Raw genomic sequence first — 57,671 nt, 5'->3', positions numbered from 1 at the left:
CCAGCCAGCTCATGTAGCCACGGAACGAACGCAAGCGCGGGCGCGCCACCGGCTCCTGGCGCACGACGGCCTGATAGATCGCCAGCAGGTCTTCCATCAGCAGGCCGAAGCACCAGGCATCGGTGAGGATATGGTGGAAGCTGCGCACCACCGCAAACCGCTGCTCATCGAGCTGGAACACCCGCAGGTGAGTTAAGGGCGCGCTGCTCATGTCAAAGCCCTGCACGCGCTGGGCTTCCAGGGCCTGGTCCATGGCTTGGCGCTGCTGCGCGTCATCCAGGTGACGCACGTCTTGCCAGTCGAACGCCGGGGCGGTCTTGCGATACACGCATTGCAGCGGTTCGTGGTCGTCCTGCCACCAGAACGCGGTGCGCATCATCGGGTGACGGTCGAGAAACAGTCGCCAGGCGGTTTCCATGGCCGTGCGTTGCAATACGCCGTCCCAGCTGTAGCGCTGTTGCATCAGGTAGATGCCGCTGTGGGGTTGCAGCAACGTGTGCAGCAGCATGCCTTGTTGCATCGACGACAGCGGGTAGACGTCTTCGAGATTCGGCCAATCCAGCGGTTCGCCCGCGAGGGTTGTGGCCTGCTTGTGGCAAAGCGGGAAGGCTTCGCTGGCGGGGCGCAGGTCAGGCTCGGCGAGCAGGGCCGCCAGGGCGCTGAGGCGTTCGGCCAGTTGCGGTGCCCAGTCGGCGGCCAGCGCGCCTTCGACACGCAGGTGCAGTTGGTCGTCCTGCCAATGCGCATCGATGCGCAAGGCATGGGACGAAGCCCCTGGCGTATTGGCGGCGGTGATCTGTGCCAGCAGGCCTCGCTGTTCACGGTGGCTGTCGAAATCGCCGCGCCAGTGCACGGCAATCGGTGCCGCCGGCAAATCGCGCAGGGGGTCTTGCAGGTAGGTGTTGTCCGACAGATAGCGCAGCGCACCATAGTCAACGCCGTGTTGCGGGTAGGCGCGCAGTTGTGCGGCCACCGATTGCAGGCGTTGCAGCGCAGTCGCGCCGGCGGCTTGCAGGAACACCGGTACTGCCAGGTCCAACGCACCGACGATCAGTGCTGGCTCAAGGTCGGCAAGTACCAGGGGCGCCGCCACCGGCAGACGTTCGGTGGCAGGGCGTGCGGCGTACAGGTCCAACGCCAACAGACCGTCGCCGCACTGTTCGGCCACGACAGTGGCCAACAGGCTGTTCCAGTCCAGGTGCAGAACATCGGTAAGGCGTTTCAGTTCGCTGGAGGTCGCGGCGCTCACGCTCTGCTCGACCACGCTGCTCGGCTGGTGGCTGTCAGGCAGTTGCAGCGTGCCCAGCCCGGCGTATTGCAGCCAGTGTTCCCAAGCCTCGTCGAGTGCATCGCTCTCGGCATGCGCTTGCTGATGGCGTGTCCATTGGGTGAAGTTGCCACCGGTGTAGGACAGCCGCACCGGCCGTTGCAAGCGTAGTTGTGCCAGCGCCAGATTGAGGTCCGTCAGCAGCAACGACCAGGAGCTCTCATCCACGCACAGCGGGTGCGCGGCCAATAACAGGTGCTCGCCGAGCAGGCTGGCATGCAGACTTTGGCCTGCCCGCAGGTCAAGCGTGTCGACCCCCGCCTGGGCCAGTGCGTGCAGCTGCGCCGGGTGGTAGTCGCCGGACGTGATCGCGGCCGCCTTGGGGGCGACCAGCATACGCTGTTGCCCGTCCGCGTCGAACGCGAGGCGCAGCGCCTGGTGATGCTGTTGCAAGGCGCCAAGGGCCTGGCTGAGCAGGTCGCGATCAAGCGGTTGCGCCAGTGCCACGCAACGCCAGGTGGCGGTCAATGGGCCTTGTTCCAGGCGCGCGCGTTGGCCGGCACTCAGGGGCAACGCATAGCCATCGGCGAGCTGTTCGGCAACGGCATGGCTGGCGTCGGCGCCCAGCACACGGGCGATATCGGCGATGGTGCGGTTCTCGAACAGCTGCCGTGGCGTGAGCTTGAGCCCTTGCTGGTTGGCCCGCGCGATGATTTGCAGGTTGAGGATCGAATCTCCGCCGATGGCGAAGAAGTTATCGTGCACGCCGACCTGTTCGCGTTTGAGCACGTCCTGCCAGATCGCCGCCAGCAACGTTTCTACTTCATTGCGCGGGGCGACGTGGGTGGCGCTGTCATCGCCGGTGGTGGGTGGCAGCGGCAGGCGCTGTGCATCGACCTTGCCGTTACGGGTCAGGGGCAGTTCATCCAGGGTGATGAAGTGCGCGGGCACCATGTAATCCGGCACGCGGTTGCCGAGGTCATTGCGCAGCTTGAGGGCCGACAGCGACTGGCTGGCCACCAGGTAGGCGACCAGGCGCAGGCTGCCGTCCAGTTCCAGCGCGCGCACCACGACCTGTTCGATCAGCGGCGACAGGCGCTTGATCTGCGCCTCGACTTCGCCCAACTCCAGACGGTTGCCACGAATCTTCACCTGGCTGTCGACCCGGCCGAGGAACGCCAGCTGGCCGTCCACCAACCAGCGCACGCGGTCACCGGTGCGGTACCAGCGGTTTTGCTGCTCATCGCGCAGGAAGCGCTCGGCGCTCAGGTCGTCACGGTGCAAGTAGCCACGGGCGAGGGCGCCGCTGATCAGCAGCTCACCGCTCACCCCTGTCGCCACCTCGCGACCCTGTGCATCCACCACCCGCAATTGACGATTGGGCAGGGGTCGGCCCAAGGCAATGCTGCGCTGACCCGGCGTGAGTTCGGTGGCAATTGCGCCGACTGTCGCTTCACTCGGACCATAATGGTTGAACACCCGCAGGCCCGGTGCCAGGCCGTTGACCTGCGCCAGCAGCGCCGGGCTCAGCGCGTCGCCGCCAAATACCAGCAGCGACCGGGGCAACAAACGTGCATCCGGCAACGCCTGCAACAGGCCGCTCAGATGACTCGGGGTGATTTTCAGCACGTCCACCGGGTGCTGGCTGAACAGCTCCGCCAGGGCCAATGGGCTGAAACCGCTCTCGTCATCCACCAGCAACAGGCTGCCACCGCTGCACAGCGCGCCGAACAGTTGAGTGTGGCCAAGGTCGGCGGCAATGCTCGACAGCAGGCCGTAGCGGGCGGCGGCGGGCGGCTTGAGCACGCTGTGCACCGCCGTCAGGTAGTCGACGATTGCCCGGTGCTCGACCACCACCCCTTTTGGCGTGCCGGTGGAGCCCGAGGTGTAGATGACGTAGGCGGCGTCATCCAGGCTGTGGGCGACGGCGGGCGAGGTACCCGGCTGCGCGGCGATGGCCTCGGCCTGTTCGGCCAGGCTCAGCAACGGCGTGTGCTCGGCCAAGCGTGCCAACAAGGGCGAAGCTGTCGCGCCGATCAGTAGGGCGGCGCGGCTGTCTTGCAGCACATCGGCCAGGCGTCCGGCGGGTTGTTTCAGGTCCAGCGGCAGGTAGGCGGCACCCGCCTTGAGCGTGGCGAGCAAGGCGATGACAAAGTCGGCGCTGCGCTCAAGCGCGAGGGCGACCAGGCTGTGGTGGCCGATGCCTTCGGCGCGCAGGTGATGGCTGAGGCGGTTGGCGCGCTGGTCCAGCTCGGCGTAACTGAGTACGCCTTCACGGTCGCGAATCGCCGGTTGGTCCGGGGCGGCGGCGACCTGTTGTTCAAAGCGCTGGTGCAGGCACGCCTCAGGCACAGCCAGCGGCGTACCACACCCCAGGGCTTGCAACTGCTGGCGTTCGTCAGCCCCCATCCAATCAAGTTCGCCCACACGGCATTGAGGTTGCGCGGCCATGGCCAATAGCACGTTGCGCAACTGCGCCGACAGCAGGGTGATTTCGGCGTCACTGAAACGGCTGCGGTTGTAGCTGAACAGGTAGTGCAACTGTTCGCCCGGCACCACGATCAGCGACAGCGGGAAATGGTTGCGCCCTTGGGTCAGGACCAGCCCATCGGTGGCCTGCTCACGGTTCGGGTCGGCGAAGCTCAAGCCGCCGGCGTCCTGGTTGAGCGCATCGGTGACCGGAAAATTTTCGAACACCAGGATCGAATCGAACAACGCCTGCTCCGCCGCGATCTTGCTCATCGACTTGAGCTTGCCCAGGGGCAGGTAGGCGTGGTGGCGCAAGTCGCTGTTGGCGTGCTGCAACTGTTGCAGCCAGTCCACCAGCGCTGGGCCGTCGGCCCATTGCACACGCAGGGGCAGGGTATTGATGAACAGCCCGACCGTGCTGTCGACGGCCGCGAGGTTTTCCGGGCGACCGGCCACAGTCACGCCGTAGATCACGTCGTCGCGCCCGGCGTGTTGGCCGAGCAAGAGGGCCCAGGCACCTTGGATCAGGGTATTGAGCGTCAAGTGATGGCGACGGGCGAACTGTGCCAATTGCTCGGTTTCGTCGGCACTCAGGCGGTTTTCCCGTTCGGCGCACGGTGCGTCGGTCGGGGGAACCAGGCGCAGGCCGAAATCGGGCAGCGGCGTCGGTTCGCTGACGTCTTGCAACTGGTTACGCCAAAAACTTTCGGTGGCGGCCATGTCCTGTTCCGCCAGCCAGGCGATGTAGTCGCGATAGGCGCGAGTCGGCGCCAGATTGGCCGGGCGGCCATGGGCGTGTTCGTAGTAGAGCGCCAGCCATTCCTGGATCGCAATGCCGACGCTCCAGCCGTCCATGATGATGTGGTGGAAGGTCCAGATCAGGTGCCAGCGCTGCGGCTCCAGGCGCACCAGGGTCAGGCGCATCAGGGGCGAGTCATTCAGCTCCAGCGGTTGTGCGCGTTGTTCCAGGGCCAATTGCTGCAGCGCGGTTTTCGGGTCGGCGTGGCCTTGCCAGTCCAGCTCGCTCAGGGGCAACCCGACGTCGGTTTGCACCACCTGATAAGCGTCGTCGAGGTCTTCCCACAAAAACGCGCTGCGCAACACGGCGTGGCGTTGCATCAGCGCCTGCCAGGCCGCGCGAAACGCCGGCAATTGCAGCGGGCCGTTCATCTCCAGGCTCAGTTGCTGGTAATACACCCGGGAGTCCGGCTCGACCACGCTGTGAAACAGCAAACCATGCTGGGTCGGCGATAAGGAGTAGATGTCTTCGATGTTGTTCATTGTTGTGCGATCCATTTCAAATGCTTGGGGAAGACGGCCAGCCTCGGGCCGTCTTCAGGAATTCGGTTTGTTCTTGAGCTTGCCCAGCAATGTCTCGAGGGACTTCTGATTGAGCGCCTTGGCCAACGGGAAGTCGGACGGCATCAGCGCACCGGCCTGGGGATCGAGGCAGTGTTCGAGCAGCGCTTGCAGGTGCTTGAGCAGTTGCGCAGGCAGGTCGCGGTCAGCGACCGGGTTGGCGCTGTGCCAATGCAGGTTCAGCACGCCATCCTCCAGCCATGCCACCACTTCACGGGCATGGCTGACGCGGTTAACCAGAGCCACCTCCGACGGCGCCGCCAGCGAGCTGGCACGCAACCAACCTGGCGAGGTCTGCTCGTGGCCCAGGTAGTTGAACAGCACATCACCGCTTCCTGCCGGCAAGTCGCCCCGCAGGCGCAGCAAGCCGTGCCCAAGGCCCTGGCCGGGGACGCCGCGCAGGGCTTCCTTGGCTTGACGCACCCAGTCGCCGACGGCGCCACGGGCGTTGACACGCAGCGGGAACAGGGTGGTGAACCAGCCCACGGTGCGGCTGACATCCAAGCCCTCAAAGCCGGCATCGCGGCCATGACGCTCAAGGTCGACGACGATGTCCTGGCGCTGTTCGGCTTGCGCCAGGGTGGCAACCAGAGCAGCGATCAGCAGCTCTTCCGGCTGGGTGCGGTAGGCGGCGTGGGACTCGGTCAGCCATTGGTGCGTACGCGTGGCATCCCAACGGGCCGACAGGGTCTGACGCTCGGCGATCGTGGCCTGGGGGCGCGGATTTGTTGCGACCTGACTGGCCCAATAACGCTGCTCCGCGGCGACTTTGCCGGCGTGCGCATGCATGTGCTCGGCCCATTGGCGATAGGACGTGGTTTTTGCCGGCAGGCTAGCCGGTGTGCCGTTTTCCAGCGCCGCATACAGCTGCTGGAAATCTTCCAGCAGCGGCGCCCAGGACACGGCGTCGATCACCAGGTGATGGGCAACCAGGTACAGGCGTTGCGGCGCGCCGTCGAGCAAGGCGGCGGCGAACAACGGGCCATGTTGCAAGTCCAGGCTCTGCGCGACGTGCTGCAGCTGTCCCACGTCCGTGGCTAGCGTCAGCCGGGCCGGTTCGACGGCTGCGATATGGGCTTGCCATTGACCGTCCACTTCGATGAAACGCAGGCGCAATGCATCGTGATGGGCGATCAGTCGATCCAGGGTGGCCTGGACCAGCGCCGGTTGCAGCACGCGGTCGCTGTCCGCCAGCACCGATTGGTTCCAGTAGGCGGGCTGCGGTTGCTGCTGATCGAAGAACCACTGGTGCAGCGGCATCAACGGCATCGCACCGCTGACGTCTCCTTGCTCGGCCACCGCCAGCAACGGTGTGATCACCAGCGCCAGGCCCGCAGGTGTCTGGGCGCGGAACAGGTCTTTGGGCGTCAGGGCATAACCCTGGTCGCGCAGTTGCGAAATCAGCTTCAAACCGAGAATTGAATCGCCGCCCAAGGCGAAGAAACTGTCGGCCGTACCGACCACACGCCCACCGGTGAGGCCGTCGCCAAGCACGTCGCTGAACAGCTGGCAGACCAGGCTTTCCAAGGCGTTACGAGGGGCGACTGGTGCATGTTGGGACGGCGGCAGTGGCAACGCGGCCAGGGCTTTGCGGTCGAGCTTGCCGTTGGTGGTCAGGGGCAGGCTCGGCACTTCGACCCACACCGCGGGCACCATATAGGCCGGTAATTCTGCACTGAGGGCCGCGCCCAACTCCGATTGCGGCGCATTGCTGCTGTAGAACGCCACCAGACGATTGTCGATCACCAGTGTGCACGCGCCAGTGATGCCCGGCTGACTCAGCAGGGCGGCATCGACCTCGCCGAGCTCGATACGTTGGCCGCGCAGCTTGACCTGATGGTCGAGGCGGCCGAGGTAATCGATATTACCGTCAGCCAGGAAGCGGCAACGGTCGCCGGTGCGATACAGGCGCTCACCGTTGACCATCAGGAAGCGCTCGGCAGTCAGGTCGGCGCGCTTCAAGTAACCCCGTGCCACGCCGACGCCGCCGATGTACAGCTCGCCGATGCTGCCAATCGGCAGCGGTTGCTGGGCATCATCGAGGATATGCAGGCGCAGGTTGGCGATAGGCTTGCCGATTGGTACGAGCGTGTCGTTGACCGAACAACGCCATACCGACACGTCGATGGCCGCTTCGGTTGGGCCGTACAGATTGACCAGCGCGGCCGGGTGCTGGGACATGAACCGCTGCACCAGATCCACCGGCAACGCCTCGCCGCTGGCAAACACCTGGCGCAGGCTGCGGCAGTTGACCAGGCTCGGCTCTTCGACGAAGACCCGCAGCATCGACGGCACGAAATGCAGGGTGGTGACCTGTTCCTGCTGGATCAACTGGCTCAGGTAGGCCGGGTCGCGATGGCCATCCGGACGCGCAACCACGAGGGTTGCGCCGGTGATCAGCGGCCAGAAGAATTCCCATACCGACACGTCGAAGCTGTACGGGGTCTTTTGCAGCACGCGGTCATCCGGGCCAATCGGGAACGCGTCCTGCATCCAATGCAGGCGGTTCATCAGGGCGCCGTGTTCGTTCATCACGCCTTTGGGCTGGCCGGTGGAGCCGGAGGTGTAGAGCACGTAGGCCAGGTCGCTGGCCTCCACGCTCAGCGGCTCGCCGTTTTCAGCCGCGGGCAGTGTTTCCAGGGTCCAGGCGGTATGCCCGACGGGCAAATGTGGCAGCCATTGCGGTTGCGTCAGCGTCACCTGGGCCTCGGCGTCGGCAATCAGGAACGCCAAACGTGCAGCCGGCAGCTCAGGATCCAGCGGCAACCACGCGGCACCGGCATGCACCACACCGAGCAAGGCCACGACCATGTCCACCGAGCGCTCCATGCACACCGGCACAATCGACTCGCGACCGATGCCCGCCGCACGCAAGGCACGGGCGACGCGTTGAGCGCGCTGGTCCAGCTCGGCGTAGCTCAGGCGCTGGCCTTCAAACACCAGCGCCGGCGCGTTCGGTGTCAGGGCGGCTTGCTGGCTCAGGGCTGTACGCAGGTCTTGCGGGCCAGGGTAATGACGCTCAGTGGTGTTCCACGCCAACTGTTGTTGACGCTCTGCGACGGCCAACGGCGACCAGTCAGTCAAACGCGTCTGTGGCGCTTCCAGCATGCTTTCCAGCAGGGCTTGCCATTGCGCCAGCCAACGCTCGGCGGTGGCCTGGGTAAACAGTGCGCTGCGGTATTCAAGCAATACCGACAACACCTCGCCGTCATGCACTTCCCAGTTCAGGTCGAACTTGGTGGCGTCGGCCGTCACCGCACGTTCGCTCACCTGCAACTGCGGCCACTGGCTGGCACCGGTGTTGGCGTTCTGCATCACGAACAGCACTTGGAACAACGGTGTCTGGCCAAGGCTGCGTTCCGGTGCCAGGTGTTCGACCACCTGATCGAACGGCACGTCCTGATGCTGTTGCGCATCCAGAACGGTGTTGCGCACCTGATCGAGCAGACCGATGAAGTCCAGGCCCGGCGCCAGGTCGGCGCGCATCACCAAGGTGTTGACGAAGCACCCGATCAGCGGTTGCAACTCGGCCAATGGCCGCTGGGCCACCGGGCTGCCGAAACGCACATCGCGCTGGTTGGCGTAGCGCCCCAGCAGCAGTTGCGCGGCGCTGAGCAGCAGCATGTACAGCGTGGCGCCACGTTGCTGGGCAAACTGGCGCAAACGACCGCTCAGTTCTGCGGGCAACTGCAGTTGGACGGAACCGGCACGCGGGTCAAGGACGTGCGGGCGTGGCTGGTCGGTGGGCAGTTCCAGTTGGTAACTGCCGTCTTCCAGCTGAGTGCGCCAGTAGGCCAATTGGCTGTCGAACAGCGCTTGCTGGGCAGACTCGCGCTGCCAGAGCGCGTAATCCGGGTATTGCAACGCCAGCGCCGGCAGGTGGGCGGCGTGGCCCTGGCAGTCGGCGCTGTAGCACTGGGCCAATTCGTCGAGCAGGTTTTGTGTGGAAGCATCGTCTGTCGCGCAGTGATGCAAGGTAAGGACCAGCAATGCCTGGCGGTTGCGCTGAAGCAACGCGGCGCGCATCGGCACCTCGTGCGCCAGGTCAAAGCGCTGCGCGGTAGCGGCCTGGATCGCGGCGTCGGTCAGTTGCTGCCAGCGTTCATCGCTGACAGCATCCCACTGCGCCACCGCCAATGTCAGTTCACCCTGCGGCTCAATCACCAACGCCAGCTCGCCGTCGGCTTCACGCAGGATGCGACTGCGCAGGATTTCGTGACGTTGGATCACGGTGTTCAACGCTGATTGCAACGCCTGGACATTCAACTCACCGTCGAACTGCACGGCGCTGACGACGTTGTATTCGCTGGCGCCACTCAGTTGTTCGAGGAACCACAGGCGCTGTTGTTCGAACGACAACGGCAAGCGCGCCGGGCGAGTCATGGGGACGAACGTCGCGGCAGGTGCTTGCAGCGGTTGCGCCAATAGCGCCGCCAAAGCCTGCAAGGTGGGGTGTTCAAACACCGCGCGCAGCGGCGGCACCGTGGAAAATTGCTGACGCAGGCGGGCAAACAGCACGGCCGCGAGCAACGAATGGCCACCCAGGTAAAAGAATTGGCTGTCTCGCCCAATGGCGCCCAACGGCACATTCAATAGCTCTGCCCACAAGGCCGCGAGCTGGCGTTCGGCGTCGGTGCGCGGCGGGTCTTCGGCGTTCGGTTCAGCCTGGATATCTGGTGCGGGCAGGGCCTTGCGATTGAGTTTGCCGTTGTCGGTCAGCGGCAGTTCGTCCAGCACCACAAACGCCGACGGCACCATGTAGTCGGGCAGGGCGGCGCCAAGACGGTTACGCCAGGCATTCATATCGGCCGGTTGATCACAGGTGACGTACGCCACCAGGCGCTTGTCGCCCTGTACGTCTTCACGGGCCAGTACCACCGCCTGGCGCACGCCGGGTTGTGCGCCGATCAAGGCTTCGATCTCGCCCAGCTCGACGCGGAAACCGCGGATTTTCACCTGGTGGTCCATGCGCCCGAGGTATTCCAGCTGGCCGTCCGGCAGCCAGCGCACCAGGTCACCGGACTTGTACATGCGCGCCTGCGGCAGTGGCGAGAACGGGTCGTTGATAAACACTTTGGCGGTTTGTTCGGCGCGGTTGAGGTAACCCAGGGTCACCCCGGCGCCGCCGATATGCAGCTCGCCAGGCACACCCACCGGCATCGGATTCAAGAACGCATCCAGCACATAGGTGCGTACGTTGGCGATTGGCCGACCAATGATCGGCCGTTGCGGGAAGTCGTCCACCGCGCATCCGGTGGCGTCCACGGTGCACTCGGTTGGGCCGTAGGTATTGAAGAAACGGCTGCCGCTGATCGACGGCAAACGCTGCCACAGTTGCGCGTCCACCGCATCACCGCCAAACAGCACGAAGCGCGGCAGGTAGGTTTCACCACGGCGCACGCCGTCGGTTTCGAGCAGGCTTTTAAGCTGCGCCGGGGTGCATTCGAACGCGTCCAGTCGGGTTTCCTGGAAGAACTGCGCCAGTGCTGCAGGGTCGTAGCGCACGTCTTCCGGCGTCAGGTACAGGCTGTGGCCGTCGAGCAGCAGAATCAATTCCGCCACCGAGCTATCAAAGGCGAACGAATAGTTGAAGCTGGTGCGCATCGGCTGGTCGGTGTAGCGGCGATACAGGCCATGGATCCGCGCCCAGGCCAGGTTGACCACCGACGTGTGGGTGACCAGGGTGCCCTTGGGCTTACCCGTGGAGCCCGAGGTGTACATGATGTAGGCCAGGTCATCCGGGCCGGCCAATGCTGCGGGGTTGCTCTCAGGCTGAGCGGCCAATAGCGCGGCATCGGCGTCCAGGCGCAGGCGCGGCAAGTCGCCGCCCAACTGTTCAAGCAGGCCCTGCTGGCCGAGGAACAGCGCGGGTTGCGCATCTTCGAGCATGTAGGCCAAGCGTTCGGCCGGGTAGCCAGGGTCCAGCGGCACATAGGCGCCACCGGCCTTCAGGATGCCCAACAGGCCGATCAACAACTCCAGGGAACGCTCCACACACAACGCCACCGGGCAATTGGCGACCACCCCTTGGGCGCGTAGGTAATGTGCGACCTGGTTGGCACGGCGATTCAGTTCGGCGTAGCTCAGGCGCTGGCCTTCAAAGCACAACGCATCGCGCTGCGGCGTGCGTTCGGCCTGCTGTTCAAACAACTGGGCGAACGTCAGGTGCTGCGGCACGTCCATTTCGGTGCGGTTCCACTCGACCACGGTGCGCTGCCATTCAGCCGGCATCAGCAGCGGCAAGGCGGCGACCGGGCGTTGCGGCTCGGCGAGCATCTGTTGCAGCAGGTGTTCCAGGCGCGCGAGCGTCTGGCGGGCGCTGTCCTGGGTGAACAGGTCAAGGGCGAACATCAGCTCCAGCTGAATCGGCGCATTGGCCGGGCACAGCACGTGCAGGTCCAGGTCGCACTCGGAGTGCTTGAGCGGCGTGTCCAGGGCTTCGAAGGCCAGCCCCGGGAATTGCAGGCGGGACTCCATGGCCAATTGCTGCGCGACCATCACTTGATACAGCGGCGCATGGCTGAGGCTGCGCGGCAGTTGCAGGCTGTCGACCAGTTGTTCGAAGGGCAGGTCCTGATGCTGCAGGCCTTCGCGCAGCCGCGTGGCGACCTGGCTGACCACGGCGCTGAAATCCGCCTGGGCGGTGAAGTCGGCACGGATCGCCAGGTTGTTGAGCAAGATCCCCAACAGAGCTTCGGTGCCCGGTTGCTCGCGGTGAGTGACCGGTGTACCGATCAACACCGTGGCATCGCCGCTCAAGCGGTGCATCAGCACGGCAAAGCCCGCGAACACCACGCTGAACGGCGTGGTGCCGAGGCGGCTGGCCAGCGCCTGCACGCGGCCACTCAAGTCGGCACTCAGCTCGCGTTTTACCAGGCCGGCGAGATAGCTCTGCACCGAGGGCCGAGGATGGTCGGTGGGCAACGCCAGCAGCGGGCTGGCGTCCTGGTCGCGACGGTCGAGGGTGCGGGTCCAGTAATCCAGTTGGCGCTTGAGTTCGGCGCCTTGCAGATGGTCACGCTGCCACAGGGCGAAATCGGCGTATTGCAGCGGCAACGCCGCTAATTGCGCCGCGCTGCCGTTGCAACGGGCCTCGTAACCCAAGGCCAGCTCACGCAGGGCGATGGTCGCCGACCAGGCGTCGGAGACCAGGTGATGCAGGGCGATGCCCAGCACGTGTTCGCCCGGTGCCACTTTGAGCAGGCGGGCGCGCAGCAGCGGTGGCTCGGTCAGGTCGAAGGGCTGTTCAAAGGTGGCTTGCAGCGCCGTGAATTGCGCGCCTTCACGGGCGGTTGCGCCCAGGCCGGACAGGTCTTCAAACGGCAGTGCAACTTCCAGTGCGTCGCTGATGTGCTGGCTCGGCACGCCATCCACGCTGCGGATACCGGTGCGCAGGATCTCGTGGCGCGCGAGCAAATCATTCAGGCTGGCGTTCAGCGCCGGGACGTTGAGTTCACCCTTGAGGTGCAGGGCAAACGGGATATTGAACAACGTGGTGCCTGGGGTCAGTTGTTCGATAAACCACAGGCGTTGTTGCGAGAACGACAACGGCAGCAGGGCAGGGCGCGCCTTGGCGTGCGGCGTGTCGAGGGCGACGGCTTGCGGTGCAGCCGCTTGCGCTTCGCGTTCGGCGATGGCCACGGCCAGCAGGGCGACGGTCGGCTGTTCGAACAGCACGCGCAACGGCAGGTCGAGTTTGAACTGGCTGCGCAGGCGCGCGACGATCTGGGTGGCCAGCAGCGAGTGGCCGCCGAGGGTGAAGAAATTGTCCTCCACGCCGACACTGTCGCGTCCGAGTACGTCGGCCCACACCTTGGCGATGGTGGCTTCGTGTTCGTTGCGCGGCGCAAGGCTTTCCCGGGTATCGGCCTGCCAGTTCAGTTGCAGCGCGGCCAAGGCTTTGCGGTCGACTTTGCCGTTGTTGTTCAGGGGCAAGCGTTCCAGGCATTCGAACGCGGCCGGGACCATGTACGGCGGCAGTTGTGTGCGCAGGTGTTCGCTCAGGCCGGTGCTGCCCAGCGTGTCGTCGTGGGCTGACCAGTAGGCCACGAGCCAGGCTTCGCCCGCGCTGTTCTCGCGCAGCAATACCGCGGCTTCACGCACGTTCGGGTGCTGGGCCAGTCGGTGTTCGATTTCGGTCAGTTCGATGCGGTGGCCACGCAATTTCACTTGCTGGTCGCGACGGCCGAGGTACTCGATCACGCCGTCGGCGCACCAGCGGCCGAGGTCGCCGGTGCGGTACAGACGACCGTCGATCTGTGGGTGCTGGATGAATGCCTCGGTGGTGCGCTGCGGGTCGTGCAGGTAACCACGGCCGACGCCGACGCCACCGACGCAGATTTCCCCAGCCACGCCGATTGGCACCGGGCGCAGGGCCTCATCGAGCACATACAGGCGGTTGTTGGCCGTGGGTTGGCCTATGGGCATATGGCTGACGTTGGCGTGCGGCGCCTGGGTAATCGGCTGGAACGCCACGTCGTCGGCGCACTCGGCTGGGCCGTAGGCGTTCATCAGCGCGATGTCCGGGAAGCGTGCGAACCAGTCGCGCGCCACGGTCGGCGGCAGCGCCTCGCCAGTCGGTAGTACCCAGCGCAGGTCAGGCAACTGAAGGTCGCACGGGCACAGCGCAAGCAGCGTGCGCATCAGGCTCGGGACGATTTCCAGTACGTTGAGGCGTTCGCTGGCCAGCACTTGCAGCAGGCGTTGCGGATCGTGGGCCACTTCGTCCGGCAGAATATGCACGGTGGCGCCCAACACCGGCGCCGCGAGAAATTGCCACACGGAAATATCGAAGGCCACCGAGGCGGTCTGTGGAATACGGTCATTGGCGCTCAGCCCCAGGGCCGGGACTTTACCGAAGATGTTATTGAGCATGCCGCGCTGTTCGATCATCACGCCCTTGGGCGTACCGGTCGAGCCCGAAGTGAACAGCACGTAGGCCAGGCTGTCCGGGCCGCCGGCCAGCGTGAATGGCGCGTCGTTGGGCGTGTTCCAGGCGGCTTCGGCGAACAGGGCCGTAGGCGCGTGCTCGAGGCCGCTGAGCAGTGGGTCGAGCAGGCCACGGCACTCTTCACTCGCCACCAGCAGCGGGGCGCGGGACAGGTTGAGGATCTCGCGCAGACGCTCAGGCGGGTGGTTGACCTCCAGCGGCAGCATCGCGGCGCCGGCCTTGAACACGGCAATCATGCTGGTCAATAACGCCAGGCCACGGGGGGCGACCAGCGCGACCAATTGATCGGCACCCGCACCGGCTGTGCGCAGGGCCTGGGCCAGGCGCGTGGCACGCAAGTCGAGCTCGGCATAGGTCAGGGATTCGCCGGCGCAGATCGCGGCAATTTGATCGCCACGCTCGGCGACCTGGGCGGCAAACAGCTCGGCGTAGCTTTTATGCAGCGGGAAATCGTGGGGGTTGAGTGCCCACTCGCCAAGCAATTGCTGGCGCTCGTCGGCGGCCAGCAGCTCGAAGCTGCCCAGCGGCGCTTCAGGCGCGGCGAGCATGCCGCGTACCAGGCTGGCCAAGTGGCCGAGCAGGCGCTGCACCGTATCCGCTTCAAAACGCTCGCGGTCGTAGGACACGCGAATGCCGAGTTGCTCGCCGGGCAGGATCACCACGGTCAAGCCATAGTGGGTGTGCACACTGTGGTCCATTCCGTCGAGGCTGAACTCAAAACCACCGTCCAGAATCTGTTCATCGATCGGCGCGTTTTCAAACACCAGAATGCTGTCGAACAGCGTTTCGCCACGGGGGAAATCGCTCCAGCCCTGGATATCGGTCAGCGGCGTGTGCTCGAAGTCGCGCATCTCGACGTTCAGCCCCTGCAACGCCGTGAGCCAGTCACCCAAGGTCGCCTGCGGGTCGACGCTGACCCGCAGTGGCAGGGTGTTGATGAACAGGCCAATCATCTCGGCGACGCCGGTCAACTCAGCGGGGCGCCCCGCCACGGTGACGCCGAAGACCACGTCACGCTGGCCGCTGTAGCGCGACAACAACAGGGACCAGACGCCCTGGAAGAAGGTATTGGGAGTGATCCGGCGGTGACGGCAAAAAGCGGCCAAGGCCTGGGTGTCGTCTTCGCTCAGATGGATCAACTGGTCGGCCACCCGCACCGCGTCGGTGTAGCGGTCGCGGCTTACGCCGTTGTCCACGGTCAGCGGCGTGGGTGCGTTGAGCCCCTGCAATTGGCCGCGCCAGAACTGCTCAGCCTTGCCCGCGTCCTGGCGTTGCAGCCATTGAATGTAGTCCCGAAATGGGCGTGGGCTTTTGATCTGTGGCGTACGGTCGTTGCACAGTGCTTCGTAGACCTTGAGAAAGTCCACGGTCACCAGGGAAATACACCAGGCGTCCATCAGAATGTGATGGAAACTGCGGATGAACTCATAGGACTCATCCGCCAGGCGCACCAGGCGGAAGCGAATCAAGGGTGGCTTGGACAGGTTGAAGCCGATTTTCTGCTCGTTTTCGAGCAGGCTGCGAATCCGCGCCTCCTGCTCATGGGGAGCCAGGCCGCGCAGATCGAGGGTGTCCAGCGGCACCTTGACCTCGCGGTGGATCACCTGCACCGGTTGCTTCTGGGTTTTCCACTGGAAGCTGGCGCGTAGCGACGGGTGCAGCGCCACCACCTGGCGCCAGGACTCAAGGAACGCGCCTTCATCAATGGCCCCACCGATGCGGTAGCGATCCTGCATCAAATACACGCCGGAGTCTTCATGCAGCAGGGAATGGAACAGCATCCCTTGTTGCAGCGGTGACAGCGGGTAAACATCTTCGATCGGATTGCTGGTGGTCTTTTCGGTGGTCATTCAAAACGTCCTGCAGAAAAAGGGGCAACGGCGATGGGCGTGGCGGTTACAGGTCGGCGTCGTTGAGCTCGGCCATCAGCGCGTTCAGTTCATCTTGCGACATGCCCGAGGCACTGAATTCGGTGCTCTCAGTGTCGACATGCCGGGTGTCCCGCGGCTGGGCGACATGGGCCATGGCGGCGATGGTCTGGTGTTCGAACACATGCTTGGCCGACAGCGCAATGCCTTGTTCGTGGGCCTGGGCCACCACTTGCAGGCTAAGGATCGAGTCGCCCCCTATGGCAAAGAAGCTCTCGGTGACGCTGACGCTGTCGAGCTTCAAGACCTTGGTGACTATGGCGTGCAAAGTGGTTTCCATCGGCGTGCGCGGGGCGACATGGGTGCTTTGGTCGAACTGGTCCGGGTCTGGCAGTTGGCGGGTATCGAGTTTGCCGTTGGGGGTGCGTGGGAAGGCTGACAATGTCAGCACCCGCGTTGGCACCATGTACGACGGCAGTCGCTCGCCGAGGTAGCGCTTGAGGGCTTCTGAATCCGGCGCGTAGCCATGGGCGGCGAGCACATAGGCCAGCAGACGCTTGCCGGCGGGTTGCTCCTGCACAATCACGGCTGCTTCGCGCACGTCACTGTGGCTGCACAGTTGTCGCTCGATCTCGCCGAGTTCGATGCGATAGCCGCGCAATTTGACCTGATGGTCCTTGCGCCCCAGGAACGCCAGGCGCCCATCGGCCAGCCAGCAGGCCAGATCACCGGTGCGGTAGGCGCGGGTGCCGTCGGCCAGGGTGACAAAGGCCTTAGCGGTTTCCTCGGGCTTATTGCGATAACCACGGGCCAGGGTTGGGCCGGCCAGCACGATTTCACCGGGTTCACCGATGCCGCTGGTGATGTCGTGTTCATTCAAGACGCGCAGGTCCATGCCGGCAATCGGGCGGCCGATGGTCAAGGCGCGGTCGGGGCTCAGTACATCGTAGGTCGCCCACACGGTGGCTTCAGTAGGACCGTATTCGTTGACCAGCAGCGTGTGGGGCAGGGTGTTGCTATGCTGGGCGATCAACGACGGCGGGCAGGCTTCCCCGGCAACGATCCAGCATTGCAGGCTGTTGGCGCTGCCGAGTTGATCCAGCAACGCTTGATACAGCGAGGGCAGCGACAGGCCGTGGCTGACCTGGTGTTGGCCGATCAAGTGCGACAGGCGCGCCATGTCCAGCTCTTCGCCGGGTGCCGGCAATACCAGGCGGCCGCCTTGGGCCAGGGTCCAGAAAATCCCGGCCACGGAGCTGTCGAAGGCAAACGAGGACAGCAGCAGGTAAGCGCTCACCGGCGCTTCATACGCCGCCATGCGCACCTGGGTGGAATAGCTCAAGGCAGCGTGGCTGATTTCGACGGCTTTCGGTGCACCGGTGGAACCGGAGGTGTAGATCAGGTACGCGAGGTCGTCGCCACGCGGCAGCGGCAATGGCGGCAGGTTCTTGGGGGCGTGCAAGTCGTCCAGCACAAAGCTCTGCAGGCCAGCCGGCACGCTATCGGCCAGCTCAGGGCTGACGACGATGTGCGCAATGGCGCTGTCGGCGAGCATGTAGGCGCGACGGTCCTGCGGATAAGTCGGGTCCACCGGCACATAGGCGCCACCGGCCTTCAACACGGCAAGCAGCGCGACGATCGCGGCGTTGCCACGGGGGAACAGGATACCGACCGGCACACCGGCACGGATGCCGGCGGCCACCAGTTGGTGCGCCAACTGCGTGGCGCTTGCGTCCAGTTGCGCGTAGCTCAGGTCGCCCTGCGGGTCGCTCAGGGCGATGGCGGTTGGCTGTAGTTGCACTTGGCGGCCGATCAGTTCAACAAGCGTCACGGCTTCTATCACCGGCGGTTGTGCCTGGGGGGCGATGATCTGCGCTTGCAGCGGCCCGCCCATGGGCAACTGCGCCCAGGCCTGGTGCGGTGCGGCCAACGCGGAGTGCAGCAACTGCGCCCACTGTTCGGCAAGGCAGGCGGCCGCCTTGTGGCTGAGCAGATGGCGATCGTAGATGATCTGCGCGTTGAGCCGCTCGGGACCTTGATGCACGTGCAGGCACGCCTTGGCCGGGCTCATTACCGCACTGGCGTCGCGTTCGCGCGCATCGCTGGCACGCCAGGCGAAGGCATAACCGCCCTTGAGGTCCTGGGTGTAATAGTCCTGCCAGCCTGTGGCCTGTTCGACCAGGGCGCTGACATGGCGGCTTTGTTCCAGCAAGGTCGCCTGGGCTTGCAGGTCGATCCGCACAGGCAAGGTTTGCTCGAACAGGCCCAAGGCGTTGTCGAGTTCCGGGCCGCGACTGGCATGGATCAGGGTGATCGGCACCTGCTGTTGACCGGACAACCGCCCGAGCAGCACCGCCCAGGCCGCCAGCATCAGCTCAGCGGTCAGTACCGGGTGGTGGGGCAGGTGCACGTCGATGCGCTGCGGGCTGAATCCACCGGGGCGGGGCGTTTCCAGCGACAGTTGCAAGCTGTGCTGTTCGCTGTCGGCTGAGGGTTTCCAGAACATTGCGCCGGGGTGTTCGGGCTCGTCTTCGGCAAGGCTCCAGCGCCACTCGGCGTAATCGGCGTATTGAAGGGTTTCGGACAGGTCCGGCGGGGTGTCTTGCAGCAGGGCAATGGCCAGCAGTTTCAGGCTGGCGAGGTCAAGATGGCTGCTGGCGGCGGCCAGGTGCAGCACGTGCCCCTCGGTCAGTTGCACCAGCGTCACGGCCAGCGGCGCGGTCCCGTCCAAGGTGGCCAAGGCAACCTGCTGATCGGCTGGGCTGAGGTGGCGCAGGTCCTTAACGCCCACGCTCAGCGCGGCCTGGTCGTGAATCACTTGCACCGGATGGCGCAGGCCTGGCACCGGAGTCAGCTGTGTGCGCAGTATTTCGCTGCCGCTGACCAATGCCTGCAGGCGCTGGGATAGGGTGTTGGCGTCTACTGCCTGGGCGATGGTCCATTGCAGTTGGCAACTGAACGTGTGTTCGGTTGCGCCATCGAGGTGCGGGTAAAGCGACGCTTGTTGCGGTGAGATACGAAAGCCTTGAAGTCCGTTCATGTTCAGCTCAACTGCAAAATGGGGTTGATAGCGGTCAGACAGCCACGTCGGCGGACAGCAAGGCCTCGGCCATGCCGGTCATGATTGCGCGTTTGCCGGTAAACGGTTCGCGACCGTGCACCGCAAGCATGTTGTCGATAAACAGCACGTCGCCCTGTTGCCAGGAGAAACGCACCAGCGAATCCAGGTAGGCGGCGCGCAGCGACGCCAGCACCTCCGGTTCGATCGGTGTGCCGTCGCCGTAGAAGGTGTTGGTCGGCAGGTCGAGGTCGTTGAAGTTGCCTTGCAGCGAATCGCGGATGGCCGGCGGCAGGGTGCTGATGTGAAAAAACGTCGCGTGGTTGAACCAGACTTCTTCGCCGGTACGCGGATGGCGTACCACTGCCGGGCCTCGTTGGCGGGTGCGCAGGCGGTTGTTTTCTTTCCATTCCACTTCGATGCCGACGCTGGCGCAGTAGGCTTCGACTTCGCTGCGGTCGGCGGACTGGAAGACGCTCTGCCACGGCAGGCCGAAACCGTCGCCGTAATTGCGCACGTAGAGCACGCCTTTTTCACGAAAACGCGCCTCGATGTCGGCGCTGATCCGGGCCTTGACTGCGCGGGTTGAACCGATCGGGGTTTCGCCGCCGGTCTCGGACGGCAGTTGGCAATAGAAGAACAGGCGCAGCGGGAAACGCGGCGAATAGGAGTGTTCGTTATGCGGGAAAATCATCTGGTCGGCCGGGTAGTCGGTCGAGGTGTAGATGTTGCCGCCGACCCGGGTGCGCGGGGAGGCGCGGAACATATATTCCAGGGCACCGGGGGACAGGGCAGCGATGACGTGGTCGAATTGTTCCACCGACGCGACGTCGAATCCGCGGAACAGCAGGGCGCCGTATTGCAGCAGCTTCCGTTCCAGGGCTTCGCGTTCACGGGTAGCCCAGGCCACCAGATCGACGCCGCTGACTGCGGGTTCGATCACCAACGGCAAGGCGTGATCGGGGCTGAGCAGGCGTTCGCTGACCAGTTGCTGGGGGGCAACGTTCATGGTTTTGCGGCGCACACTGCCCAGTGTGCGGGGTGCTGGGGGCACGATAGGCATACAAGCATCCACCTTGATCAAAGGGTCAGTGAGCGACGTTTGGTTTGCAGCAACTGACTGCGACCGGCGAGGGCGTGGGACTGCTGGCTTTCGCGCTGGAAAGCTTGATCCCAATCGTCAAGGCGCTGGGCCAGGGCGGGCAGGGACTCGCCGAGCAGATCACGAACTTCGCCGAGTAGGCGGCTCCACAAATGCTGCAGGCGCAAGGCTCGGGGCTGATCGAAGTACTCGCCACGGTATTTGAGCGTGGCATCAATGCCGTGGCTGGCATGCACCAGGTCGAGCACCAGATGGAAGTCTCCCGGCGCCTGCGCAACGTCCATGCTCGTCAGTTGTGCACCGGCAAGAGTGACCGGCGCAACCCGCGACGGTTGATAGTTGAGCTTGACCTGGAACAGCGGCGAATGGCCGGCGCGCCGGGTTGGGGCCAGCGCCGCGACAACCAGGTCAAACGGCAGGTCCTGGTGGGCATACGCCAGTCGCGCCTCATCACGCACGTGCGCGAAAAAATCCGCCAGCGTCCCTTCCCCGGCTATCTCACAGCGCAGGGTCAGCTGGTTGACAAAGAAGCCGATCACCTCGTTGTGCGCGGCCAGCGGACGGCCGCTCACATCAGTGCCGAGCAGAAAACGTTGCTGGCCGCCCAATTGCTTGAGCACCAGTTGATAGCTGGCCAACAGCAGCATGAACAGCGTCATGCCGTGTTCACGGGCGACGCAGGCGAGGGTGTCGCAGGTGGCTTGCGGCAGGCTGAAATTCAGGCTGTGTTCGCCGTGGGTAGTGCCGCTGCCGCCCAGGTCCAGGGTTTGCGGCACATCGGCCAGGTGTTCGCGCCAGAAATCCTGGTGCGTGGCGATGCGCTGGTCTGTCCAGTGCGCGGCTTCCCAACGGGCAAAGTCCAGATATTGCACCGGCGTTTCATTGGCGGCCTGGGCCGCCAGTTCAGCCAGCAGCAGTTGTGCGGAGCGGCCGTCGAAGGCGATGTGGTGCAGGGTCAGCAGCAGGTCGTGCTGGTGATCGTGGCTGATCAGGTGGGCGCGTAGCAGTGGGCCTTGCTTGAGGTCGACCGGGGTGGCGTGTTCCTGGGCCAGGCAGTCCGCCAATTGATCATGGAGGGTCAAACGCACGTTGCTGGCCGGCAGCACCTGTTGCTGCGGGCCATCAACGCTATCGTGATAGACCGTGCGCAGCACACTGTGACGCTCGACCAGGGCATTGAGCCGTTGCGACAAGACGCCCCTGTCAACTGGGCCTTGCAGCTTCAGGTGCAATACCAGGTTGTGGTGGGTGTCCTGCGGGTTCAACTGGTGCAGGAACCACAGGCGACGCTGGGCGAAGGATTGGCGGCGAGGGTGGGGGGTAGCGTCTGATTCGAGGCGGGCACCGGGCGCGGGAGTCCCGAGGTACACGAGCAGCGCCTGCGCCCATTCGGCCAGGCGTCGTTCGCCGAACAGACTCTGGGTGTCGAGGTCCCAGCCCAGGTCGCGGTGCAGGCGCGCGGCAAAATCGGCAATGCCGATGGAGTCCAGGCCCAAGCCGATCAGACTGAGCTCGACGTCGACGCTGAGGTACGGATTGACCTCTATCAGCGTCTGTTCCAGCCACTGCTGGCAGGCCGAAAGGCTCGGCTGCCGGCGCAGTTGCTCGATAGCGATGCGTTCAACGGGCGTGCTTGCCTGCCCGCCGCTCTGGGCGATGATGCTCAGGGTGCCGGCCGCCCATTGGTGGCGCGCACCCTGGCGGGCGATCTTGCCGCTGGTGGTCATCGGGATGGTGCCGGCTTCCACCAGCACAATCTGGTCGATGCCGCAGTCGGCCGCTTCACGCACGGCGGTTTGCATCGACGCGAACAGCGCCGGGTGATGTGCCGGGTCGACAAACTTGCGCTGCGGCTCGGCAACGATCACCAGTTTCTCGCGGCCGAGCAGCGGGTCCATCTCCGAGAAAGCCGCGATGCGTCCGGTGCGGATGCCCGGCTCACTGTCGGTGATCGCAAACTCGATATCGTGGGGGTAAAGGTTGCGGCCGTTGAGGATCAGCAGGTCTTTGAGGCGGCCGCAGATGACGATTTGACCTTCATGCATGAAACCCAGGTCACCTGAGCGCAGGTAATAGCCGGGCTCACCGACTATCTGCGCCTCGAACGCGTAGCGGCTGGCATCGGGGTTTTTCCAGTAGGCCTCGGCGTTGCTCGGGCCTTGCAGCCAGACTTCGCCGATGCGGTCGACGGCGCAGCGTTCGTGGGTGTTCGGGTCCGCAATGGCGATGGTGTGAAGCGCTTGCGGGTAGCCACAGGCGACAAATTCAACCGCAGTGGCGTCGCCGGACGCCAGGGCCACGTGGCCGGTCTCCAACACGCTTTTGTCCAGGCGCAACACCACCGGGAGGGCTTCGGCGGGCGTTGCGCTGACGCACAGGGTAGCTTCGGCCTGGCCGTAACCGGGGCTGATGGCCATGGGGTTGAGGCCGCACGCGGCAAAGCGTCGGGCGAAGGCGTCGAGGGTGGCCGGGTGGATCGGCTCGGCGCCGTTGATTGCGTGCTGCCAGGCGCTCAGATCGAGCTGGGCGATAAGGCTGTCGCTGACCACGCGGTTGCACAGGGCATAGGCAAAATTCGGCGCGAAGCTCGCGGTAGCGCGGTAGCGACTCAAGGCCTGCAGCCAGGTGGACGGTGCATTCACGAAGGTCTGCGAGGCCATCAGGTAGCACGGCATGCCGCTGTAGAGCGGGGCGAGTACGCCGCCGATCAGGCCCATGTCGTGGTACAGCGGCAGCCAGTTGACCATGGCGCCGTGCTCATCGAAACCGTAGGCCTTGCGCATCAATTCGACGTTGGCGATCAGGTTGCGCTGGCGCACTTCGACGCCTTTGGGCGTGCCGGTGGAGCCGGATGTGTATTGCAGGAACGCCACGCTGGCGCCGTCGATCGCCGGCCGTTGCCACGTGTCAGGCGCCGGGGTGCCGAGGTTGTTGACGGTCAACACATCGACGCGATGTTCAACCAATTCGCGTAGACCTTCGCAATGATCCAAGGGCGCGAGGATCAGCGCTGGCTGCGCATCGATCACGACATTGCGCACGCGATCCAGATGGCGCGGCTTGCGGGACGGCGGCGGGAACAGCGGCACGGCGATCAGCCCCGCATACAAGCAGGCGCAGAACGCGCGTGCATAGTCGAGGCTGCTCGGCAGCATCAACAACACGCGGTCGCCTGGACTGCAACGCGCCTGCAAGGCGGCCGCCAGGGATTGGGACTGCTCGTGCAATTGGGCAAACGTGAGGGTTTCGCCGATCTCGACGCCGTCCGGCAGGAAATGCAAGGCAGCACGCTGCGGGAAGTGCAGGGCGTTAGCCTCCAGCACTTCGATCCAGTGATTGAATGCAAACATGGTGGGATTTACGCCATGGCCACGATGACTTTACGGTCACCGGTATAAGGATTGCGCCCGTGGGCGACCAGTCGGTTGTCGAGCATCAGAATGTCGCCGGGTTCCCAAGGGAAGCTGACGGCGGTCTGGTCATAGACCGCACGCACCGTATCGAGCATCGCATCGGGAATCGCCGAGCCGTCGCCGAAATACACATGGCGCGGCAGGTTCTCTTCACCGACGGCCGCCAGCAGGCTGGCACGCACGGCGGGTTCAATGGCCGAGACGTGAAACAGGTGCGCCTGGTTGAACCAGACCCACTCGCCGGTCTCGGGGTGCTGCAACACGGCGGCGCAGCGTTGGCGGGTCCGTAGGTCGCCGTCGGCCTTCCATTCCCACTCGATGTCGTTGTCCTGGCAATAGCGTTCGACCTGGGCGCGGTCTTCGGTGTTGAACACTTTTTGCCAGGGCAGGTCGAGGGCGCCGCTGTAGTTGCGCACGTAGAGCAACTCGCGGCTGGCGAATAGCTCGCGAATCTCGGCGGGCATGCGCTGATAGATCAGGCGGCTGTCGCAGATTGGCGTTTCGCCACCGGTTTCACTGGCCTTGATGCAGTGGAACCAGATGCGCGAAGGCCAGGGGCGGGTATAGGCCTGCTCATTGTGCAAAGGGATGAATTGGTGGGCCGGGTATTCCGTCGAGCTGTAGACCCCGGCGAACACTTTGCTACGTGGCGTGGAGCCGAATTCGTAGCTGGCCAGCGGCGCGCCGAAACTGGCGGCAAAGCGTTTGAAGTCGATTGGGGTGGGGACGTTGAAGCCGCGAAACAGCACGCCGCCCACCGTACGCAGGCTGTCATCAAGGCTGTCGCGGATCGACGGCTCGAGCGCATGGATCGATTGGCCTGGGGCAGCCTGCACGCACCTTGGCAATACCGCTGCGCCGTGGGCTTGATCCTTGATTGAAACAGGCTCGGAACGTCCGTTCGGGTGTTCGATTGAGGTCATCCTTTGCACATCCTGTTTATTTTTCTTGGCTCTGTAGCAACGTGACAGCAGGCCGTTAAAACTGGGCAGTGGCCTCGGCGAGACTTTGAAACCTAATGTGTATATGTGAATACAGAAAGTATATTAGGTGTGAATGAGAGGGATTATCAATACTATTCCTTTAATATTTTTTTTCGACTAGACTCCGCCCCGCTGGGAAAAAACAGCGATTTGCCAACGGATAAAAATACAAATAACTGCGGTAGGGGAGCGGGGCGTGAATTACAAAATTAATACACTTGCGTTGGCGGTAGGCTCAGCCATGTACCTGTTGAACAGCGCATGGGCGGACGATCAACCCGCCGCACTGGAGATTGCGCCGGTCACCGTCACCGGCGAAAAGATCAACCGCTCGCTTGAGAAGACCCAGTCGAGCGTGGCCGTCGTGACCGAACAGCAACTGCGCGACAAGGCCGATCACAACCTGATCGACGTATTCGCCCGCACCCCTGGCGTGTACAACCAAGCCGGTAACGAAAACTGGGGTATCCGTGGTGTGCCGGTGTCGGGTTTCGATGACCAGGGCCCGGCGACCTTGAACGGCGCGGTGTCGGTGTACGTCGATGGCGCCCAACAACCGAACCGGGCGCTGACGTTGAGCCCGATCGGCCTGTGGGACACGGAGCAGGTTGAAGTCTTCCTCGGCCCGCAGTCCACCACCCAAGGCCGCAATTCCCTGGCCGGCGCGGTGGTGATCCAGACCAAGAACCCAACCTTCGACCCATCCTTCTCCGCCCAGACCAACATCGGCAACTACGGTGAGCGCGGTGTAGCCGTGGCCGGCGGTGGCTCGATCGTCGACGACAAGATCGCCGGCCGCATCGCCATCGATACCCAGGACGGCGACGGTTATATCCGCAACACCACCAATCACGACGATGCCAACCCGCACCGCACGAGCAACTATCGCGGCAAGTTGTTGATCACGCCGAACGACGACACCGATGTGCTGTTGACCTACGCACACAACGAACACCGTCAGGGCGACAACTCGATCACCCGCATCGGCGACAAGGTCCAGTATTTCAAGATCGCCTCGAACACCAAGGCCTACGACAACCTTAACCAGGACACCTTGAGCGCGAAGATCGACTGGCGTCTCAACGATGCCTGGACACTGACCAACCTGACCACCTACACCCACTCGGACTACACCGCGCGCAAGGACTTCGACCAGACCGCCACGGCGAACAACGAGATCCTGCGTAACCAGGCTGGCAACATGTTCAGCCAGGAACTGCGCCTGGGTTATGAGTCCGACACAATCCGCAGCTTCGGTGGCGTGTATTTTGGCCGCACCACCAACAGCTTCCACGATCGCTTGCTGTTCAACAATGTGCAACGCGGTGCAGCCAAAGGCGATGTCGCTATCAACAACGCCGCGCTGTTCGGCGAGGTGGACTGGGATTTCGCGCCGAACTGGACTTTGATCACCGGCCTGCGCTACGACTACGAAACCAACGACACCGATATCGAGCAGGATGACTTCTCCAGCCCTGGCAAGGTCAAGAAATCCTTCAGCGCACTCTTGCCGAAACTGGGCGTCGATTATCAGTTCATTCCTGATCAGTACGTCGGTTTCATGGTGCAGAAAGGCTACCGAGGCGGTGGCGTCAACGTGCGTGCCGGTGGCGGCCACGAGGCTTACGATCCGGAGTACACCACCAACTACGAGCTGTCGTACCGGGGTTCGTTCCTCGAGAAGAGCCTGCGTGCGCGCGCCAACCTGTACTACACCGATTGGAAAGACCAGCAGGTCAGCGTGCTCGACCCGTCGGGCAATTTCTTCCTTGTGTACAACGCCGGTCGCAGCGACATCAAGGGCCTGGAAGTCAGCGTCGAAAAAGACTTCGGTGAGCAGTTGACCCTCAACATCGGCGGCGCCATCACCGATGCCAAATACAAGGATTTCAACACCGGCGACGGCCTGGATCGTAGCGGCCAGCCATTCCTCTACTCGCCGAAATACAAAATGTCGGTGGGCGGTACCTACCGCTGGAACGACCGCTTGACCCTCAACACCGACCTCACCTACCAGAGCACCGCGCCGTCCGACTTCGAGTTCGACGCCAACGGCAACGTCAGCAAAGTACGCCGCAGTGACAACTACGTGCTGACCAACTTCAGCACCGAATACAAGGTGACCAAGAACGTTGCGGTGTCCGGTTACCTGAAAAACGCTTTCGGCAAGGAATACGTCACGAGCAACCGCATTGGCGACATCATCGATGTGGGCGCCCCGCGCACATTCGGCCTGGTACTGCGTTACGACATGTAAGTCGATGGGCGCAGGGATGCGCATTCCCAGCGTCTGGTTTCAAGCTGTTTGCTGCCTGGGGCGCTCGCGCCCAGGCAGTCCCACTTGCTTCCACACCCAGCCTCCATGGAGGATCTCATGAGCGCTTTTTCGAATGCCACGCACGGTGGTGCGCCACAGCTACGCCTGGCGCATACCGGGCTGTCCCAACCTTATTGCCTGGACCTGACGCCGATGCTCGAGCGCCAGCAACAGCAGGAATCAAACGCCCGCAGCTACCCCCGACGTATTCCCTTGGTGCTTGAACGTGCCTATGGGATCTACGTACAGGACAGTCGCGGGCAGGTGTTCGTCGATTGCCTGGCCGGCGCCGGAACCCTCGCGTTGGGCCATAACCACCCCGTGGTCATCGAGGCGATCACGCAAGTGATGGCGGCCGGTGTGCCGATGCATACCCTGGACCTGATGACGCCGGTCAAGGATGCCTTTGTCCAGGAAGTCTTCGGCTGCCTGCCGGCAGACTTCGCACGCAACGCGCGTATCCAGTTTTGCGGCCCCAGCGGTGCAGACGCCGTGGAAGCGGCACTCAAACTGACTCGCACCGCCACCGGTCGTCATTCGGTGCTGGCGTTCGAAGGCGCCTATCACGGCATGACCCTGGGCACCTTGGCCATCAGCGGCAACCTGTCACCGAAAAATGCCCTCGGCGCCCTGATGCCGGGCGTGCAACGCCTGCCGTACCCGCATGATTACCGCTGCCCATTTGGCGTCGCCGGCGATCAAGGCGTCACCCTCAACGTGCGCTACCTGGAACATCTGCTCAACGACCCGGAAAGCGGTGTGACGTTGCCGGCTGCGATGATCCTGGAGCCGATCCAGGGCGAGGGCGGTGTGATCGCCGCGCCGGACCGCTGGCTGCAGGAACTGCGACGCTTGACCCGTGCCCACGGTATCCCGCTGATCGTCGACGAAATCCAATGCGGCATTGCCCGCAGCGGCCGTATGTTCGGTTTCGAGCAATCGGGCATCACCCCGGACGTCATCACCTTGTCCAAGGCCATCGGTGGCGGCCTACCGTTGTCGGTCATGGTCTATAACGACGCGCTGGATGTCTGGCAGCCCGGTGCGCATGCCGGCACCTTCCGTGGCAATCAGTTGGCAATGGCGGCGGGTACGGCGACCTTGCGCTTCATCCGCGACAATGACTTGGTGGCCCACGCCGAGACGGTCGGCGCGCACCTGCGCAAGCAGTTGCAGGCGCTGCAAAGTGAATTCACCTGGGTCGGCGACGTGCGCGGCCGCGGCCTGATGCTCGGCATGGAAATCGTCGACCCGTGCGGGGTGCCTGATGTACAAGGGCATCCGCCGGTGGACACTGCGCGGGCCAAGGCTTTCCAGCAGGCGTGCCTCAAACATGGGTTGATCGTCGAGCTGGGTGGGCGTCACGGAGCAACGGTGCGCTTCCTGCCGCCGCTGATCATCACCGAGCAGGAAATTGATTTTGTTGCGCAGATCCTGTTCCAAGCCGCCCACTCGATCACCACGCAGCCCTGATCGAGCGATGCCCGGCGCCTGCCAAAGGCATGGCAGTGCGCATTTTTCAGCGTAAGGACGACACATGCACAAGGCTGTATCGACACTGCTGTTTGCGGCGCTGGCCCTTGGCGGCTGCGACCCTGCGCCGCCGCCCGTTGCGTCCAGGACGCTGCCGGCGCAGGTCAAGACCCTGACCGTACAATCCCGCGCCTTTGCCATGACGGCCGAACTGCCGGGCCGCATCGAACCAGTGCGCGTCGCAGAAGTGCGCGCGCGGGTCGCCGGGGTGGTGCTGGCGCGGCATTTTGTCGAAGGCAGTGACGTCAAGGCTGGCCAGCTGTTATTCAGCATCGACCCGGCACCGCTCAAGGCCAAGTTGATGCGCGTCGAAGGTGACCTGGCCAGGGCCGAGGCGGATGTCTATCGCGCCAATGCGCATGTGCAGCGCTACAAGCAATTGGTCGAGATCAATGCGGTCAGTCCGCAGTTGTTTGATGATGCAATTGCCGACCTCAAACGCGCCAAGGCCGACCGCCTGGCCGCAGAAGCTGACCGGGCGACCGCACAACTCAATCTGGATTACTGCCAGGTGCGTGCGTCGATCAGCGGCCGCATAGGCCGTGCGCTGGTCAGCGAGGGCGCGCTGGTCGGCCAGGACGAAGCCACGCAGATGGCACGGATTCAGCAACTGGACCCGATCTACGCTGACTTCACCCAGCCCGCCGAACAGGTCGTGGCGCTGCGCCAAGCCGTGGCCAACGGCCGCCTGGTGTTGACCGGGGAGGGCGCGGCCCAGGTCTCGCTGCAGGTCGGCACCCCGGCGCAGACTCGCGCGGGCAAGCTGCTGTTCTCCGATATTTCCGTAGACCGCAGCACCGGCCAGGTGACCTTGCGCGGTGAGTTTCCCAACCCCGATAACGTTCTGCTGCCCGGCATGTACGTAAGGGTGGTGGCACCGGCGGGGGTCGACCCACAGGCGCTGTTCGTGCCGCAGCAGGCGGTGCAGCGTGGCACCGACGGACAAGCCCGGCTGATGCTGGTCGACGCCCAAGGCGTGGTACAGGAGCGCATCGTCAGCACCGGCGCGATGCTCGGCCCCGACTGGCAGATCATCCAAGGATTGAAGGCGGGTGAGCGGGTGGTGGTGGAACGGGCCGACAAGCTCAGCGCCGGTAGCAAGGTCAATGTCGATACCCTGGCTGCACGACAGGCCGCAGACTGAAATGGTCGACTTTTTCATTGAACGTCCGAATTTCGCCTGGGTTATCGCGCTGTTTATCGTACTGGCTGGGGCGTTGACGCTCGGCCGTTTGCCGGTCAGCCAGTACCCCGACGTTGCGCCGCCGCAAATCAGCGTGAGTGCCAGCTACCCTGGCGCGTCGGCACAGATCATCAACCTCAACGTCACCAGCCTGCTGGAAGAGGAACTCAACGGCCTGCCGGACTTGCTCTACTACGAGTCCACCAGCGCCAATGGCAGCGCAGACACGACCGTCACCTTCAAACCGGGCACTGACCCGGATCGCGCGCAGATCGACGTGCAAAACCGCCTGCAACGGGTGGTGGGGCGTTTGCCCCAGGCGGTGATCGAGCAAGGATTGAAAGTCGAGCAGGTACGCGCGAACTTCCTGATGATCTACGCCCTGTCGTACACCGACGAGCAGCAGGACTCGGTCGGCCTGGCCGACTTTGCAGCCCGCGCGGTGAACAACGAAATTCGTCGTGTGGCCGGGGTCGGCCGCGTGGAGATGTATACCGCCGAACGCGCCATGCGCATTTGGGTCGACCCGGCGAAGCTGGTGGGTTACGGCCTGTCGATGGCGGACGTGAGCAAAGCCATCGCGGCGCAGAACGTGCAGGTACCGGCCGGTAGCATGGGGGAACGTCCGGGCCCGGTGGACCAGCAGATCACCGCGACCGTCATGGTTCAAGGCCAGTTGGAGTCGGTGGAAGCGTTCGGCAATATTGTCCTGCGCGCCAATGATGATGGCGCCAGTGTGCGGATTCACGATGTGGCGCGGGTGGAGCTGGGGCGCCAGGACTACCGCTTCGATGCCCGCCTCAACGGCAAGCCCGTGGCCGCCATGTCGGTGCAACTCGCGCCGGGTGGCAATGCGTTGCAGACCGCACAGGCGGTCAAGGCGCGTCTGGAGCATCTGTCGAGCACCTTGCCGGGCAATATGCGCTTGAGCGTGCCGTACGACACGGCGCCCTTTGTCCAGGCCGCGATCAAGCAGGTCGTCTACACCTTGATCGAAGCCATGGTCCTGGTATTCCTGGTGATGTGGCTGTTCTTGCAGAAGCTGCGCTACACCCTGATCCCGGCAGTGGTCGTGCCGGTGTGTCTGTCGGGCACGCTGGCCGTGATGGGGGTGCTGGGGTTTTCCATCAATATGATGACGCTGTTCGGCATGGTGCTGGCCATCGGCATGCTGGTGGACGATGCCATTGTCGTGGTGGAAAACGTCGAGCGCTTGATCAGCCAGGAGCGTCTGTCGCCCAAGGATGCGACCCGCAAGGCCATGCGTCAGATCAGCGGAGCCATTGTCGGCATTACCCTGGTGCTGGCAACGGTGTTTTTGCCGCTGGCCTTCATGGGCGGTTCGGTGGGCGTGATCTACCAGCAGTTCGCCCTAGTGTTGTCGGTGTCGATTCTGTTCTCCGGGCTCCTCGCGCTGACCCTGACTCCGGCGCTGTGTGCGGCATTGCTGAAGCCTTTTGATCCGACACGGCGGGTGCCTGGGTTCAACCGCCACTTTGATAGGTTGACCGCACACTATGAGCGCGTCGCCGGCACCTGGGTGCGGCGCGGCACTCGCAGCGTCTGTCTGTACCTGCTATTGCTGGCGGTGCTGGTGTTGGCCTATCACCGTTTGCCATCCTCCTTTATTCCCAGTGAGGACCAGGGCTACACCGTCACCGATATCCAACTGCCGCCAGCGGCCTCCGCCGCGCGTACCGAGGTGACGGTGAACGCCTGGGAGCAATACGCCCTGGCACAACCGGCCACCCACCAGGTGCTCAGTATCCTGGGCTTCAGCTTCTCGGGCGAGGGGGCCAATGCCGCCTTGTCGTATATCAGCCTCAAGGACTGGTCGGTTCGCGGATCGGACCAGGCCAGCCGCGCCGTGGCACAGCGCGCGACCCGGGCCTTTGAAGATGTCAGCGACGGCAGCGTGTTCAGCACCGTGCCGCCGGCGGTCGATGGCCTTGGCACGTCCGCCGGCTTCGAACTGCGCCTGCAAGACCTGACCGGCCACCCTCACGCCGAGTTGCTGGGAGCCCGCGCACAACTGCTCGCGGCGGCCAAGGCGTCCCCCGTGATCGGCAGCCTGCGCGATGAAGGCCTGGCGGACGCACCGCAGATCAAAATCGACATCGACCGGGAAAAAGCCGAGGCCCTCGGTGTGAGTTTCGATGTGATCAGCGCCGCGTTATCGGCGGCCTTGGGCTCACAACAAATCAACGAATTCGCCAACCAGGGGCGCATGCAGCGCGTGATCGTCCAGGCCGACGGCAGTAGCCGCCAGACACCTGAAGCGCTGCTGCGCCTGCAAGTGCCCAACCGGCAGAACAAACTGGTACCCCTGGAAGCCTTCAGCCGTTTCGAGTGGCAAGTCGGCCCGCTGCAGATCGTGCGTTACAACGGCTCGCAATCGCTGCGCTTTACCGGTGATGCCGCTGCCGGCTACAGCACCGGCCAGGCGATGCAGGCATTGCAGGACATCGCTGCGCAACTGCCGGCCGGCTTCAGCCTGGAATGGGCCGGGTTGTCTTTGCAGGAGCAACAATCCAGTGCCCAGGTGCCGCTGTTGATGGGTTTATCACTGTTGACGGTCCTGCTGGTGCTCGTGGCCTTGTATGAAAGTTGGGCGATACCGTTTGCCGTGCTGTTGATCGTGCCGGTGGGCGTGTTGGGTTCAGTGGCTGCCGTCACCGTCATGGGCATGCCCAATGACGTCTATTTCAAGGTGGGCTTGGTCACCATCATCGGCCTGTCGGCGAAGAACGCGATCCTGATTGTCGAGTTTGCCAAAGCGCTGCACGCCCAAGGTGCGAGCCTTGCAGATGCGGCGATCCAGGCCGCACGCCTGCGTTTTCGCCCGATCATCATGACGTCACTGGCATTTATCCTGGGCGTGGTGCCCCTGGCGCTCGCCACCGGGCCGGGTGCTGCCAGCCAGCAAGCGATCGGAACCGGGGTTATCGGTGGAATGCTCGCGGCAACAGTGCTGGGCGTGTTGTGGGTGCCCGTGTTATTTGTGAAGGTGATGTCGGTTTCTCAAAGACTTCAGGGTCGCCAATGGGTCGTGGACGCGAACAAAGGGCCTTGAGTCAGTTTTGACATCCAGCGCTGGGTAGGGGCACTCAAGGCAGGGCGTTTATGGCGTGAATGACCGCATCGGCGATGGTCTTTGTAATAAGCCGACGTTGCCCCTTGTCAACCTTCGGGCTCAGCCAGGTAGGTAGGCTGTTCAGCATGGGCAAAATCGCAGTAAGCGCACCCTCGCGCAACGGCCCGCCGGGCGGATGGCCCAGTTGGCCGACCAATTTCATGAATTCTGACTCATAGGCTAGCCTCAATCGCTCAATGCGTGCCTGCATCGGGGCGCCCAGGCAATTGGCATCCATCACCGCTAACTTGAAGTGCCCGGTCATCTGTTCATGCAATTTAAGATGGCCTTCGATCAGTTTTGTCAGGCGTTGCGCGGGCGTCAATCTTCGGGCCTTGAGCAGGTCGACGTGCGACAACAGTGCCTGATACAGCTCTGTCAGCCATTCAAACAGCATGGCTTCCTTGCTCTCGACATGGTGATAAATCGCCCCCGGGCTGATGCCAACATGCGCCGCCAATTCGCGCATGCTGACCTGGCTGAAACTACGCTCCTTGAACAGCTCCAGGGCTCTGCGCTGAAACTCCGAGCGGCTCAGCGCGGGAGCCATACGCCCGTGAGTCATGTGTCGAGTGCCTGCTGTTTGGCAATTTCCTGGTTGCGCAGAATGAACCGCTGCACCTTGCCACTCGGGGTCTTGGGCAGTTGTTCGACGAACTCGATTTCCCGGGGGTACGCATGTGCAGCCAAGCGCTGTTTGACATGCAGGCGCAAGACTTCCGCCAACTCCGCACTGGGCAGGTACTGACGGTTCAGCACCACAAACGCCTTGATCAGCTCGGTGCGTTGCGGGTCGGGCTTGCCGATCACCGCGGCTTCGACGACTGCCGGATGTTCGATCAGCGCACTCTCGACATCGAAAGGCCCCACGCGGTAGCCGGATGTGGTGATCACATCGTCGTTACGGCCTACAAAGCTGATACTGCCGTCCGCATTGAGCTCCACGATATCGCCGCTCAAGTAGTAACGGTCGACAAAAGCCTTGGTGGGCATATGCAAGTAGCCATTGAACCAACACAGGGGCGAGCGCTCGCGGTCCACCGCCAGTACGCCCGGCTGACCCGTCGGTAATTCCTGATGCGCATCATCCAGCACGACAATCCGGTACCCCGGCACCGCGTAACCGGCAGAACCCTCACGTACCGGATGGCGTAGCCCATGGTGATTGCACAGCACCATGCCGATTTCGGTCTGGCCGTAATGGTCGTGAATGACCACGCCGAGCTGTTCGGCGAACCAACGGATGACTTGCGGGTTGAGCGGTTCGCCGGCGCTGCTGACGATACGCAGTTGACCACGCACGGCGTCGGCGAACTCGGCCCCGGCGGCAATCAGCAGGCGATAGGCCGTGGGCGAGCCGGCCAGGTTGCTGATCGCATACTTGGCGATAATCCGGCAGGTGCTTTCCACGGTGAAAGGGCCGTCATGGAACAGCGTGGCCCGGCCGCACGCCAGTGGCCCGGTGACTGCGTAATACAAGCCATAGGCCCAGCCGGGGTCGGCGAGGTTCCAGAAATGGTCGTCTTCGCGCAGGTCGATTGAATCGCGCATATAACTTTTGAAGGCCAGAATGGCGCTCAAAGGCACCTCAAGCGGCTTGGCAGGTCCTGTAGTGCCCGAGGTACACATGAGCAGGAAAGGCGCACTGGCGTCCAGCAGCTCAGGCGTGCAGTCGGCGTGTTGACGGCCGAGGGCGTCCCAGAAACCGTCATCGTTCGGGTGCTGTGGGGGGCCGTCGGCCACAATGACGCGAGGGCAGTCGGGGATGTCATCCAGCTTGGGACGATTGTGGGAATCGGTCACGATCCAGCGTGCCCCGGAGCACGCCAATCGCTGCTCGATCGCCTTGGGCCCGAATGCGGTAAAGAGCGGTTGGTAGACCGCGCCGATGCGCCAGGTCCCGAGGACAGTAATCACCAGTTCAACTGTGCGTGGCAGCAGTCCGGCGACACGATCTCCCGGCTGTACCCCTTGCGCTCGCAGGAAGTTTGCGAAGCGCGCAGCGTGCACCTGCAATTCGCTGAACGTATAGCGCGTGGCGCGGCCATCCCGCGTTTCGCAGTACAACGCCACGGCATTGCCATGAGCGTGCCGGTCGCAGCACTCGATGCAGGCGTTCAAGGCTTCCGGTTCGCCGTGCAAGTCTTGAGCAGCCAGTTGTAGATAGTCGAACGTTGACACCGCTGAGTCGTAATCGCGCATAACGTACCTGATTATTATTGTTGGAAGTTGCCCTGTGCCCACGCACGCCGCGCAGGCGCAGGGATGTGGCTAGTTGTCCATCATCTCGGCCGCTTGCTGGGTCGCCTGGCTGGTTCGCGTGGCGAGCTTGCGCACTTCATCGGCGACCACGGCAAACCCGCGACCGGCTTCGCCTGCTCGCGCCGCCTCAATGGCGGCATTCAACGCCAGCAGGTTGGTCTGGCTGGCAATGCCCTGGATGGTGGCAACAATCTGCGTCAGCTTGGTGAGGGTTTCCTGCATCACCCGATGTTGTTGCGCCTGGGCCTCGCGCATCGTGCTTTCTTCATGGTGGGCATGTATGTCGGTGATGGCACCCACCACCCGTTGCGCAGAGCCGTCCTGCGCGCGGCGCGTTTGTCCGCGGCCGCGAAACCAGCGGTAAGTGCCGTTTTTGTGCTTGAGTCGATAATCCACATCGAACGGTGTCTTGCCGCTGCGGTCGTCCACATGGGCGACGAATGCGCCGATGGCCCTTGCGCTATCGTCGGGATGCAAGCGCGAGGTCCAGCTTTCCAGGGTGTTGGGGAACTCCTCAACCGTGTTGCATCCCAGCAGTCGGCGCATTTGCGAAGACCACCAAATGGTATTTTTTGGGTTCGCCGGGTCGCCTGCCACCACCTCGATGTCCCAGAGCCCGTCATGCAGCATCTCCCGGGAAATATCGAAACGTGTGGCCGCCAGTTCGAGCGCCTCGTTGTGCAGGTACTGTGCATGAATGTCACGCACGGTCCCCGCGATGCAGAGCGCTGCGCCTTGCGCATCGCGCCGCGAGGCACCGCTGATGCTGCACCAGCGGTAGTCATCGCCGGGTGCAGGCTTCATGCGCACCTCGAGCGCAAATGCCGTCCGCCCGCTACGATCGGCAAGGTGCCTGGCGAGCGCTGCCAGATGCGCTTGCCGGTCATCCGGGTGCAACTGTTCACTCCACGCGCCGAGCTGATCCATCGCCTGGGCCGGGTTCGACGCAGGCCCCGTCCACGTCATCGCACATTCCGGCCCAGGTGCAGCGGTTCCATCCAGCTCCAGTTCCCAGAACAGCTCATCTGCGCCCTGTATGATCAGTGCCCAGCGCGCCTCCCATTGCTGCAACAGCTTGTCACGGCCGGCCAGGTGCTCTTCCAGTTGGCTGACGCGAAACGTCAGTGCGCTGGCCTGCTCCTTAACGGCTTGCCGCTCTTGCAGCAGGTGTTCGACGCTTGCCAGGATGCGGTGCACTGACCGGTTGTTCGACGACAATGGCGTGCTCGCCTGCCCAGGCTGGTCCAGCCGGTCGGCGAGCTGCGCCAATACCCGGTGTGTGGTGCGGCGGAAAAAGAGCATGGGGCACCTCTACCTCGGTCAAATGGGAACAGCCTGCAAGGATTGCATTGGGGCGGATAAGGCCTGGGCGTCAAAGACGTTCGCGCCCGGCAGCGTTTGCCAGGCGGATGGGCCGGCGGCGATTTCCTGGGCACTCAGCAAGCAGTCGTCGAGGGCGCGCTGTAACACGTGGGTATCCATATCCTGGCCGATAAAGACCAACTCCTGCCGGCAATCGCCGACAATGCTGTCCCACTTGGTCATGATGCTTCGCAACCGATATTCATCCCGCGGCCATTGCGACGGCTCGATGAAGTTCCACCAGTGCCCGACATAGTCCCACTGGAACTGCCTGCCGCTGTGCACCAGCAGGCCGGTTTCCAGGTGCCGGCTGGCGAGCCAGAAGTAACCCTTGCTGCGCAACAGGCGCCCGTTGCACCAGGGGCGCTGCAGAAAATCGAATAATCGCTGTGGGTGAAAGGGGGCACGCTCGCGGTACACCCATGACGTCACGCCATAGGTGTCCGACTCGGAGGCCGGTGTGTCATCGGCCTGCATTTTTTTCATCCAGCCGGGTGATGCAGCCAGGCTGGGTAAATCAAACAGATGAGTACCGAGAATGCCTGATAGCTCAACGTTGCCGTGTGTCATCGGCATGATCCGCGCGGTCGGGTTAAGGCCGGTGAGGATCGCGTGCACGGCCTGGTAACCGGGCTCGTCGATCAGGTCCAGTTTGTTGACGAGAATGACGTTGGCGTACTCCACCTGCTCAATCAGCAGATCTGCCAGATGGCGTTTGGGTGCGTCCGCTTGGGCGTCGTCGCGGGCCACGATGTCTGGCGCGTCGAGCAACGCCTGAAAACGACTGCCATCGACCACCGTCACCAAGGTATCGAGCCGCGCCAGTTCGCTGAGGCTGAAGCCTTCTGCGTCAAGGAATGCAAACGTCTCGGCAACCGGCATCGGCTCGGAAATGCCCGTGGACTCGATGAGCAGGTAGTCAAAACGTTGCTGGCGTGCCAGGGCACTGATCTGCTCGAGCAAATCGGCGCGCAGCGTGCAACAGATACAGCCATTGCTCATCTCGATCAATTCATCTCGACCACGGTGCAGCGCCACGTCGCGCTGTACCTCTTCAGCATCGATGTTGACGTCGCTCATGTCGTTGACGATGACTGCCACTTTCAGGCCGTCGCGATTGCGCAAGATATGATTGAGCAGGGTGGTTTTGCCGGCGCCGAGGAAGCCAGAAAGCACGGTCACCGGCAGTCGGCCCGCCTGGGCGCCGTCAATCATAGGTTCACCGCTTGCGCGCTGGAGGCCTTGTCCAAGTAGCTTTCGAACAGGTCGACCACCACAAAACCGTCGTCGGCTGCATCCCCCCACAGGTCTTTGACGCGAAACTCGACGTGGTAGGTTGGCTGATGCGCAGCGCTCAAGTCGCCATGACCTATGGCGTCCGGGAACGGCCATTTTTCTGAAGTTCGGTGCAGGACCACGCCTTCCTTGCCGCGCACATAGGCCGGCATGCGGACATGCCCGGCCACATACTCGTCACGCACGACAACCCGGTCGCCGACTTCAAAAGGCGGTCGGCCAGTGATCGCCGGGCGACCCTGCGCATGCGCGGGGTTCGCCAGCTTGAAGTGAGCACCCAGGGCCTGATCGAGCTCCGCCTGGGTGATGACGCCGGTTTCGACCAGCAGGGTGGCGGTGGCGATGACATAGCGTTCGTAGTACTGGGTGCCGACATGCTGGCGCACGTCCAGGCGTTCGACGGCGTGGCGCACTTCATCCACGCTGAACTTCTTCAAGTGATCGGCACCGATAAACATCAAGCTGTACGCCAGGTGCTCCCAGTCCTGCTTGAACACAGGTTGGTAGCTCAGGCTGTTGACGGTGTGAGGGACTTTGCCAAAGCCTTGGAAACCGCCGAGATCGTGAAAGCCATCCATCGTGGATACCTCTTAATAGCGAATGAATAGAGAATGAAAATTGAAAGAAACAAAGCACCCTGATTAGGCGACGTACGGTAGCGCCACGCCAATAAGGACATCCTTGGTAATCAATTTTCGAAGTGCCTCTTCATCCATGGATTCGCTCCCCTTTGGCCGCAGAGGCAGCACCAGGTAGCGGCTTTCGGCGCTGGTGTCCCACACTTTGATGGTGACCCCATCCGGCAGCTCCGTGCCCAGTTCACGCAGCACGGTGCGCCCTTCGCGAACCAGTCGAGCGCGGAACTCGAAGCCCTTGTACCACTCCGGCGGCAAGCCCAGGACGGGCCAATTGGTGCAGGAGCACAGGCTGCACACGATCACGTTTTTCACACTGGGCGTGTCTTCCAGCGCAACAATGTATTCACCCTGCGGGCCGGTATAGCCAAATTGGGCGCACGCAGCGGTACCGTCCTTGAGCAGCAGCTCGCGGAACTGCGGGTCCACCCATGCCTTGGCCACCACCCGAGCACCGTTCTGCGGGCTCCATTCGTGTGCCATCAGCTGTGTCATGTGCTCGATGTAACCGTCGGGGATCAGGTCCTTTTGTTTGAGCACGTGCAGTAATGCCTGTGCTCGCTCACCCGGGGTTGATGTTTTATTTTCAGGTGTGGTCATCAGTTGGTTCCTCATCGTTGAGCTTCTAGGCAGCGCACGGCGGCTTATTCTCTTGCGCTGCAAGGGGACGCACCGGCTACTGACTGTTTTTCCAGTCAACCGATGCCTCGAATGCCGCGGCAGCCTGGTAAATCGTGCCTTCGGCATAGTGTTTGCCCACCAGCATCAGCCCGACAGGTAAACCGTCTACCAGGCCACAGGGAATCGACATGGCCGGATGGCCAGTGATGTCCTGTGCGGAGGCATTGCCGATCATTTCCAGCGCTCGGGCCACGTACTCGGTGACCGAGTAACCGGGCTCCGGATGGGGCTGGGCAATGATCGGCACGGTAGGCATCACCAGCAGGTCATAGCGCGCCAATGCGGCGTCATAGCCGGAGCGTGCCAGGCGCCTGAGGTTTTGTGCCTTGGCGTAGAAACGACCGTTGTAGCGCTCCAAACCGTATTGCCCGACGAACATGCACAGCTTGAGAGACGCGGACAGGTCATTCGCCTGGTCGCGCCATCCGGCTTGCTTGTCCAGCAACCCGAGGTCATACAGCCCTTGCCAGTTAAAGCCGGCCCCATTGCCGTGCATCATCTGCATCGTCAGGCCTTCACAGCCGATGGGGTGCCACAGCGCACCGGCAATCTTGTGCTCAGGCACTGACACCTCTTCGACCTGCGCACCCAGCCGTGCAAATGCGTCGATGGCATTGCGCACAGACGAGGCAACACGCGGGTCCTGGTTGGCCAGTTCAAAGCCTTCGCGCAGCACTCCGATCCTCAGCCCGCTCACACCGCGCTCCAGGTAATCGCTGTACGTGTCGACCTGGGGCGCGGCTTGTCGCGGATCGAGCCCATCCGCTCCCGCCATGACCTCCAGCATCAAGGCGTTGTCGCGTACGTTTGCCGTGATGGGGCCGGCATGATCAATAGTCGCCTCGATGGCCATGATCCCGGTGTAAGGCACCAGTCCGTGAGTCGGCTTCATCCCGTAAGTGCCGCAGAATGCGGAAGGAATCCGGATCGACCCTCCTTGGTCACCGCCGACTGCCAGGTCAACCTCGCCCGCGGCAACCAGTGCGGCGCTGCCGGAAGACGACCCACCCGAGGAAAATCCGTGGCGATAGGGGTTGTGCACCGGCGCCGGATCGGAGGTGTGACTCCCCCCGGACAGGCAGTAATGCTCGCAGGTTGCCTTGCCGAGGATGGTTGCGCCGGCATCCAGCAAGCGGGAGACAACGGTGGCATCAAATGATGGAACGAAGCCTTCAAGGGGCTTTGCACCATTCATCATGGGGACGCCCGCGAGTGAAATATTGTCCTTCAGTGCGACGGTTTTATTCGCCAACTTGCCTTCGCGGGCACCGCTGACTTCCGTGCGGAAGTACCAGGCATTGAGCGGGTTGTGTGCAGCCGAGGGGCGATAGCCCGAACTGCGTTCGTAACGCACCGGCGGAATGAGGTCAGGCAGCTCGTCAATCAGGTCATAAGCATCGAAGCTTGACTGCATAAGCGCCAGGTATTCGTGGGCTTGCTCCGCACTGATCTGCATGTGCAGGCGGCTCGATACATCCAATAGCTGTTCAAGGGTGGGGCGCACAATTGGCATGGTTGGGCTGTCCTTATCGTAAGTGGCCGAAGAGCACTGCTGCTCATCAATATCAGTGGGCCTGGCGCTCAAGATAGTCCGCGCCTCAAGTCGCAGGCTTGGTTGAGAAAGACATCGACTTGGCTGAGCCGGACACCGCTGTGCAAAGGCGCAAAGGGCACGCGGTCGAAGACCCTTGCGTTAAAAAATGCGCGCATAACGCAGGTTCATGCGGAAGTCTTCCTTGGTGCCGCTGTCCACCGAGAGGTCCTTGCCCAATTGCAGTTGGATCTGGTCTTGGGGGGTGACGAATTTGGTGGCGGTGAGACGGAAGTTGGTGGTGCCAAGCTCGTTATCCTGATTGACGTGCTCAATGTTCGTCTCACCTCCCCAGGTGCGCCCGAAGCCGATACCAAACGCGGTGCTGGCGTCTGGCATGTAACGCCCCATGATCTGCGCTGCGTAGGAAACGTCCTGCTTCATACGGTCGGCATTGGCACCGTAGTCTGTGTTGTCGCCATACCAGGTGGCACCGCCGACCAGGTCCATCGCCCATTTTTCTGTGAAGTGTTTGACGTACGCACTCTGCAGTTCGAATTTCCAGCGGTTCTCGCCGAGATTGAGCGCGTCGTCCTTGTCATACGTACCCGTCGGCACATACAGGTAGGGGGCGATACTGAGGGTGTCGCGGGCTTCGTTAAACCGCCATTTGACCGGCGCCGTGAGGATCAAGTCGCCAACGCCGCGAGTGCTGCCCAGGGCTGAGGCGTCACCTGCGCTGGAGACGTGTCCGAAAGGCAAAAGAAATTGCGGGTCGATGGTGACGGTGTCGGAGAGTGCGTAGACATGCAGTAGCCGCAGGATGCCGATGTCAGAGCTCACCCTGAAGTCAGAGCTGACCTTGTGGCCGTTGGCATAAGCCGAGTCCGTGGTGGCGTGCTGGTAATAAATCGCCCCGATCGTAGCGCCGACCGGGTATTGCTCGTAATCGCCGGGCGCTACTTCACCGGCGTTGGCGTGAAGCGCGGGCAACAGCGTAGAGAGCGTCAGCAGGCGGATCTTATTCATCATTTATTCCTCGCACAGGGAGACCGGCCACCCGAGGAGGGTGGCAAGGCGGCAGAAGGGGGGGAGGTAAACGCAGATGGCGCTCAGGTGGTTGGCGGCAGCGCGTCGCGCAACATGCCGGTCTGCGGGTGACAGCTGATGTACTCGAAGACCTGGCTCTTGGCGTCCGACACGGACACTTCGTGGTACAGCCTTAACTTCTTCAAACCCGCGGCCACGCGGAAAAACGTCACGAAAATACGCAGGTGAGTCGGGTGAGATTCAGCCCAGCGTTCGAGTTTCTCCACCGAGCGCCAGTGACCGATGTTGTAGCTCAGGTCGAGAAAGTTGCCGTCCAGGTCGATATTGCGCACGAACCTGTTGCTGTAGCAGCCCAATGGCTGGCCGTTGTCACGCAGGAAGTCCATGCCGTCCTGCAACGTCGGCAAGATTTCGTCGAGGTAGAGCGAGCGCTCCTCTGCCTCGGCATCCGCCCAGTCCTGGCCGGAACGAATCAGTGTGAGGTTGTCATGCCCCAGGACCAGGACCCGTCCGCCCTGGGCCGGGTCACCCGCGATCACTTGCAGCTCGCTCGTGGGCTTCATCCAATCCGTCTGGGAGATCGGGAAACGGTCGCGCATCGAACCCCAGTAACCGTGCTCTTCGATCTCTCCACTGGTCGTATCCATTACTGCGCCGACACCGGGCAGGTTCTCCTGGAAGGCGTACAGCGTCTCGAACTGCTCGGTGCGCGGCGCGGTGATTTCGCGGAAATAACCAAGGCCTTCACCGAGCCGATCCGGCGAACTCCACCAGTCATTCACTTGGGGTGACCGCAACCAGCGACAGTGGGCGGCCGGGTCTTTCCAGTACCCGACCACAATCAAATTATCAAAGCCGCTGCTGTCGGTGTGGTGGGTCAAATCATAAGTCTGCGGGCCATCGGCCAGGCTGAAACTGCCGACGATGTGACGCATCGCCTGCAATGCAGGCTCGCGCTGGGCGTCGCCGCGATATTGCACGCCCAGATAGGCCATCACCACTTGTTCCAGTTGCTCGTCAGCGCGTGCGACCCACATAGGGAACGGCGGTTGGTACTCGTCCGGTACACGGCGGGACAGGGTGCGCGGGCATTTGAGATGTGTGTCGATTGCAGATTCCATCTTGAGCTCCTCGTTATTTTCGTTCAGGCCTACGGTTGGGCGTTAGCGCGTCGGTGGCTGGTCGCGCTTGGCGATCTGCCGTCGGTGCAGCAGCTGCATGGCACTCCATTCAATCAACCAATAAGCCGACTCTTCAGGCGCAAGGTCGCGCCGCTGCAGAAGCCAGGAGGAATCAGCCAATCGTTGTGAGTCGTGTCGATGCATGGCGTGCCTCATCAGCGGATGAATGAGCTGCTGTGAGGTGGAAATTAGGCTGGGCGAGGAGGGGGCGCTTTGTTCGGCGAGACAACCATTTGGTTGGAAAAGACAAGGCAGGAGCTGAGGTTTACCCGTGATCCGCGCTGGTGCGCGTGCACCGACCGGGTGACGTGCCATGCCCTTAAAGGGTGATGGCGGCACCGGGCGACAGCCCGCGAAGGCCGCCGACAATCGCGATGGAAACCACGTGGCAGCGCGCTCAAGCAGGCCTGCCACTGCGCTTGGCCTGTTAATTGCTTTTCATGCCTGAAAATTGGCCGCACGTTACAACTTCTCGAGCGCCTCTTGCATCGTTGTCGAGGTCAGTGTCATGAACCCAAGCACTCAGTATTCGACCCTTGCTGTTCCGGCACCCCGTCGGTTTGATTATTGGAAAGAAGTGGTCTGTCGCCATTGCCTGGCCGCCGATAGCAAACCCTTGTCCCAGAGCAGCTTTGATGGCTCGCTCACCGTCAATACCGTCGGCGAGCTGGACATCTGTTCGCTGTCTTCGCCGCTGCACTACTGGGAGCGTTCCGAGCAGCACCTGCGCAGCGGTCCGGCCGAAGATTTATGGTTGGGTTTCGCTCGAAATGGCCATGGGCAAATAGAACAAGGCTCAAGAAAAGCCAGCCTGGCAACCGGCAATTTGTTTCTTTATGACGCAACTCAGGCGTTTCGCTTCAGCCTGGGTGGTACCGAAAACCACTTGATCCGTATTCCGAGAGCGTTGCTCACCGAGCGCCTGCCGCGTATTGCCGAGTACACCGCGATGGTCCTCGACGACCGGCGTCCTGGTGTCGTTCCTTTACGCGAAATGCTGCATCAGGCCGCGAGCGCGCCGGCATCGCTGCAGGACGAGCGCATCTCGAATCGTTACTCAAGTGCTTTGCTTGATCTGCTTGTGATCAGCCTGGAACTCCAGGACCTGAAAACAAGCCATCAGGAGATGGACCTCTACGGCCGCATCATGCAGTACATCCAACGGCACTTGACTGAGCCGGACCTGTCGATTGAAGCCATCGCCAAAGCCCACAATGTGTCCACCCGCACCGTTACACGGGCCTTCGCACGCTACCAAAAAACCCCCGTTGCAGAGATTTGGAAAGAACGCCTGAATGCCAGTCGAGAAGCGATTGAACGCGGCCAGGTACGCAGCGTGTCCGAGGCGGCGCTGGACTTCGGGTTTTCTGACTTCTCCCATTTCAGCCATGCGTTTCGCAAGGCATTTGGTGTGGCGCCGAATACGCTGTTACGCCGCAATTGAAATTGCCGGGGTGCCAAATCGATGAGAGAGGGGGCCTCACGCCGATGGGCATGCCGAATTGCCCTGAAGGTCGCTCTGCTTTTTTAATGGCATCGACGCATGTTTTTCGTGAAGGGAAGTGTGGGAGCTTGGACGGGGGGTATCCTTTTTAAACCATCCAAAGCATGCCCTCAGATATGCCCCCACGTTTACCCCCAAGTCGCTCGTGGTACACGAGCGAACGGAAAGGGCGAGTGCTGGCAAAATTTAGCATTTGGCGTGTCCATGGCGCCTACCTCAGGAATGCTCTATCACCATCACTGCAGTAGTGTCCGCCTCAAGTGCTTCGAACACGTGAGGCACATTCGCCAGGTAGCTGATGTAGTCGCCGGCATTCAGCAATACAGGCCCAGTCGCCGGGCCAATATGGGCGCTGCCGCTGCACAGCACTACGTGCTCTACGGTTCCCGGTGGGTGAGGCTGAGACAGTCGAACTTCGCCGGGCTGCACCTTGAGCCGGTAGATGTCGCGCTGTACTCCCGCCTGGCAATCGGCAAGCAGTGTCGCTGCGTAATTGGCAGTCTCGGCATAGGTGGTCATGCCCTCGTTGGCGCGAATCACCCGCAACGGCTGCTGGGGTTGTTCGAAGAACCGGGTGACTTGCAAGCCCATTGCCATCGCCAGCGACCATAGGGTTTCGATACTGGGGTTACCGATTCCCGACTCCAACTGAGACAACGTCGACTTCGCCACACCGGCGCGTTTCGCCAATTCGGTCAAGGAAAGCCCAGCGGCCAAGCGTTCGCGCTTGATTGAAAGCGCCAGCAGATCGATTCGGCTCGGGTTGTTTTTCAATAGAGTGTTCGCTATGTCGGTCATTTGTTTTTTAAATCATCCTTAAAAGGGTTGACGCTCTCAGGCGCCTTGTTCAGTATATCGGTCATTAGTTCATTATAAAGTTTGATTTGCCGAGCCCCCCCGCGAACGACGGCTTAGGTTACGGCAATGTCGACGGCAAGGAAGCAGTGAGTGATGAAGTCGCAAACCCGTGGGACGCTCGAAATGATTTCGGCCATGGTGATCTCCGGCACGGTGGGCTGGTTTGTCATCATGTCGGGGCAGAGCCCGGAGGCCGTGGTGTTTTGGCGTTGCGTATTCGGCGCCATGGCGATGCTGGTCGCGTGCCTGGTGCTTGGGGTGCTGCGTCGCTCGCTGATCACCGCCCGGCAGTTCATTCTGGTGTGCCTGGGCGGGGTGGCGCTGATTCTCAACTGGGTGCTGCTGTTCAGTGCCTACAAACATTCCTCTATCGCCATCGCCACGGTGGTCTACCACGTTCAGCCGTTCATGCTAGTCGGTCTGGGTGTGCTGTTTTTCGCTGAGCGCCTCAGCGCCGCCAAGGTTGGCTGGCTGCTGTTGGCCTTCGCCGGGCTGATGCTGATCGTGTCCGCCAAGGGTAGTGGGCAGGCCCCCGGCGCCGACTATGTGCTTGGCGTCTGCCTGGCCCTGGCTTCGGCCTTTTTCTACGCCGTGGCGGCGGCGATCACCAAGCGCCTCAAGGGCCTGCCCGCGCACCTGATCGTGCTGATCCAGATGGTGGTAGGTGTGCTGGTCCTGGCGCCGTTCGTGGATTTCAGCAGCGTCGATACGGTCGAGGGCGCCTGGACATACTTGATCATTATCGGCGTGGTCCATACCGGGCTCATGTCGACCCTGCTGTACAGCGCCATCCAGAAAATCCCCACGGCGCTGGTCGGCGCACTGTCGTTCATCTATCCGATCGTCGCCATCCTGGTCGATTGGGTTGCCTTCGCCCATCCGCTCAGTGCCCTGCAAGTGCTTGGCGCGAGCGCGATCCTGCTGGCGGCGGCGGGCATGAATTTTGGTTGGTCGCTGGGCCGTGCCCCGCGTCAGGAAGTGACCTAGGGCTGGGCCCAACACCACACACCATCTGAACCATCGTTAAATCAAGGGAGTTGATCGTGACTGTGATCTTGTGTGGCCTGGGAGGCTGCCTTCCGCCTAAGATAATTGACAATCAGCAAATTTCCAGCGGGCTGGATACCACGCCCGAATGGATAGAATCGCGCACGGGCATTCGTGAGCGTCGAATGGTCAGTGATGGGTTGAGCATGCTTGACCTGGCCATCAAGGCCGGCGCCCGTGCGCTCGCCTCGGCAGAGGGGCGGGCGGTGCAGGCGGTGGTGGTTGCGACCACCTCGCCGGAGCGCATCTGCCCGGCGGTGGCGCCAGAAGTGGCGTCGGTACTGGGCCTGGGCGACATCGCCGCCTATGACATCACCTCTGCCTGCAGCGGCTTCGTGTATGGGCTGGCCACTGCTTCCGGACTGATTGCCGCGGGCATCGCCGACAGTGTCCTGCTGATCGGCGCTGAAGCCTTTACCACCTTCGTCAACCCGCAAGACCGCGCCACCCGACCGATCTTCGGTGACGGTGCCGGTGCCGTGGTGCTGCGCCGTGGCGAGGTGGACGAGGCCGGCGCGCTCGGGTGCTTCGACCTCGGCAGCGACGGTGCCCATTCGGACCTGCTGGCCATCCCAGCCGGCGGCTCGCGACAACGTTCGGCCAGCGCCGGGCTGGGCCATGAAGCGGTAGCGCCGGGTGAGTTCTATCTGCACATGGACGGTCGCGCGGTCTATGAGCAGGCCGTTGCACGCATGTCCACATCGGCCCAGAGCGTGCTGGACCGCTCCCACTGGTCGCTGGACCAGGTCGACTGGTTCGTCGGTCACCAAGCCAATGTGCGCATCCTGCAATCCGTGGCATTCGAGCTTGGCCTTCCCGCAGATAAGGTGGCGGTGAATATCCAGCGGCTGGGCAACACCCTGACAGCCTCCATCCCGCTGCTTCTCAACGACCTGGCCCTGCGCGGCGACCTCAAGGCCGGCCAACGTGTGTTGGTGAGTGCATTCGGCGCGGGCCTCTCGTGGGGCTCGACCGTACTGCGCTGGCCGCAACTGACTACCCGCAACAGCGAGTGGCAGGACTGATTCAGACTTTTCCCAACCTACAGTTCCACACAACAGGAGTCATGTGATGACCGTAAGTAACGAAGCTATCGCCCAAGCCATTGCCGCGCGTTTCAACATCGAAGAAAGCCGTATCGTCCCTGATGCCTCCCTTGAAGACCTGGGTTTCGACTCGCTGTCGCAGGTCGACCTGGCCCAGTTGCTGAGAAAGAAACTGGGTGTGCAGATCAGCGATGCGCAGCTGTCGGAGGTCGCCACTGTCGGTGACGTTCTGGCACTGGCCAACGGTAAAGCGTGATGGTCGCCGAAGCGGTGGTTGTGACCGGTATCGGCCTGGTCACGCCCGCCGGCATCGGTATCGAGGCGAACTGGCGGCGGGTGGTGGCAGGTGAAGCCACGGCCACGCCGGACAAGACCCTCAAAGCGATGCCGGTGGAGATATCGTGCCGTGTACCCGGTTTTGACAGCGCCTTGCTGGGCGTCAAGAGCCCCTGGCAGTGGGACCGTTATGCGCAGTTCGCCTTGCTGGCAGCGCGCCAGGCCCTGGAGGATGCTGGTCTCAAGGCCGGCAGTTGGAAAGATGAGAGCCGTGTGGCGGTGATCATCGGCTCCGGGGCTGGGGGCACCGCCACCCTGGAGCAGCAGCACGCGGTGCTGATTGCTGAGGGGCCTGACGATGTGTCCTCGCTGACTCTGCCCATGGGGCTGTTGAACATGGCCGCCGGGCAGGTTGCCATTGAGCTGGGCGCACGCGGTCCATGTTTGGCCCCCTGTTCGGCCTGCGCGTCAGGGGCCTCCGCACTGGGCATGGCCAAGGACCTGATCAACCGAGGGCTCTGCGATATCGTGGTGGCTGGTGGTGCGGAAGCACCGATCACCCCTTTGTATGTTTCCGCGTTTGCCAAGATGCGGGCGTTGTCGCGCAACACCGATGCCGGCGGCGCATCGCGCCCGTTCGATGTCGCGCGTGACGGCTTCGTCATCGGTGAGGGCGCGGGGATGTTCGTGCTTGAGTCCGAGGCGCATGCCCGCGCCCGAGGTGCACGCAGCCACGGGCGTCTGCTTGGGTATGGCGCATCGGCAGATGCTCACCACGTCACCACGCCCCATCCCCAGGGGCTCGGTGCCCGCCTGGCGATGCAGGCGGCGTTGCGCGATGCCGGTATCGAGGCTGACGCAGTGGATTACGTCAATGCCCACGGCACGTCGACGCCGGGCAACGACGTGATTGAGTCGCGTGCCATCGCCGAGTTGTTTGGTGCACGCATGCCGGTCAGTTCGACCAAAGGCGTCACCGGGCATCTGCTGGGCGCTGCCGGTGCCATCGAGGCGGCCTACACCTTGCTCGCGCTTGAACACGGGCTGCTGCCGCCGACGGCCAACTTGCGCAACCCCGATCCGCAGATAACGGTTGACCTGGTGCACGGCCAGGCGCGTGCGCAGCCGATCAAGGTGGCGCTTTCCAATTCGTTCGGATTTGGCGGCCAGAATGTCTCATTGGTGTTCGCCGCCTGAGACCTCGCTGCTCACTGCACAGGACATGTCATGACTCATCCAAGCAACCCGGGAACTGTCGCCCCCTTGGCGCGCGACGAACTGCGCGACCTGCTATTCGCCGGCACATTCGAGAGCCATCACCAGAGCATCCGCGAGGTGCTGCTCGACCCGATCTTCGACCCGCAGCCGGGCCTGAACATGGAGCAAGCCGGACGGCTGGCCTATGCCCGCAGCCGCCATGTGCACGCGGCGCTCGAACGCCCGCTGCAGATTCTGGCTAACCCGCGTCGGCTGTTTGCCTTGGCGGAATGGCCAAGCCTGTTGGACGTCGCCAGCTTCTCGCTGCTGATGGTCCACTACAACCTGTGCCTGGGCACGGTATTCGATCATGCCCAGGGCCGTCCGGACATCGCCGGGCTCACCGAGGCGCTGGACGAACTGACCTCGTTCGGCCCCTATATGGCGACTGAACTGGGTTTTGGGAATAACGTCGCGGCGTTGCAGACCGAGGCGGTGTATGACCGCCATAGCCAGACCTTCACGCTCAACACGCCGAGTGCCGGTGCGCAAAAGTACATGTCCTATAGTGGGTTCGGCGATATCCCCAAAGTCGCGACCGTGATGGCGCGCTTGAAAATCGAAGGCAAGGATCACGGCGTATTTCCGTTCCTGATCAGGCTGTCCACTGAGGCAGGCCTATGCCCCGGTATCCGCGCGGCCTTGTGCCCGGAGAAACCGGTGCAAGGGCTGGACAACGGCCTGACCTGGTTCGACAACGTGCGTGTGCCCCGTAGCAGCCTGCTGCACGGCGACATGGGCCATTTCGCTGAAGATGGCAGCTTCGTGCTCGGCGCAGGCAATGCCCGGTCGCGCTTTCTGCGCGCCATGTCGCGGATCGTGCCAGGCCGCCTTTGCGTGGCCAGCGCCGCCCAGGGCGCAAGTCGCGCGAGCCTGTACATCGCGTTGCGCTATGGACAGCAACGGCTGACCAACGCCCCGGGGACCAACGACATGCCGGTCATCGAATACCGCAGCTACCAGCGTGCGATGTTCTCGGCACTGGCCTGCACCTATGCGATGACGCTGCTGCTCAACGAAGCCAAGGCACGTTTCCTGGCTAATACAGCTGAGCCGGCTGCCGATGTCGTCAGCCTGATCAACATCACCAAGGCACTGGCGACTTGGGATGCCTCCGCCGTTATCGCCGAGTGCCGCGAGCGATGTGGAGCACAAGGCATTTTCAGCGTTAACCGCATCGCCGATTACGGTTCCCTGCTGCAAGGTTTGGTAACGGCCGAAGGTGACAACCTGGTACTGCTTGCGACCGTAGCCGGCCAACTGCTCGCCCAGGCCTGGCAAGGTCCGTTGCCGCTGCGGCCAGCACGTGCGCGGCGTCTGGCCGAGCCGGAGTGGTTGATCGCTGCTATCGCCTTTCGCGAGTACCAGCTGTGGCTGACGGTTCGCGAGGAGATGAACGCTGACGAGCGCGGCTATTTCGAGGTGTGGAACGACGCCATGAACCCCGGCCTTGAGCTTGCACGTCTGCGTGGTGAACGTTTGGCTCTGGAGCAACTCTGGAGTGCCGCGCTGCATGCGCAGCAGGACGAGGCCAAGGCGGCGCTCAATGGCCTGGCATCGCTTTATGGCCTGAACCTGCTGCAGCGTGACGCAGCGTGGTTTCTGGCTCATGAGCTTATCGACGCCGGCCAGGCCCTGTCGCTGCCAGGGAGGATCGACCAGCAGTGCGTAGCCCTGCGCCCTTGCGTGTCGACCCTGATCGACGGCTTTGCCCTGTCGCCTGAGCTACTGCGTGCGCCCATCGCAGAAGGTGACTATATCCAAGCGTTCTGCAAGCAGGTGCACGCGAATGTCGACTAATACCGCCAGCGCACGCGTTGCCCCTTCGGCCACTGCGGAGACTTCCATGTCTGTACATATTTATCAATGCCCCGTCCGCTGGTCCGATATGGACGTGTATGGGGTGGTCAACAATGTTTCGTTCCTGCGCTTGCTCGAAGAAGCGCGGGTGGACTTTATCTGGCGCCTGGGCGCGGAGCAGGGCGATGCCTTCTTCAGCGGCGGCTCGGTGGTGGTCAGGCATGCGATCGAGTACAAGCGCCCGCTGGTCCACCGCCATGAACCCGTGGCCATCCATATGTGGGTCTCGGACGTTCGTGCCGCCGCCGTAACGATCGAGTATGAAGTGCGCGACGGCGACACGTTGTGCGCCCTGGCATCGACCACCATGGCACCCTTCAATTACGAAGGCCGCTATCCGCGCACCATGAGCGATGAGGAAACGGCGTTTTTCGAACGCTTCCTCAACCCACGCAAGGCGCTGTCATGCGCCTGCTGAGGGTCGGTGCACCGGGGTGCGAGCGGCCCTGCGCAGTCGGCGTCGATGGTTCGGTGCGCGACCTCAGTGAGTGGGTCAATGACTGGACTGGGGCAGCGCTGGCCGTAGCGGCAATGGAGACGTTGTCACGGCGCTTCACGCTGGAATGGGCCCAACTGCCCCAGGTTCATATCGAGCACGAGCGTATTGGCCCGGCCTTACGGCCGGGGCAGATCCTGTCGATCGGGCTGAACTACCACCGGCATGCGCGGGAGGCCGGGATGGCTGTGCCGGAAGAGCCGATTGTGTCGAGCAAATCGGTGCATGCGTTGGGAGGCCCGTTTGATGACCTGGTGCTGCCAGTCGACGGCGACAAGACCGACTGGGAAGTGGAGTTGGGCGTGGTCATCGGGCGTCGCGCTCAGTACCTCGCCACGCCCGCTGACGCGGCCGCCTGCATCCTGGGTTACTGCACCGCCAATGACCTGTCCGAACGCAGTTGGTTATTGGAACGGGGCGGGCAATGGATCAAGGGCAAATCATTCGATGGGTTTGCCCCGCTGGGACCGTACCTGGTGACGGCTGATGAGGTGCCGTCGCCCCAGGCGCTGGAACTGATCTGCCGGGTCAATGGCGAGGTCATGCAGCGTGACAGCAGCGAGGACATGATCTTCGACGTACCTCATCTGATTCATTACCTCAGCCGCTTCATGACGCTGCACCCTGGTGACGTGATCCTCACCGGAAGCCCGGGCGGCATGGCCTTGGGACGACCAGACCAGCCGTTTCTACGCGACGGCGATGTGGTCGAGGCCGAAGTGGTTGGCCTGGGCGCGCAGCGTCAAGTATGCCGCGCATTTTATAAGGAAGTGACATGACCCAACTCGCCCAGGCCTTTACCCCTCAGGTACTGCGTGAAGCGCCGGCCGAGCTGATCGAGGCGCTCGCTGCGCGTTTCGATGAGCGCTGTTCGACCGCGACGGCCATACGTGAGCAGCATGGCCGCGACGAGTCGGCCTATGTCGATGCGCCGTTGCCCCAGGCCGTGGTGTTTGCCCGCAGCACCGAGGACATTGTTGACACCGTACGCCTGGTGGCCGCTCACCGCGTGCCGCTGATCGCTTACGGCGCGGGGTCGTCGGTCGAGGGTCATCTCTTGGCAGTGCAGGGCGGTATCAGCCTTGACCTGAGCCAGATGAACCAGATCCTGGCGATCCATACCGAAGACATGAGCGTCACCGTGCAGCCGGGCGTAACCCGCCGCCAGCTTGAAGAAGCCTTGAAAAGTACCGGTCTGTTCTTTCCCATTGATCCTGGGGCTGATGCGTCCATCGGTGGCATGTGCGCCACAAGTGCCAGTGGGACCAATGCCGTACGCTACGGCACGATGAAAGAGAATGTGCTGGCCCTGCAAGTGGTCACCGCCGGCGGCGATGTCATCCGTACCGGCACCCGCGCGAAAAAAAGCAGCGCCGGGTACGACCTTACCCATTTGATGGTTGGCAGCGAAGGCACATTGGGCATCATCAGCGAGATCACCTTGCGCTTGCACCCGGTGCCGGAGTCGATCTGCGCTGCCGTATGTTCGTTCGACAGCATCGACCAGGCGGTCAACGTGGCGATCCAGGTCATTCAATCCGGTATCGCCGTGGCGCGAATCGAGCTGATCGACGCCAACACCGTGCGCATGGTCAATGTGCACAGCAAACTGGAACTGCCCGAGACGCCGATGCTGCTGATGGAGTTCCATGGCAGCGAACTGGGTGTGCGTGAGCAAGCGCAGGCTGTGCAAGAGATTGCTGGCGAGTGGGGCGGCCAAGCGTTTGAATGGGCGACCAGCGTCGAGGCGCGTCGGCGGCTATGGACGGCCCGGCACCATGCCTATTTTGCCGCGATTCAGTCGCAGCCCGGCTGCCGCGCAATCAGCACCGATACGTGCGTGCCGATCAGCCGCCTCGCCGAGTGCCTGCTTGAATCCATCGCTGAAGTCGATGCGACAGGACTGCCGTATTTCCTGGTAGGGCATGTGGGTGACGGGAATTTCCATTTCGGCTACTTGATTGATCCTGACGACCCTCAGCAAAGGGCATTGGCCGAGTCACTGAACGATCGGCTGGTGGCACGGGCTATTCGGCTCGCGGGCACCTGCACCGGCGAACATGGTATCGGGCTGCACAAACAGGGCTACCTGGTCGACCAGGCAGGTGCAGGCGCCGTCGAGATGATGCGCGCGATCAAGCGCACGCTGGATCCGGACAACATTCTCAACCCCGGAAAGATTTTTTCCTTCGATACACCTGCCAGGGAGGCGCGTCCATGACCGATACATCCAACGGCGCTGGTAGCTCAATGCGTACGGTTCTAGTAACCGGCGGTTCACGCGGGCTGGGCGCCGCGGTAGTCGAAGACCTCGTGGCACGGGGCTTGAACGTGTGTTTTACCTACCTCAATAACACGGAACAGGCCGAAGAACTGGCGGCGTTACTAGGCACCGACCGGGTGCTGGCGGTGCGTGCCGACGGGCGCGATGCCACTGCTATCGAGCAGGCGGTCAAGCGTTGCGTGGCGCACTTTGGCGCCCTGGAGGGCTTGGTCAATAACGCCGGTATCACCCAGGACCGCAGTGCGTTGGCCATGAGCGCCGAACAGTGGCACAGCGTGATAGGCAGCAACCTCGACAGCGCGTTTCATGCCTGTAAGGCGGTGTTGCCGCTGTTCGTCGAGCAGGGCTTTGGTGCGGTGGTCAACATGGCCTCGATTTCCGGGCTGATCGGCGTCCCTGGGCAGGCCAATTATTGCGCGAGCAAGGCGGGCTTGATCGGTATGACGCGCTCGATGGCAGTTGAATTCGCTGCCCGTGGCGTACGTCTCAATGTCGTCGCCCCAGGGTTTATCGACACCGATATGACCCGCAAGCTTAACGAGCGACGGGTGGCGGAAATGGAAAGCCGGATCCCCATGCGTCGCTTCGGCGCCCCGCAAGAGGTGGCCAAGGTGGTGGCTTTTCTGTTGTCGCAGGACGCGGCCTACGTGACCGGCCAGGTCATGGTGGTGGACGGTGGCCTGGTGACCTGAGCGGTCGGCTGAGCACTCGCCGGAACCGGATGCCGACGCGCTACTTTGAATTTTTCGGAGCCTATCAACATGACAATGGATGCCAGACTTGGGGGGATGCACCTGGGTGCTGCGCTGCAGCTTCCCGTTGACGTCGACCCCGAGGAAACCAGGGAATGGCTGGACGCCTTTGATGGCGTCGTGCGCCACGTTGGAGTGGCGCGCGGGCGCTACTTGTTGCAGCGCCTGATCAAGCAGGCCGGGCGTTGCGGCATTGCAGCGTCTACCACATTGCGCACGGCTTACTGCAATACGCTTCATCACAGTGAGCAAGGGCTCTTTAGTGGTGACCTGGAACTGGAACGCCAGCTGGCGGCGTGGGTCCGCTGGAATGCCATGGCCATGGTGGTCCAGGCCAACCGCCGTGAGGGCGAATTGGGTGGCCACATTGCCAGCTACGCGTCGGCGGCCGACCTGTTCGAAGTAGGCTTCAATCACTTCTTTCGCGCCGGGCCCAGCGGGGAAACCAATGACTTGGTGTTCTTCCAGGCCCATTCAGCGCCGGGTATCTATGCGCGCGCTTACCTCGAAGGTCGCTTGAGCGAGCGCCAACTGGCCAACTACCGGCGCGAAGTCGGCGGGGAGGGCCTGTGTTCCTACCCCCACCCGTGGTCAATGCCTGATTTCTGGCAATTTCCCACCGGTTCCATGGGGTTGGGGCCGATCAGCGCCATCTACCAGGCGCGCTTTATGCGCTATCTGCAACATCGTCACCTGCGTCCATCGTCGACACGCCACGTCTGGGGCTTTTTTGGCGACGGCGAGATGGACGAGCCTGAGTCGCTTGCAGCACTGGGCCTGGCGGCACGTGAAGGGCTCGACAATCTGACGTTCGTGATCAACTGCAATCTGCAGCGTCTGGACGGCCCGGTGCGTGGCAATGGCAAAGTGATTGAAGAGCTTGAGGCGCAGTTTCTGGGGGCCGGCTGGAACGTGATCAAAGTGCTGTGGGGCAGCGAGTGGGATGCACTGCTCGACCAGGACCATGATGGCGTGCTCCAGCATTACCTGGACATTACCGTTGACGGTGAATACCAGTCGCTCTCCACGCTGGACGGCGCGGCCAGGCGCCAACGCTTTTTCGCTCGACACCCACGGTTGCTGGAGAAAGTCGCGCACCTGGAGGACAGCCAGCTCGAGAAAATGCGCCGTGGCGGCCACGACCCGTTGAAGATTCACGCCGCCTACACGGCCGCGCTGGCCTGCAAGGGGCGCCCGACAGTGATCCTGGCCAAGACCGAGAAGGGTCATGGAATGGGGCGCTGGGGGCAGGGCAAGATGATTGCGCACCAGCAGAAACAGCTTGACGATGAGGCGCTACTGGCGTTTCGCGACCGCTTCGCGCTGCCCTTGAGCGACGATGATGTTCGCGCGGCCCGTCTGTTCAAACCTGAAGCCGATAGCCTGGTGATGCGTTACCTGCATAGCCGTCGCCAGGCCCTCCACGGCTACCTACCGAGCCGCAGCAGCGTTGCAGTGCCTTTGGAAACGCCGGCGGCGAGCGCATTTGCGGGCTTTGCGTCAGCCGGGGAAAGCAAACCGATGTCCACCACCCTGGCATTCGTGCGCATGTTGGGCTCATTGCTCAAGGCTCCGGTGTTAGGCGAGCGCATCGTGCCGATCGTGGCCGACGAGGCGCGCACGTTCGGCATGGCCAATCTCTTCCACAAGTACGGTATCTATTCGCCCCAGGGCCAACTTTATACACCCGAGGACAAGGATTCTATCGTGTCGTACCGCGAGGCTCGCGATGGTCAGATCCTTGAGGAAGGCATCACCGAGGCTGGGGCGATGTCTTCGTGGATCGCAGCGGGTACCGCCTACAGCACCCACGGCATGGCGATGCTGCCTGTGTACATTTTCTATTCCATGTTCGGTTTCCAGCGTGTTGCCGATTTGATCTGGGCCGCGGCTGACCAGCGCACCCGCGGCTTTCTGATCGGGGCGACGTCAGGGCGCACGACCCTGGCCGGGGAGGGGCTGCAACATCAAGACGGTTCAAGCCATGTTGTCGCGGCGACCGTGCCCAACTGCCGAGCCTACGACCCGGCCTTTGCCGGTGAATTGGCAGTGATTGTGGACCATGGCCTCAAGTGCATGATGACCGCCCAGGAGGACGTCTTTTACTACCTCACCGTGACCAATGAAAATTACCTGCAGCGGCCGCTGCCGGACGGTGCCGAGGCGGATGTGATCAAGGGCATGTACCTGCTCGACACACTGGACGCCGGGCCGGAAGCGCCTTTGGTACGCCTGCTTGGAAGCGGCGCGATCCTCAATGAAGTGCTGTCGGCGGCGAACCGACTGCGCGAGCGATGGGGCGTGACGGTGCAGGTCTGGAGTGTCACCAGCTTCAGCGAGCTTGAACGCGATGCCAGGTCTGCCCAACACGCGCGTCTGGCGGGTACGCAGACGACATTGGGGCATGTCGAGCAATGCCTGGGCGGGTCTGCGCCGGTCGTTGCGGCGACGGACTATGTCAGGGCCTATACGCAACTCATCGCTCCCTATGTCAGTGCGCCGTTCAAGGTGCTGGGCACGGATGGTTTCGGCTGTTCAGACACCCGAGGCGCCCTGCGGCGTTACTTCGAGGTAGACAGCCAGGCGATCTGCCTGACGGCCCTGCAGGCACTGGTGGAGCAAGGGCGCCTGGCCGCAGATACGGTCGCCAAGGCCCGCTGCATCATGGGCGGTGCGGACAATCGCCATGCTTGACCGCCATGGATAGCCAGGATTGACCTGGGGGATGTTCCAACTCAGTTATCTTTGGCTGTGGCTTGTATGGCAGATGCTGTCATATGACCTTGCGGGTTGGCGTACTTTGCTGGTCGCCACCCACCTGGCTCAGCAGCAGTGCCTGCAGCTCTTTTGCGGGCCGTTGTGAGTGCCCGATCCTCCAGCGTTTAAGTGTGCGACGGCTTGAATCAAAGACTCTCAGGATCGCCGAAGAACATTTTGACTGGGCTCTGGAACGGTCTTTTAAGGTCCGAAAAACTTTTCGATGCCCCCATTTTGGCCCCCACGGCGAACATCTTTATTGATCAGCGATGGCTGTTCGCGGGGGCGCTTGGCGGCCTTGAGAATCCGGGTGCCCGAGGTTGACTCGCGCAGGGATAGGGTTGCGCGGTGAATTCGGTCTCTACCGCTTCTTGCGACTTGATATCAACATTTCAACGCTGAAACAAAATCATACATTTAATTGACGCCATCAAATCGCCACTCTAAGATCGCCGAAAAAATAGTGGCACAAGGCCATTTAGAGGGATCTAGAAATGTGGCGTTCGGTACGTCGGACCAGGCTTTGCCTGCTGTTCGCATTTTTTTGCCTGAGCACGGCCGGGATGGCCCAAGGCGCGACCCCGCAGGACACGCCAGGCGTTACCGACCTGATCCGTGATCGCCAGGATCGCCTGCTCGAAGAGCAACAGCGCCGCCTCGAAGAGCTCAAGGACCTGCCCGGCAAAGCCGCCGCCCCCGCCAAGTCGGCAGCGCCCGCCGACACTCGCTGTTTCGCCATCAACACCATTGAACTCAGCGGCGCCGACGCGCTGTCCGAAGGCGAACGCGCCAGCCTAATCAAGCCTTACATCGGCCAATGTCTTGGCGTGCCGCAGCTCAATGATCTGCTCAAGGTCATCACCGACCACTACCTGGCCAAAGGCCTGGTCACCAGTCGCGC

Annotated in this window: 32 protein-coding genes and 2 pseudogenes (1 of these 34 running past the window's edge); 16 read left to right on the top strand and 18 right to left on the bottom strand. The window is 62.8% G+C overall.

The window, feature by feature from the left end; genetic code table 11:
- The 6 genes in view from BM403_RS25680 to BM403_RS25655 are tightly spaced (at most 54 nt apart) and all read right to left on the bottom strand, a layout consistent with a single transcriptional unit that may run on beyond the window.
- Window positions 1-5,017, bottom strand: partial view of a non-ribosomal peptide synthetase gene (locus BM403_RS25680; protein WP_093545650.1) — the beginning only. 5,048 nt of this gene lie to the left of the window's left edge; the window shows 5,017 of its 10,065 coding nt (coding positions 1-5,017); the start codon lies at window positions 5,015-5,017; the stop codon falls past the left edge of the window.
- A gap of 54 nt (window positions 5,018-5,071) precedes the next feature.
- Window positions 5,072-15,895 carry a non-ribosomal peptide synthetase gene (locus BM403_RS25675; protein WP_093545647.1) on the bottom strand — a complete coding sequence of 3,608 codons (10,824 nt, stop codon included), beginning with the start codon at window positions 15,893-15,895 and terminating at the stop codon, window positions 5,072-5,074.
- A 46-nt stretch (window positions 15,896-15,941) separates the two neighbouring features.
- Window positions 15,942-18,953, bottom strand: a complete 3,012-nt coding sequence (locus tag BM403_RS25670; protein WP_093545644.1) for a non-ribosomal peptide synthetase — start codon at window positions 18,951-18,953, stop codon at window positions 15,942-15,944.
- Between the two features lie 34 nt (window positions 18,954-18,987).
- The gene (locus BM403_RS25665; RefSeq protein WP_093545641.1) at window positions 18,988-20,034 is read right to left on the bottom strand and encodes a TauD/TfdA family dioxygenase; all 1,047 of its coding nucleotides are present in this window, start codon (window positions 20,032-20,034) and stop codon (window positions 18,988-18,990) included.
- A 17-nt stretch (window positions 20,035-20,051) separates the two neighbouring features.
- Window positions 20,052-23,423, bottom strand: a complete 3,372-nt coding sequence (locus BM403_RS25660; protein WP_093545638.1) for a condensation domain-containing protein — start codon at window positions 23,421-23,423, stop codon at window positions 20,052-20,054.
- A gap of 8 nt (window positions 23,424-23,431) precedes the next feature.
- Entirely contained in the window at window positions 23,432-24,409 is a 978-nt protein-coding gene (locus tag BM403_RS25655) for a TauD/TfdA family dioxygenase (RefSeq protein WP_093545635.1), read from the bottom strand.
- 256 nt (window positions 24,410-24,665) lie between these two features.
- On the opposite strand from BM403_RS25655, the gene BM403_RS25650 reads away from it, so the two are divergent.
- From BM403_RS25650 to BM403_RS25635, 4 genes are all read left to right on the top strand, one after another.
- Window positions 24,666-26,726 carry a TonB-dependent receptor gene (locus tag BM403_RS25650; RefSeq protein ID WP_093545632.1) on the top strand — a complete coding sequence of 687 codons (2,061 nt, stop codon included), beginning with the start codon at window positions 24,666-24,668 and terminating at the stop codon, window positions 26,724-26,726.
- 117 nt (window positions 26,727-26,843) lie between these two features.
- Window positions 26,844-28,259 carry a diaminobutyrate--2-oxoglutarate transaminase gene (locus BM403_RS25645; protein ID WP_080567193.1) on the top strand — a complete coding sequence of 472 codons (1,416 nt, stop codon included), beginning with the start codon at window positions 26,844-26,846 and terminating at the stop codon, window positions 28,257-28,259.
- A 64-nt stretch (window positions 28,260-28,323) separates the two neighbouring features.
- Window positions 28,324-29,463 carry an efflux RND transporter periplasmic adaptor subunit gene (locus tag BM403_RS25640; protein ID WP_093545628.1) on the top strand — a complete coding sequence of 380 codons (1,140 nt, stop codon included), beginning with the start codon at window positions 28,324-28,326 and terminating at the stop codon, window positions 29,461-29,463.
- A gap of 1 nt (window position 29,464) precedes the next feature.
- Window positions 29,465-32,575 carry a multidrug efflux RND transporter permease subunit gene (locus BM403_RS25635; RefSeq protein ID WP_046036564.1) on the top strand — a complete coding sequence of 1,037 codons (3,111 nt, stop codon included), beginning with the start codon at window positions 29,465-29,467 and terminating at the stop codon, window positions 32,573-32,575.
- 34 nt (window positions 32,576-32,609) lie between these two features.
- Here BM403_RS25635 and BM403_RS25630 read toward each other — a convergent pair whose 3' ends face one another.
- From BM403_RS25630 to BM403_RS31940, 11 genes and pseudogenes are all read right to left on the bottom strand, one after another.
- Window positions 32,610-33,185 carry a TetR/AcrR family transcriptional regulator gene (locus BM403_RS25630; protein WP_093545841.1) on the bottom strand — a complete coding sequence of 192 codons (576 nt, stop codon included), beginning with the start codon at window positions 33,183-33,185 and terminating at the stop codon, window positions 32,610-32,612.
- Between the two features lie 11 nt (window positions 33,186-33,196).
- On the bottom strand, window positions 33,197-34,837 hold the full coding sequence (locus tag BM403_RS25625) for an AMP-binding protein (protein WP_093545625.1): 1,641 nt from the start codon (window positions 34,835-34,837) through the stop codon (window positions 33,197-33,199).
- A 78-nt stretch (window positions 34,838-34,915) separates the two neighbouring features.
- Window positions 34,916-35,173, bottom strand: a pseudogene (locus BM403_RS32670) (methyl-accepting chemotaxis protein); the annotation flags it as partial.
- A gap of 27 nt (window positions 35,174-35,200) precedes the next feature.
- Window positions 35,201-35,824, bottom strand: a pseudogene (locus tag BM403_RS32665) (PAS domain-containing protein); the annotation flags it as partial.
- Between the two features lie 393 nt (window positions 35,825-36,217).
- Window positions 36,218-37,474, bottom strand: a complete 1,257-nt coding sequence (locus tag BM403_RS25615; protein ID WP_012724374.1) for a GTP-binding protein — start codon at window positions 37,472-37,474, stop codon at window positions 36,218-36,220.
- The gene (gene nthB / locus BM403_RS25610; protein WP_012724373.1) at window positions 37,471-38,133 is read right to left on the bottom strand and encodes a nitrile hydratase subunit beta; all 663 of its coding nucleotides are present in this window, start codon (window positions 38,131-38,133) and stop codon (window positions 37,471-37,473) included. The genes BM403_RS25615 and nthB overlap by 4 nt, the downstream gene beginning before the upstream one ends.
- Window positions 38,134-38,196: 63 nt before the next feature.
- The gene (gene nthA, locus BM403_RS25605; protein ID WP_012724372.1) at window positions 38,197-38,790 is read right to left on the bottom strand and encodes a nitrile hydratase subunit alpha; all 594 of its coding nucleotides are present in this window, start codon (window positions 38,788-38,790) and stop codon (window positions 38,197-38,199) included.
- Window positions 38,791-38,866: 76 nt separating this feature from the next.
- Window positions 38,867-40,384, bottom strand: coding sequence for an amidase (locus BM403_RS25600; protein WP_093545623.1), 1,518 nt, complete (start codon window positions 40,382-40,384; stop codon window positions 38,867-38,869).
- Window positions 40,385-40,564: 180 nt separating this feature from the next.
- A complete protein-coding gene (locus BM403_RS25595) occupies window positions 40,565-41,431 on the bottom strand; it encodes a transporter (protein WP_093545620.1) in 867 nt (288 codons plus the stop codon).
- 83 nt (window positions 41,432-41,514) lie between these two features.
- Entirely contained in the window at window positions 41,515-42,573 is a 1,059-nt protein-coding gene (locus tag BM403_RS25590) for an aliphatic aldoxime dehydratase (protein ID WP_012724369.1), read from the bottom strand.
- A 42-nt stretch (window positions 42,574-42,615) separates the two neighbouring features.
- Window positions 42,616-42,777 carry a hypothetical protein gene (locus BM403_RS31940; RefSeq protein WP_163825841.1) on the bottom strand — a complete coding sequence of 54 codons (162 nt, stop codon included), beginning with the start codon at window positions 42,775-42,777 and terminating at the stop codon, window positions 42,616-42,618.
- Between the two features lie 364 nt (window positions 42,778-43,141).
- Here BM403_RS31940 and BM403_RS25585 point away from each other — a divergent pair, with 364 nt between their 5' ends.
- The gene (locus tag BM403_RS25585) at window positions 43,142-44,077 is read left to right on the top strand and encodes an AraC-like ligand-binding domain-containing protein (RefSeq protein ID WP_012724367.1); all 936 of its coding nucleotides are present in this window, start codon (window positions 43,142-43,144) and stop codon (window positions 44,075-44,077) included.
- A 276-nt stretch (window positions 44,078-44,353) separates the two neighbouring features.
- Here BM403_RS25585 and BM403_RS25580 read toward each other — a convergent pair whose 3' ends face one another.
- Complete coding sequence (locus tag BM403_RS25580; protein WP_012724366.1) at window positions 44,354-44,935, bottom strand: helix-turn-helix domain-containing protein; 582 nt, start codon at window positions 44,933-44,935, stop codon at window positions 44,354-44,356.
- 153 nt (window positions 44,936-45,088) lie between these two features.
- On the opposite strand from BM403_RS25580, the gene BM403_RS25575 reads away from it, so the two are divergent.
- The 11 genes from BM403_RS25575 to BM403_RS25525 all read left to right on the top strand — a co-directional run.
- A complete protein-coding gene (locus BM403_RS25575) occupies window positions 45,089-45,982 on the top strand; it encodes a DMT family transporter (RefSeq protein WP_046036558.1) in 894 nt (297 codons plus the stop codon).
- 56 nt (window positions 45,983-46,038) lie between these two features.
- Window positions 46,039-47,067: a beta-ketoacyl-ACP synthase III gene (locus BM403_RS25570; protein ID WP_012724364.1), complete on the top strand. Its 1,029-nt coding sequence runs from the start codon at window positions 46,039-46,041 to the stop codon at window positions 47,065-47,067.
- A 46-nt stretch (window positions 47,068-47,113) separates the two neighbouring features.
- Window positions 47,114-47,344: an acyl carrier protein gene (locus BM403_RS25565; RefSeq protein ID WP_007936684.1), complete on the top strand. Its 231-nt coding sequence runs from the start codon at window positions 47,114-47,116 to the stop codon at window positions 47,342-47,344.
- On the top strand, window positions 47,344-48,561 hold the full coding sequence (locus BM403_RS25560) for a beta-ketoacyl-[acyl-carrier-protein] synthase family protein (protein ID WP_043205371.1): 1,218 nt from the start codon (window positions 47,344-47,346) through the stop codon (window positions 48,559-48,561). Before BM403_RS25565 ends, BM403_RS25560 begins: the two co-directional genes overlap by 1 nt.
- Before the next feature lie 30 nt (window positions 48,562-48,591).
- A complete protein-coding gene (locus tag BM403_RS25555) occupies window positions 48,592-50,421 on the top strand; it encodes an acyl-CoA dehydrogenase family protein (protein ID WP_093545617.1) in 1,830 nt (609 codons plus the stop codon).
- 46 nt (window positions 50,422-50,467) lie between these two features.
- Window positions 50,468-50,899 (top strand): acyl-CoA thioesterase, encoded by a 432-nt coding sequence (locus BM403_RS25550; RefSeq protein ID WP_012724360.1) that lies wholly within the window; start codon window positions 50,468-50,470, stop codon window positions 50,897-50,899.
- A complete protein-coding gene (locus BM403_RS25545) occupies window positions 50,887-51,756 on the top strand; it encodes a fumarylacetoacetate hydrolase family protein (RefSeq protein WP_012724359.1) in 870 nt (289 codons plus the stop codon). Before BM403_RS25550 ends, BM403_RS25545 begins: the two co-directional genes overlap by 13 nt.
- Window positions 51,753-53,198: an FAD-binding oxidoreductase gene (locus BM403_RS25540; RefSeq protein ID WP_012724358.1), complete on the top strand. Its 1,446-nt coding sequence runs from the start codon at window positions 51,753-51,755 to the stop codon at window positions 53,196-53,198. Before BM403_RS25545 ends, BM403_RS25540 begins: the two co-directional genes overlap by 4 nt.
- Window positions 53,195-53,953: a 3-oxoacyl-ACP reductase FabG gene (gene fabG, locus BM403_RS25535; protein WP_175538104.1), complete on the top strand. Its 759-nt coding sequence runs from the start codon at window positions 53,195-53,197 to the stop codon at window positions 53,951-53,953. The genes BM403_RS25540 and fabG overlap by 4 nt, the downstream gene beginning before the upstream one ends.
- Window positions 53,954-54,028: 75 nt before the next feature.
- Window positions 54,029-56,707 (top strand): pyruvate dehydrogenase (acetyl-transferring), homodimeric type, encoded by a 2,679-nt coding sequence (aceE, locus tag BM403_RS25530; protein WP_256577220.1) that lies wholly within the window; start codon window positions 54,029-54,031, stop codon window positions 56,705-56,707.
- Between the two features lie 557 nt (window positions 56,708-57,264).
- A partial coding sequence (locus BM403_RS25525) for a POTRA domain-containing protein (protein WP_305883482.1) occupies window positions 57,265-57,671 on the top strand: 407 nt, incomplete at its 3' end.

Source organism: Pseudomonas sp. OV546 (genome assembly GCF_900116845.1).
In the GTDB taxonomy this organism is placed as follows: Bacteria; Pseudomonadota; Gammaproteobacteria; order Pseudomonadales; family Pseudomonadaceae; genus Aquipseudomonas; species Aquipseudomonas petroselini.
This window is presented reverse-complemented; position numbering and strand designations above follow the sequence as displayed.

Bases quoted from the DNA above. Each gene is read 5' to 3' on its own strand.
- BM403_RS25675 (WP_093545647.1), bottom strand. From the start codon at position 15,895: ATGACCACCGAAAAGACCACCAGCAATCCGATCGAAGATGTTTACCCG.
- BM403_RS25670 (WP_093545644.1), bottom strand. From the start codon at position 18,953: ATGAACGGACTTCAAGGCTTTCGTATCTCACCGCAACAAGCGTCGCTT.
- BM403_RS25665 (WP_093545641.1), bottom strand. From the start codon at position 20,034: ATGCCTATCGTGCCCCCAGCACCCCGCACACTGGGCAGTGTGCGCCGC.
- BM403_RS25660 (WP_093545638.1), bottom strand. From the start codon at position 23,423: ATGTTTGCATTCAATCACTGGATCGAAGTGCTGGAGGCTAACGCCCTG.
- BM403_RS25655 (WP_093545635.1), bottom strand. From the start codon at position 24,409: ATGACCTCAATCGAACACCCGAACGGACGTTCCGAGCCTGTTTCAATC.
- BM403_RS25645 (WP_080567193.1), top strand. From the start codon at position 26,844: ATGAGCGCTTTTTCGAATGCCACGCACGGTGGTGCGCCACAGCTACGC.
- BM403_RS25640 (WP_093545628.1), top strand. From the start codon at position 28,324: ATGCACAAGGCTGTATCGACACTGCTGTTTGCGGCGCTGGCCCTTGGC.
- BM403_RS25635 (WP_046036564.1), top strand. From the start codon at position 29,465: ATGGTCGACTTTTTCATTGAACGTCCGAATTTCGCCTGGGTTATCGCG.
- BM403_RS25630 (WP_093545841.1), bottom strand. From the start codon at position 33,185: ATGGCTCCCGCGCTGAGCCGCTCGGAGTTTCAGCGCAGAGCCCTGGAG.
- BM403_RS25625 (WP_093545625.1), bottom strand. From the start codon at position 34,837: ATGCGCGATTACGACTCAGCGGTGTCAACGTTCGACTATCTACAACTG.
- BM403_RS25615 (WP_012724374.1), bottom strand. From the start codon at position 37,474: ATGATTGACGGCGCCCAGGCGGGCCGACTGCCGGTGACCGTGCTTTCT.
- nthB (WP_012724373.1), bottom strand. From the start codon at position 38,133: ATGGATGGCTTTCACGATCTCGGCGGTTTCCAAGGCTTTGGCAAAGTC.
- nthA (WP_012724372.1), bottom strand. From the start codon at position 38,790: ATGACCACACCTGAAAATAAAACATCAACCCCGGGTGAGCGAGCACAG.
- BM403_RS25600 (WP_093545623.1), bottom strand. From the start codon at position 40,384: ATGCCAATTGTGCGCCCCACCCTTGAACAGCTATTGGATGTATCGAGC.
- BM403_RS25595 (WP_093545620.1), bottom strand. From the start codon at position 41,431: ATGAATAAGATCCGCCTGCTGACGCTCTCTACGCTGTTGCCCGCGCTT.
- BM403_RS25590 (WP_012724369.1), bottom strand. From the start codon at position 42,573: ATGGAATCTGCAATCGACACACATCTCAAATGCCCGCGCACCCTGTCC.
- BM403_RS31940 (WP_163825841.1), bottom strand. From the start codon at position 42,777: ATGCATCGACACGACTCACAACGATTGGCTGATTCCTCCTGGCTTCTG.
- BM403_RS25585 (WP_012724367.1), top strand. From the start codon at position 43,142: ATGAACCCAAGCACTCAGTATTCGACCCTTGCTGTTCCGGCACCCCGT.
- BM403_RS25580 (WP_012724366.1), bottom strand. From the start codon at position 44,935: ATGACCGACATAGCGAACACTCTATTGAAAAACAACCCGAGCCGAATC.
- BM403_RS25575 (WP_046036558.1), top strand. From the start codon at position 45,089: ATGAAGTCGCAAACCCGTGGGACGCTCGAAATGATTTCGGCCATGGTG.
- BM403_RS25565 (WP_007936684.1), top strand. From the start codon at position 47,114: ATGACCGTAAGTAACGAAGCTATCGCCCAAGCCATTGCCGCGCGTTTC.
- BM403_RS25560 (WP_043205371.1), top strand. From the start codon at position 47,344: ATGGTCGCCGAAGCGGTGGTTGTGACCGGTATCGGCCTGGTCACGCCC.
- BM403_RS25555 (WP_093545617.1), top strand. From the start codon at position 48,592: ATGACTCATCCAAGCAACCCGGGAACTGTCGCCCCCTTGGCGCGCGAC.
- BM403_RS25550 (WP_012724360.1), top strand. From the start codon at position 50,468: ATGTCTGTACATATTTATCAATGCCCCGTCCGCTGGTCCGATATGGAC.
- BM403_RS25545 (WP_012724359.1), top strand. From the start codon at position 50,887: ATGCGCCTGCTGAGGGTCGGTGCACCGGGGTGCGAGCGGCCCTGCGCA.
- BM403_RS25540 (WP_012724358.1), top strand. From the start codon at position 51,753: ATGACCCAACTCGCCCAGGCCTTTACCCCTCAGGTACTGCGTGAAGCG.
- fabG (WP_175538104.1), top strand. From the start codon at position 53,195: ATGACCGATACATCCAACGGCGCTGGTAGCTCAATGCGTACGGTTCTA.
- aceE (WP_256577220.1), top strand. From the start codon at position 54,029: ATGGATGCCAGACTTGGGGGGATGCACCTGGGTGCTGCGCTGCAGCTT.